Here is a 57,671-nt window from a genome sequence, read left to right as displayed (position 1 = left end):
TGATTCAACGAGTCCACTTAGATTAGACCCCTTGCGGTATCTAACCCAGAGGTGGTTCTCTCCTCAAGCGTTAACTTTCCGAGTGCCCCTCGGTAGTTGGATGATTCCAAAATTTATTTGATTGAAATTCTGATCGCCTAGTCCCCATGAAGATTTTACCTATTCCTGGGCAGGAACTAGAACTATGGAATAGAACCCCATATCTTCAATTGTCAAGGTACAGATTGCCGTTAGGCATTTAGGTTTTTATACAGGTTGATTACCGTTCCTGTTGAACCTAACTTTACCAGAACGTGACTGAGGCGTAAACACCTCAAACCGTTTTCATCCCTTGCCTAAAGTACGTAATACGGCACGTAGCGCCTGTTACTCAAGGGTTTTCAACGAGTGTTTTTATAAGATTTTGGACTAAATTAAATAAAAACTTTAGTTTTTGACAGTTTTCTTTTTTGGAAAATAGTAATATAAATCGTGAATAAAGTCTTTGACAATTAAGACTTGGTTATGATTTAAGTAAGTTCTAGAGAACTTAGTTAGTTTTTTAACAGGAGAAGTAGGGTGCTTAACAACCTTCATCAGTTATTATCCCCCCGTAAGTGGGCAATTTCCCTCGCGGGCTTAGGCTTACTTCTCGGTTTGGGCTTTCTAGCCAAGCAAACTCAAGTAGTATCAGTTACAGACTCTCGATTATCATCGGCTCAGATTCACAAAACCTCCGAAAACTCTCTTTTGTCGCAACTCAGAAAAGTTCGAGAGCAAAGAAGTCAACTTAATGCGGCTTCTGGAGATAGAGAGATTTTTTCCCATAAGAACGGAAAAACAATATCTACAACCACAGCACTGGTTCCAGGTGATCAGGGAGCAACAATTGGCGCAGAAGTTTTACCAAAAGCAAGTTTTCCTGTAAAAGATGGGATTTACCTCTATGGTCAATCGCCAAAACCAAACCAGCTTGGTCAAGGTTATATCATATTTCAAAAGCGGCAGGATAAGGTAACGGGTGCGTTGTATATGCCCCAATCAGAGTTGAATTGTTTTCAGGGTACAATCAACCCATCAGGAGAGTTGGCAATGACGGTTAATACTTCGTCAAATGAAGCCAGTTCTGAGCAGTCGAATCAGGTAGCTACAACCAATAGACTGCCCAAGGTTAATGATGATGAGTCAAATTCTTATGCTTACTCACTGGCTCTGCAAGACTTTTATCGGTTAAATTCTATCGCTGCTAGCGATCGCCGCACGTTGCAAATGTGCAAATAATCTGCAACATCTTGATGAATAAAGAATTTTTGACAGGAACCTGAAATGGTACAGATACCTGCTAAATCCCTGACTCTAAATGAATTCCTGGATTTGCCAGAGACAGAACCAGCCAGTGAATACATTGATGGGCATATCATCCAAAAACCGATGCCGCAAGGAGAACACAGCGCCATTCAGACCGAGTTAGCACCTGCAATTAACTTGGTTGTAAAACCTAAACAGATTGCACGGGCTTTCTGTGAGCTTCGCTGTACCTTTGGCGATCGTTCTATTGTGCCTGATATTTCTGTGTTTACGTGGGATAGAATTCCCCGTAAAGAAAATGGTGGGATTGCTAACGTTTTCTCAATTGCCCCAGATTGGACAATTGAAATTTTATCTCCCGATCAAAGTCAAACTAAAGTTACCAAAAATATTTTGCATTGCCTGAAATATGGCACTCAGATGGGATGGCTGATTGATCCTAAAGAACAATCTGTGTTTGTCCACTTGCCAGATCAACCAACCACTTTTTACGAAGAACTAGGAACACAGTTACCAGTACCAGAGTTTGCTAAAGATTTCAGCCTGACAGTAGAAGGTTTATTTAGCTGGTTACTGGATTAATTGTTTTTGCGATCGCTAGCCCGCGCCGCGATCGCCACTGTTTTGAATGTAACGGCGCAAAACTGAGTTAATCAGTGTTTTGTACTCTGCACCTTGTTTACGAAACCACGTTATTACTTCCGAATCTAACTCAATCAAGTCACTGGCTCGTGTTGCCGGAATTCTCAGCGTGGCATTTTCAAAAAACTCATCACTCAAGGGTGGAATGTCTGAGTAATCAATGTCTTCATCCATCATCGCCTCTAATGCAGCCCAATCAGTATGTGAGGTATTGTTCAAGTCGTTGGCGCTCATATCGGTTTGCCCTTCGTGCTGAGATAATGCGGACTATGTTGTTCTGTCGTTCTGTCCAAACGACAACCGCCACACCGTTGCCTAAAAAGCCGATTCCGATCCAGCGATCTTCGCCATAATCAAAACGCTCATCAAGCTCAATCAGCATGGAATTATCAAACATTCCGGGGACATCTGCAAAATCAATTCGATATTTACGAATATTTTCAAGATTTTTTGTTTCGTCCCACTCAAACTGCATGAAGGCTTAGGGACTTCCAAGAAATAAATTATCCAAATAAACGAACCACAGAGACACGGAGAACACAGAGAAAGGAGAAATAGAGAGGGTTTTTGGGTCAGTTTTGGGACATTTTTTTATTTGGAAGTCCCTTAATGAACAATACATAAACAGTTAAGTCCATTATCGCTTATTTCAGATAAATCTTGCGTAGGCGTAGCCCGTCGTAGACATAGCCCTATCCAGAATTGAGGCAGAAGTTGCAAGTGTTGAATTGCTGCCAAATTTGTGATTGCCGACGTATCGCTGATAATAATCACAGCCTTCCAAGCTCTCGCAGATTTTTCAAATCTAATTCAAAGTCCTCAACGTCGTAGGAGTAGAGAGGGATGTTTCGCTGCTTGAGGAGTTGGCGAAAGGTATTAGGTTGTATATCCGCTAGCTGACTGGCGTAGCCTATCGTTAAGCGTCCTGTCTGGAATAGGAACAGCGCAATTTCTTGACAAAACTCACTTGGGGTAAGCTGAGATGCTTGTAGAATTTCGTCTGAGATTACAACACTCATAGCAAGGCTAGTTTTCCGATTATATCTTTAGGGTAGCCCAAGAAACCTCAACACAACAGATTGACTAGGTTACAGTGCAGTAGGTTTGTTAAACTGCGATCGCTTTGGTTAGCCTCCACCGCTAATCACCTCTGATTTCGACTAACGCTTCACCAGATTGCAAAAGCTCTAATGCTTCCGGCAATGTTGAATTCAGAATCTCTTTCAATCGGTCATTTGACGTATTGCCACACGTCAACCAGATAACTTGTGGCGGTGTTCCAAAACGATCAACTAAGTCAGCAAAGTCACTGTCTTTGGTGATAAAGATGACTCCTGTAGCCCTCGCTGCCTCGAAAATCTCAGTATCTTCGGCATCTCTCAGCCCAACATCACGCAAAGCTAATGCTGTTATACCAAATGTGATGGTGATCCAAGTTGCAATTGCAGGTGAGAAATGTGCATCTATCCAGATCGTCATGCGACCAAAACGGGATGATTGAGCTTACGTGAAGCGTACACAAGTGCTGCTTTAAGATCATCCGCTTCTAGATCGGGCATTTCTTCTAGGATTTGTTCCGCATTCAGTCCAGCCGCAAACAAGTCGAGTACATCTGATACCCGAATTCTCATGCCCCGGATACAGGGACGACCACCACACTGTTTGGGATTAATTGTAATTCTTCCAAGTAAGTCTGACATAGGGTTTCACTCGGAGATAGTCTTTAACCCAGTATATGTAAAGTAGGCGCTCCTTACATCACTTCTGATAAATTAACGTGATGCTTCTTCCCATTGTGAGCATCAAGAAAACGGAGCGATCGCACTATCCATCTTAGTAGAGATGTCTATTACTTACTCAAAACTGGTAATCAGACAATTTGAAGCGTGCTAGGTTCAGGAATAGATTCACCTTCTACTTCCCAAGCTTCCAAGTACATTAAAATCACTTCTTCGCCATTACGAATAGCTTCTTCACGAGTTTTACCGTGAGTGCAAGGCATAATAACGCGATCGGCAAACTCTGGAATCGTGATTAGAAAAAGTTGATCTTCATCAGACCATTGAAGAATCATACTGTATCGATTTATCATTACTCATCTGCTAACCACTTTTCGTAGTTGCAACTCATCAGCTTTTGCTTAACGGAATCAATGACCTCATCTGAAAAAGTCGTCATTGACCCAACTCGATAGACATCATTTAGGACAATGTGGTAATCTTTGCCCGTATAATCAGCAATAACTTGAGCTAAACTGCGATCGGACATATTTGTGTAGAGTATTGAAAGCATGAACCAAAAATCACCGTTCCTATATTTTGGTGTGATGTGATTGTCCCATAAGTGGTTGTGCTATCGAACCAAATTCTAGCTAAAGAATGAACATGACTACCCTATTACCTGGAATAGCGGAAGTGGTTAAGATTGTGAGTAGAGGAAAATGTTGGGTTTCCTAGCGTCAACCCAACCTACAAGATTAGCGATCGCACTATTTCACGTGCATCGCTAGCGGATGAATAACCGGGTTTAAGACCCCCACCAAATCATAGATTTGGTGGTCTTCAATCAGTGGCGGGTCTGAATCCCCGACTGATTGATTCTGAATTCTGAATTCTGCATTCTGCATTCTTCTTCAAGCATATTAAAGCTGCTGGAGCAGATGGGCGATACACTTTAACTAAATTATTAATGGTATGAGGGAATTTCCTTATCCTACACCCCTATACCAAGCAACAACGACATTGCAACGCTTGCTTAAGTAAAGTTTGATATTCTTCATCCTCAACCCGATAAGCACCAAATCTTTCCAAATGAGGATTCATCAATTGGGCATCAAAAAACACAAATTCCCTCTGACGCAATCTTTCTACCAACTTTACCATCGCCACCTTCGAGCCTTCGGGAATGCGGTAAAACATCGACTCGCCAATGAAAGCGCCACCAATGACAATCCCTAAAATTCCCCCAGCTAATTCGTCACCCTGCCAAGTTTCAAAACTATAAGCATAACCATTCTGGTAAAGTAGCAAATAAATCTCTCGTAATTCCGGTGAAATCCAAGTTGTCTCTCTGTCAGCACAGCCAGCCACCACAGCCTCAAAATCCCGATTAATCGCCACAGCAAACCGCTCTTGATTGATCACGCGCTGCAAAGACTTGGGGTAGCGAAACCGCTCATCCAAAGGAATAAAAGTCCGATCGCGACTTCCGTACCAACTCAGGCGATCGCGCTCATCAGCCATGAGAAAATAGCCTTGTGCATAGCCCTCAATAATAGCGGCGATATCATATTGCATAGATAAATATAAAAAAACACTAGAGAAACGCAATTTGATACTAACAGTCAACCTCAGCGTTCCTCTGCGTTTCCCTCCGCGTCCCTCTGCGTTAAAAAAAATGACTCAACCAATTCCACCCATCACCCTACCACCGCCTGAAAATCCGTTGCTCGAAGGTGAATGGTTACGAGAGCGTTTACAACGGTGGCTAGATACAGAATTTATCCCCGAAGCAGTCAACCAAAATATTGCTCAACGAGCCGCACAGATTTTTGTGCGTCAACGGATGGAAGGAGAAAACGACCTTGGTTCTTTGGTAATTGCCATTGTCACAGAAATGCAGTCCTATGATTTTTCCAACAGCTTTTATGGAGAGTTTGCGATCGCTAACGCCGTCAGCGATCTACTCTTAGAAAGTCTGGGAATTGATAAATGTTGTGGTCAATAATTTTGTCATTAGTCCTTTGTTATTTACCAATGACTAATGACTAATGACTCTTGATTACCAACTAGACTTAACAACTCCAGGTAAAAGACCTTCATGTGCCCATTCCCGTAGGACGTTCCGAGACAACCCAAAATCGCGGTAAACACCTCTAGAACGACCAGTCAACCAGCAACGGTTACGGTGGCGGGTGGGCGCACTATTCCGGGGTAGCTGTTGAATCTTCCGGTGAATTTCCAGTTTATCCAGAGGAGATGCTGCACTTCTGAACTCTTCTAAAAGAGCTTCCCGCTTGTCAGCATACTTTTCTATCAACCTGGTGCGCTTTTTCTCGCGCTCAATCAAGCTCTTTTTTGCCATATATTCTCTAACTTATTTAAAGACACCATCCCCTATTCTACAGTCTCCCCATAAATTATGGGCTTACTTGTGTCGCATAGGTGTCAACTTACAGCCAGGGCGAATAGAATTCGCGGCTACACAAACGAAGTCCACCTCTGTGGACTAATACAAAATCAAGGACTCTTAACCCACGTTCGCGTAGCGTTCCGCAAGGAAAGGTGGGTAAAGCCTCGTGTAGACGCGGTTTATAACCGCCCTTTTAGCTTGATCTGACACGCATACTCATGTCGCTTATCCTACAACCACTGGCTGATTAGCAGCAGGACATAAATCGGCAAGCTCACAAGCAACGCAGACGGGAGAGCGGGCTTTACAAATAGCACGACCATGATAAATCAGCCGAATTGACCAATTTTCCCAATCAGGCTGAGGCAATAAACCCATTAAATCTTGCTCAATCCGAACGGGTTCTTTTGCTTCAGTTAAACCCAAACGTTGGCACAAACGCTTGACGTGAGTATCTACTGTCACGCCGGCATTAATGCCATAAGCATGAGCCAAGACTACATTTGCTGTCTTCCGCGCCACCCCTGGAAGCTTTAACAACTGTTCCATTTGGTTGGGGACAACAGAGTTAAATTCAGTGACAATCATCCGACAGGCGGCTTGAATGTTCTTGGCTTTATTGCGATAAAATCCTGTGGAATGCACCAAACTTTCTAATTCTACTAAGTCAGCGATCGCTAAACTCTCAGCATCAGGAAACTTACCAAATAAAGCTGGTGTTACCTTATTCACCCGCTCATCAGTACATTGAGCAGAGAGAATTGTTGCCACCAACAATTGTACAGGCGTTGAGTAGTTCAAAGAGCAAGTAGCATCTGGATAAAGACGCTTCAGACGAGCTAAAATTTCTAGCGATCGCTTCCTTAAAGGTAAAAGTTTCTTTTCCCTACTCGCTATTTTCACTGGAACAATCTTTGCACCCATTCCAATTGGCTAGTTAATTGAGTAGTTTCTTTGACAATCAGAAAAATTCCTAACCCTAAGAGTAACACCAAACCGGTTTGCATTACACCTTCTTGAATCCGTGCAGGTACAGGCTTACCGCGTAAACCTTCAATCAGCAGAAAAGCGAGTTGTCCGCCATCCAAAGCTGGTAAAGGCAAAATGTTGATCACAGCCAAGTTAATGCTGATAATTGCGGCAAAAGACAACAGATTTACACTATTATCCTCAGCTAATTTTGCACCTATTTTGACAATATTAACTGGCCCAGAAACCTGTCCAGCAGTTTGTTGAAAATTGGTAATTAACTGTCCGAACCCGCTCAGAGTCCCAACAAATAATTGTTGAAATCTATTAGCAGCAATGCCGAAAATTTCCAAAGGACTATTAGGACGGCGATAAACTGCTGTAGCATTTGGAGTGAGTGCCACACCAACTACACCTTTGCCATCGGCTCCTAGTTTTGGTGTTAATTTCAGGGTTTGTTGTTGGTTTTCACGCAGAATTTTCACTTCGATTTGCTGATTAGGATGAGTTTGAATTTCTTTTGTCAGCAAAGGAGTTGACTTTTCAGAAGCCGGGAGTTCTTGACCGTTCACAGCCAGAATAATATCTCCTTCCCGAATTCCGGCTTGATAGGCAACAGATTCTTGATTAACAGGCTGTACAAGGACACCAGCTTGATAGTTTAATTCCTTGGGAATACCAACGATACCCAATTGCAGAGCCAACACCAAGTAGGCAAATATTAAATTTGCGATTACTCCAGCACTGATAACGATCGCCCTGTCTAAAACTGGACGGTTACGCAGTAGATTTGGGTCATTGGGTGGAATATCGCTATCGGGGTCATCATCCGGGAAGCCGACAAAACCGCCCAAGGGAAAAGCGCGGATAGCATATTCGGTTTGTGAACCTTGGTACTTAAGAAGAACTGGGCCAAAACCCAAAGAAAAACGGTTAACGAGAATGCCTTGAGAACGGGCTGCAACAAAATGTCCCAACTCGTGTACCAAGATCAAAACAGCCAAAACTGCGATCGCTGCTAAAACTGACATAGACTAAATTAGTGAAGATATTAAGATATGGTTATCTCCATTCTAATTGGGCATTGAGTATTGGGCATTGGGCATTGGGCATTGGGCATTGGGCATTAGTAAAAGACCAAGGACTAAAGACTAAGGAACTTCCAAATTAAAAAACATCCAAAAATCTCATCCAAAAATCCTCTCTCTTCCTCATCTATCTCTTCTTCATCTCTCTGTGCCGCGCCAGTTGCTACAACGGGGGGAACCCCCGCAACGCACTGGCTTCTCTGCGCCTCTGTGGTTCGTTTTCCTGGAAATCCCTAATGACAAATTACAAAATTTCACGTCCCAAATAAGGTTGCAACACTTCTGGTATCCTCACTGTTCCATCAGGTTGTTGATAATTCTCCAAAATTGCTGCCATTGTCCGTCCCACCGCCAAACCCGAACCATTCAGAGTATGTACGAACTGAGTACCTTTCTTCCCCGCTTCTTTGAAGCGAATATCACCGCGTCGCGCTTGGAAATCTATAGTATTAGAACAGCTAGAAATTTCGCGGTATTTACCAGAAGAAGGCAACCAAACCTCTAAATCATAAGTTTTGGTAGAGGCAAATCCCAAATCCCCAGTACTTAAATTTACTACTCTATAAGGCAACTGCAACGCCTGTAAAATTGCTTCTGCATTCCCCACCAATTTCTCCAATTCATCAAAAGACGTACTGGGTTCGACAAACTTCACCATTTCCACCTTGTTGAATTGATGCAGGCGAATTAATCCCCGCATATCACGCCCATAACTACCAGCTTCGCGGCGAAAACAGGGAGTAAAAGCACAGTGGTAGATAGGCAAATCTTCAGCAGCAAGAATTTCACCCCGATAGAGATTTGTCAGTGGAACTTCCGCTGTAGGAATTAGCCACAAGTCATCATCGGCGCATTTAAAGCTTTCTTCTGCAAACTTGGGTAACTGACCGGTCGCCGTCAAAGACTCAGTATTAACTAACAGCGGCGGACTGACTTCCACATACCCCGCTTCAGTATGGAGAGTCAGCATAAATTGAATTAATGCCCTCTCCAGTGCCGCACCAGCGCCTATCAATGTCACAAAGCGACTTTGGGCAACTTTTACAGCCCGCTCAACATTGAGAATACCCAGCTTTTCGCCAATTTCCCAGTGAGGGAGAATATTTGGATTTTGGGGAATGTATTCATCACCCCAACGGCGCACTTCTACGTTATCTTCCTCATTCTTACCAAGGGGTGTAGAGTCGCTTGGTAAATTGGGAAGTGCCAACACAAGTTGGATAATTTCAGCTTTGAGTTCTTTTTCCTGGGGTTCCAGTTCACTCAACGTAGCTTTGACAGAGTTACCTTCATCCCGCAAAGCTTGAATTTCTGGGTCTTGAGGATTGATCCCAGATTTAATCTTTTGCCCAACTAATTTACCGATTTCGTTGCTACGGGCTTGGAGTTGACTACGCCTTCCCTCAAGTTCCCGTTGTTGCCGATCTAACTGTAATATCGGTTCAATGTCGTATTTACCACTACGACTATCCAATCGTTCTTGAACTAATTGCGGATTTTCCCGTATTTGCTTGATATCCAGCACAGATTTTTCTCAGTTTTTAGCCTATTATCTTCTTGTCAAGACAGTTAACACACAAGCATCCAGCATATATTAATTTCGGTTTCCTGTGACTGCAAAAACAAAGTTTGTTTGAAAAATCAGTCTCAATTTTAATTTTTAATTGCTTATTGTGGTTTGTTGATGCGATTGAGTAGCCAAAGTGACGCCACAAGCCCTGCAAAGTGGGCTGAGACAGTGTTGGTGTTTGCCTGTACTACAAGCATATCTAGACCGCTAATAATTCGGGTGGGGTCAAAAAATTGGGTAGTTATCGCTTGAGGCGATATGGATCTTGCTACCAGCGTTCCAACGATCGCTTGCGCCCCTAAAAGAGTCACCAGCGTTCCCCCTAAATTCACCCACACCCCTAAGCGTAATACTTGTACAGTCTCGCTTTTCCGAGGGCGGTTGCTGGCATTAGAGGATTCCAATTGCTTGCCAATTCGAGTGTAACGGTAAGCTAAATAAATGCCCCCACCCAAAACAACCAGTCCGCAAATTGCTAAAAACACGCCAAAGCCAGTCCCCGGATTATTACTAGGACTGCCAGTTTTTTGATTAAAGACGGCGAACAGCAGCACAATTATGCTAGAAACAACGCCTAGTACTAGCTGAATCCAGAAGCTAATCCAACCTGTCAGGCGAAAAGTTTGGGCAATTGCCCTAAGAGTTGAGGAAGATGATGGGGCATCGGGAGTTTGTGACATAGTTATTATCAATATGCTGGGCGCTTAATTAAGGGAAGCGGGGAAACGGGGATATGGAGAATTCTTTACCCGCGTCACCGCGTCTCCCCCTTTCCCCGTCTTTTTTGCCCCGCCTTTGGGTCTTCTTTGATAAATTTACTATCACACTTGCCATAACAGACAAGAAATTCTCTTGTCGAGGAAATCAGTAATAGTTACTACTTAAGTGTTTACACTGGCGTAGGAGCTTTAACCCAGACATATCCCATAGCCTAAGCTTGGAGAATTTGCATTGGGAAAATCACTGTAAAAAAAGTGTTTATTAACATTTACAGACAAAATAGCATTTTACCTGTAAAATTTCTTCGATGGCATTTTATTGCTTAAGCGGTTCTAATCAGTTCGGCATCACTTGACACCAAGATAGTGAGTTCGCCACTGTCTGTTCGCTCCTCACCACACCGTATCGAGCTTGAGTCGGGGTACACTGTTTTGTGCCCCGAAAACTCCCAAACTCGTCCCACAACTTTATCGGCGTGGGTAATTATTTGGTGTTTACGCAATGGATATCTAGTCTAAGTAGCTTTATCTGTATTACTGACTTACCAGTAGCACTGTATACTGACTAAAAGGATTGTAGACCTTACCCTAAGGCATTTTTTTAGCCATTCATTAACCATGAAACTTGAGGATATATATCAATTTTTTGAGAATCCTCCGCCAACTTACCTTTGTCAGGAACTAGCAGTTTGTTACATACTGTCTGTTTTATTACAAGGTGAATCCTACGGAACCGAGTTGATCGAGCAATTAGAAACTGAATATCCCATCTATCGGCTTTCAGATACCGTACTTTACAGTGCAATCAAATTTCTGGAAGACCAAAGGGCAATCACTGGATATTGGAAGAAACTCGAAGGACGGGGACGCCCCAGGCGGATGTACCAAGTTTCTCCCGAATGGCAAGTTCAAGGACAGGATTTAGCTTTTCTTTGGCAAGACTACATTAATGGGAGGACAAAGTAATACCATTTTGGATTTTGGATGAGTCCCTGGTAATCGCTTTTTGGCACTCCATTTGTCGCAATCATTGTTCAAATTGGTATAACGAATAATTGATAATGAATAAGTCTCCTCCAGTCAAACACTAACAATTAGTTATGGATACTGCTATTCTGCCATCTACATTCCTGCTAACCTTGTTGTTATCGGTTGGGCTGTTTTTCTTTATTCGTGCCTCGACTAAAGACCGCACAGAAATAGCGCAACTGGTATCTGAGCAAGATGAAGCTGCTTTAATGTCTCAATTAAGAGAGTATTTTCGATCGCGGTCTTACCGAGTGGCAGCGGTAAACCGAGAACAAAACCAGGTGACTTTTGAAGGTAATGTTCGCCCCAGCTGGTTCTTAGCTATATTTCTAACTTTACTGGCAGCGACTGGGATTGTTTGTCTATCTCTGGTTGTATCCCTGCTTTTTCCTAGCCTTAGTACCCTTGTTCTGGCTATGGTAGTGCTGTCACCTTTAAGTGGTCTATTTTATTGGCAAAAATCTGGAAGACTTGAGAAGGTGTCGCTCAAAGTAGAAACAACTCAGAGCGAACAAACCTCCTCAAGTAAGATCACTGTAGCTGCCCATCGAGATGAACTCAGTGAGTTACAGAGGACTCTACAGCTAAAGCCTGGGAAATAATTGTTGCTTTTTATGACCATCTTTTAACTATGATATGCAGACTTCTGACCTAACCTACTCTTTAGGCAATGGAAAGTAGGAAGGAGGAAATCAAGACTGCTGCTTTGTCAATCTTCCCCACGACTTGTATCGTGGGGAAAAAATTTAAATTCATTAACTTAAATCTGTTGACAGAGCTTGCCTAACAATCTACGGCATCAGAGCGCAACTTCACTAGCGCTTTTAAAGGCGCTTGGCTCTATACCCAATCCCTTCTGCATCATCAAAATAGCATCAACCCATGCAATCTAGCGTGGTTTGAGACAAGTTTACTTTCCAACTACCTGGACTAGATTTACTGGCAATCAGCTACAAACTAAAAAAAAATTAAATTTTGCATAAACTTAGCAATTTTGCCAGTTAATTATAGTCAGGAGCCACATTCAATGCCTAAGATGACCATTTATGGTTCACCGACTAGCTAAGGCAAGAGGTTCTTGACCTGGTGAAGGTTCTAACACCCTCAAACTAGGAAACAAGAAATGGTTTTCCTCTACGTATTGAGCACCAAACAGTCCCTTTTCTGCCCAGAAATAACGATCTGTTGTGTGTTCGTTTCGCTTTACGAGTAGCAACGCCGGTGGCAAAATACCTTCAGCTTGAATGAATCTTCTCGCTGCTGTCACAGGCTTTTCTTCGCCACTCTCGATGCTATATTGAGGCACATGTTCCAAAATGCGCCGTCCCTCTTGACGACGGCGACTCTTCCTTTTGCGTCTCCTTGCCAATCTATTGTCCTCCTCTTTCAAGCTATAGATTGTAGTAATAGCTACAAAATCCGTCGTCATTATATAGGTTCTAGTTCAAAATATCAATAGTTTTTAACCTTTTAATATAAGAAAGTTAATATCTTTGAAGATAGACAAAACAAAATCACCTAAGAACATAATCCCCTGGTAGAAACCATCTCTAAGAAAATTTTAGTTAAGCTTTATTGAATGAGTGAGGTAAAAATTAAGTATCCTCTCTTACATCATGCCTCAAAATCTATAATCTTGAGCAAAAGCTAAAAAATGTTAATGTCTGCCAGTTCCGATTTTCTTGCTCTGTGTCGAGAGCAAATAGCGCTGCTAACCCAAGGGCTGGGAGCAACTTTAAGTATTGTGTACTTAACACAAGAGTTGGTAGAAACTGCTTCCGGCGATGCAAAACTTATTCCTGTGGTGATTTACCCAGAAACAGCATTATTACCGCCAGGGGATGAAACTGCTGAGGTGACAACATACAAGCAACTTCAAATTGGAAACGCCTTTATATTACCCAACGATCAGAGAAGATTATTAACAGCAGGGTCAGAATCTCCAACCTCGCCACGGGAGTCGGAAATACCAGATGCTTCTCAACCTCATCTAAAAGAGGAATACCTAGTTAGTGGCAACCAAATTGTTTTACCTCTGGTCTATGAAGGTGTGATGATGGGGTTACTGGTGACGGGTAGGAAAGACCGGGCATGGAATGAACATGAGGAAAGTCAGATTCAACGGATAGCCCAAACACTGGCGATCGCTTGTATTTTAGATCAGCGCCGAGCATGGTTTGAACAGCAGTTGCGTGAGCAACAAATTCTCCAAGAAAAACAGCGTGACTTGCTAGATAACCTGTTGCATCAGTTTCGTAACCCCTTAACGGCGTTGCGGACTTTTGGTAAACTGCTATTGAAGCGACTACGACCAGCAGACGCTAACCGAGATGTGGCAAGTAGTATTGTCAGGGAAAGCGATCGCCTCCAAGAATTGCTGCAACAATTTGAGCAAGTAATTGACTTGACAGAGGCAGATTTAGCACCACTACATCTGGCGGAAGATGAAGTATTTGTCGAAGCAACTATTCAAAAATCCGCTAAACCGCCACTATTATTGCCAGGAACGGGAGATAAAGCAGTTGACTGCTCCCTAGCAGATATATTAGAACCATTATTAATATCAGCCAAAGCGATCGCCCAAGAGCGAAAGCTAAAACTAATAACTGAAATTCAACACAATTCACCCCTAGTACGTGCCAACGTCAAAGCATTACGAGAGGTGTTGACTAATATTATTGATAATGCATTGAAATATACTCCCACTGGGGGCAAAATTTTGATCCAGGCGGGGACAGAAAAAGCTAATTTTCAGGGAATTATCATCAGTGACAACGGGCCTGGTGTTCCACCCCAGGATTTAGAACATCTTGGGGAACGGCATTATCGGGGTGTACAAGCGCAAACAGAAATCCCCGGCACAGGTTTGGGGTTAGCGATCGCTAAACAATTAATAGAACTTATGCAGGGCGAAATCGAGATTTTCAGCCCTGCAATCAACTCCAAGCTAACTTCAGCCGATGCGCCGGGGACTACCTTTATTATTTGGTTGCCGGAAGTTGGAAAATAGTCATTAGTCATTAGTCATTAGTCATTAGTCATTAGTTACCAATGATTAAATTCAATATGGCGAGTTAATTGCTGAAGTTTGACACGACATAAGGCGAGTTAATTGCTGAGGCTTGATTAGAACTAACCAATGCTTGGTAGATAAAAGCTGCTACCTGGGCGCGAGTAGCATTTGCGGTTGGATTCAGTAACTTTACATTAGGATAGTTCACCACAATTTGCTTTTCAGTTGCTGCGGCGATCGGGCTACGGGCATAGCTAGCGATATTAGAGGCATCGTTAAAGTGTTGCAGAGTGCTTTTGGTATTGCTGCCAGGAGTATATCCCAAACCGTTGGCTAGGGAAACCAAAACCTGCTCGCGGGGAATAGCCTGATTAGGCTCAAAGCGATTACCAGGATAACCAGATAAGAAACCAATGCTATAGGCTTGCCCAATGGCACTCGATGCCCAATAGTTGCTGGGCACATCACTAAAATTGATCGCCTGCCGTTGCTGTGCTTTTTGGAAAGCTTTGTTTACCATCGCGGCAAATTGAGCGCGTGTCACCGGTTCTTCAGGACGGAAGCTACCATCAGGAAATCCAACAATTACACCTAGCTGTGACAATTGTTGAATAAATTGTGCCGCCCAATAGTTAGATGAAACATCAGAGAAAGTAGTTTGAGTAGTTTGAGCCGTTTGAGCGGTTTGAGCTACAGATTGCTGAGAGCATCCCACTTTGATGAGTTCCTCTTGCAAAGTATAACTCACTGTCCCACAAGCAAAAGCTGCCAATTTAGGCTCTACATAAGTCCGCCTTGGTGGATTTTGTTTATCTAGACGCGTCCAATCGTCAGATATTTTTTGTAGAGTGGGATGCTTACTTAAAAACTCTGAGTCCGCAACAATATCGTGAGGACCCTTAACACTTATCTTAGAAGTATTCATGTAGATATTATAATCATAAGTAACGTTTTGGTTTCTACTGCTATCATTAACATCCTTACCAGGAAAAGCATAGAGAATATTGTTTAGAATTCTCACGTCAGATGACATCCGAGCAAATATTTGCCCTCCTGGAATTTCTGGACTCTGATTATTTAAAACGGCTGTGTTATTTACAATATCAACATGATCGCTTATAAATGCATGAATACCCGATCCACCATTATTAAACGTCAGATTGTTTTTAACTAAAGTCCGTCCTTTATATGCACCCAATTCGGGGTTGTTCTGATTTCTTGAACTATCGATAATAATCCCATTCCCGTCTGTGATCTTTCCAACTGCAATCCAAGGGATGTACATCCGATTGTTGTAGGTCTTGTTGTTGGTGACAAACATCTTATATCCCTGGTTGTTGTCAAAATTCCAATTGCTCAACATCGAAATGCCACTACAACCATAAACGCTGTACCAAGCATTATTGAACACCACGTTATTATCTACTGTCACATAGTCCGATTGAATCGCTGAAATGCCTCCACCTCCACAATCGTGTACCTTGTTGTTGAGAATACGTATGTGGTGACTATGACCATTTTTTCGTCCATCCAGGCTGATGCAGTTTCCGCTCGTCAGGGGGTTTAGTTTGTTAGTCTTCTGACTCATGGCATAATCAAGGGTTATATTGGCATTGTTTCCCATAACCTCCAGCCCGTTGATCTCGATATATGAAGCTCCATTGGAAATCTCGATGCCGTTCCATGTATTATGCTGAATTTTTGGGGAATTCCCAGGATATGCTTTATACCTAATCCATGCATTTGCAGTTCCAGAACGTTTAATACTTACTACACTCCCAGCTTTGGGTGAGTTTGTGTATAATCCGTTCATAATCAATACTGTATCGCCAGGGCTGGTAAGGTCTGCTGCCTTTTGAATTGTCCTAAAAGCGGATGAAGTAGAGAGTCCGCTATTACTATCGTTTCCAGTACCACTAACATAGTATGTTTTCGGTGTTGAATTGGCACTGATTAGCTCGCGGCTAGATAGGATCATTTCTTTGTTAGTGGATACCTGACGGGCGTTTTCAACTACCGATATTTTTACTTTTTCTCCCTGAGCTAAAAGACTTAATACTACGGGAATTGCAAGATATGCGCTTAAACCGAAACCTTGAATTAACACAAGAAAAGGCTCCTTGATCGCCACTACTTCATAAAAGTATCAGGATATTACGTAATTTTGAATACTCTTTTGGATAGAGAATACAATAGAATGGACTTTTCTAACTCCCCCCAGAGCGCAATTAAATAATTATTCCAATAAATAATATCGATACCAAGTAAGACGATACAGAGATAGAACAGTTGCTGGAAAATAGATTTTTCATGGTTAAAATGAAGGCGATCGCACACTATAGTGAAAGTAGCGATCGCCTGTCATGGGTGATTTTAATCACAACTTGAATAGAGTTAAATCTAGTAGCGGGATGATGGTACTAAATTCAAATTAGAACTCAGTGTGAGCTTTAAATCCTGTGCAGGTCTGAGGACAAAGACATTTGCTTCTTTTTTCCGCAACAGGACACTGGCACCCGCACCCGCAGCAGCACCGAGAACAGGTTTTAAATCGTCAATTCTGCGATTACCAGTAAGTAGTGAACCTAAAAGACCAGCACCCCCACCAATAGCTGCATCAGTTAAAACCTGATTTGTGCTGGGTCCCTGTGTAACTTTTTGAGTTGTGGTATATGTCCGAGAACTTGCATTAATTGACTGACGCTGACCATTAGAAAATTCTAACTCTTGGGCTACAAACCGCACGCCTTTTCCTTGGTTCTGATCTGTATTTCTGGAATAATTATCTAAATCAACAGATTCTAGCCGTCCATTTACTTTCGTACCAGCAGGAATCAAGACATTTCTATTTCTGTCGATAATATCGTTGGCTATTCTCAAGGTTAGAGATTTACTTTCTCCAGGAGCAATAGTAATTGTCTCCTTTTCGTAGGTAACAGGAAAAGCAACCCCAGAAGGAATAGTAACGTTTCCGTATTGCCCAGTTCGGTCTTGCCCAATTCTATATTGGGCATTAGCAGGAGCCAAGGCCAATAGAGGGCTAATGACGCTTGTAGTAATGGCGATTGCCATAAGTGCAGAAGTTCCAGATTTCCATTGATGTAGGCGTGTCATCAGAGGGTCGTCCTTTGTGTATGTGATGTATTTAATGACGGCGATTCACTGAGTTTGTTTCTGACCGTTTTTGAACCTGTCTATAAGCGTATTCCGAAGATAAAAGTATTGATTATAGGACTACTATTTGATTTTTAAAAAGATACGTAGGGTGTCTTAGCCACAGCGTAACGCACCATTCGTAAGGATTTGGTGCGTTACAGATTTCATCCTAACGCACCCTACAGTTTTATAGCTTTTACTGAGATGGCAAAGTTCTTAGTAATAAAGTAATTTAGGCAATTTTGATTCTAGGCATATTGGAGCCTTTTGCTTAAGCATTATCTACTATTGTCTAGAGCATTCAAAATAGTTTTAATGCTGATTTTATTTTTTGGAAGTCCCTTATTTCAAGCGATCGCTCGTACTAATGGTGTCTTAAGTATTTTTACTCTGTGAAAGTTAATAAAGGACTTTATTGTTTGCGTAGACACTTATATACAACAAGAATATAGTTGGATACTCAGAGTGGCTAAAAGCGCTGATTTTCCGTTTGATATCGAACAGGCTTGAAAAAATAAAGTTGGAAACTCTAATCCAATTTGTCTTCTATAGCGGTTCTCAGTTGACTGCAATACAGACCTAACCCCCAGCCCCTTCCCTTCTAGCGTTGGGGAGTAATATTCAAAGCCTCTCTCCTTTTAGGAGAGAGGTCAAACTGTATTGCATCCAAGCGAGAACCGCTATATCTGGCCTTCGCTGCAAATATTGAAAACCAACCTAATTTTTTACATTTGCTGAATTAACTGCGGTTTTTTTGAGTCTTTCTATCCGGCGTTGGAGAACATCTGCACGTCCTGAATCCCCAAGGAAAATATAGCCTACTCTTGCTTGGCTATAATATTCCAACGCTTGCTTAGGGTAATTAATCGCTGCATATATTTGCCCTAAACTATACTGAGCTAGTGTCCAATCTTCTATATCTTCTAATCCCTGAACTGAGTCGATCGCTTTGAGATAATTGGCTTGTGCTAAATGGACAAGCCCAGTTTGCCAGTAGAGATCCCCTAGAGTACGGTAAATTAGAGGGTATTGCTTTCCTTGTTGAATTAAAGATTCTAGAATCGCGATCGCTTCACCAGTTAAACTATATGTCTCGAAAGTATTGGCAGGCAATTTATAGGCTGAAATAACAGATTGAGGTAAGACGTAGTTACCGTAAAAATTCGCCAAACTTAAAGCAGATGCTTCGCTACTCAAAGGAGTAGGAGAAACTTTAGCAGCTTGCGCTTTTACTAAAGCGGCTTCAGATTGACGTAAGATAAGAAACTCTAGGTTAGATGCCTTTTGCTGACGATTGGGGGCAATATCCTCCTGAGAAGATTTTCCCGTATTGGTACGTACAATCAGAGAATAAGATAGTCCAGCCTCTAAAGGTTTACCAGCATAGATTACCTGATTTGCCTTGGTTTTAGTTTTCCACATTAAGCCTTTTATCCCTGTTACCTCAACACTGTATTCTGTAACTCCAGATACAGGGTTCCAGCGGAGTAGGGGAGTAACACTCAGCAATAGAGCATGGCGGGGAGTAATTAGATAGGGAATAGAAGCATCAACTCCACCCAATGTTTCCGCAGCTTGAGAACCTCTGGACTCTGCATTTGCCCAGTTAATACAAAGGGAACCCATACCTGATACTACTCCTGCTCTTACCACTACAGGGTTACTGACTCCGGGACATTGGAGAGCAACTCTAACTCCAATGTCTGGAAAAATTTGATCGCCTTGATATAACTCCGTTGCAGGGCGAACAGGAAGCCAATCTGTTCGTTTTTCGCGTTGGACTCTCACCTTACCTTTGCCAGCAATAGATTGGATGCGGGCAGTTTGGGCAATTGCAGATAATGGCAGGGTGATGATTGCCAATGCTAGTGCCAAGACTGTGAATTTTGAAGTTTTCCCGTTATGCATCATTTATCTGTCTCCTGGGGTGTTAAGCGCTTTTGAGCGATCGCAGCCCATTCATCTTGTTCAGGAATAGTAATATTGGCATACTGATTGCAAGTTTTCCATTGTGCCAACGCGCCTTTTTGATCTTTCTGAGCTTCCATAACTTGTGCTAAGAGGCAATGAGGAGCAGCAATTTCATAATTTTCTAGCTTTGTAGGAGATTTTAAGTCGATTGCTTGTAATAAATTTGCTTCTGCATCTGGGTAGTTTCCTTGCTTGAATCTTGCCCAACCAAGATTTTTGAGAACTGCATATTTAGTTTCCGTATCCAAGGGTTGTTTTTTATCTGTATCTAATGCTTTGAGTAATAAAGAAACCGCAGCAGTATATTCTTTTTTCATAATGTTGAGTCGTGCCAAATTATTGGTAGCCGCAGGAATACCCCCTTGGATAGCTAGTTGATATTGGGGACGAGCTTGATCTATAAGTTGTAAGTCTTCGTAAAGTAAACCTAATTGAAAATGTGCTTGAGCATCATCGGCATTGAGTTGAATTGCTCGTTTAAATTGTGATTCAGCACTACTCCAATCACCGTTTCTACGGCTTTCAATTCCGGGATTTGTATAAAAATGTGTGCCAATTTGTGGTAAAGATTGGCGAAGACTAAAGAAGATACATACTACTATTAAAGAACCGAATGCACCTAGCTCATGCCAATACTTTTCTGGGATATTAATAGCTTTGAGAAAGCTTTTGAGGGCTTCTTGTCCAGCTTTTGTCAGTGCGCCGCCTGCTACTAAAAGGGTGAGAACGCTTTGGGCGCTGACTGTAAAGGCTCCAAAGGAATCGGGGCTACCTGTGAGGAAGCGGGGGGCAATATCACCCATTAAGCCGAGGGAAACAGTGAGGAAGGTAACAGAAACAGCACTCCATAGCCAATCGAGGCGATCGCTCCACGGTGTTGTGGGAGCTTTGAGAAACTACCACCAATAGGTTTCTTTGGGGCTAAAGCTGGCTCGCCAATCAGCAGATTGAGTAAAAGGTGCGATCGCTCCTGCTTGTTTTCTCAAGGTTTCATCAAGGTGGCTAAGTTTTTCTAAGCTTTCGCCAGAGGGAGGGGCTAATTCTGGTGAGGTTTTGATGATTTCTAGTACAGCTTGTAGGCGATCGCGCTTAGTCAGTACTTCCAAAACAAGAGCAGGAATAGATTGATTCTCAGCGACAGTTATATTTACAGGTGTTATTGAGGATACCACATCTGATGAATTACCTGTGTTTGGTGTCTTAGCTTCTACAGTGGAATGTAACTTGGTATCAGCAGGCTGTTCGGTATTCTCAGATTTAGGCGGAGTGACAGCAGATGGTGTTGCTGGCTTTGTCGCTTGCAGCAATTTTTGTAAAACAGTAGCATATTGTTCAATTGCCTGTTCTAGGGTTGTTGGAGAGATGTTTGATTCGGGCATAATCTACAACCCATTACCAATGAGGATGAACGGTGCCCAGTAGTAGGGATGGCTGAGATTGCGAGAAATGGGTGCAGATTGTCCGCTATTTCCTGGTGTCAATCTCACACTACTTCGGTCTTTGCCATCGCTGCTTTGGTTTTTACCTGTAATTAGGGCAATCTGTGCCTCGCGGATGGCTTCAGCTTTAGTTATTGTGCCTGTTTTAAGCAGCGCATATAAAATATCCATCAAAGTTTGAGTACCACCATCATTGACTTCCCACAGAGAAGCAATAGAAGCTCTAACTCCTGTACGCTGGAATTGGTAGCCAAACCCCAGTATTTCCACACCATTACCCAATTCCCCACCCAGCGCAGTTTGGCAGGCGCTCAGTACCATCAGGGTAACATCGGGCAATTTCCACTCTTCAATTTCTTTGAGGTTAATTCGATTACCGTCACCCATGAGGATAAAAGAATCTTCCGGCGCACCTTTAACGAAAACAGCATGGGTTGCCATGTGAACAATGCTGTAGTTTTTAATTTGGGATAAGATGGCATCCCGGTTAAAAGCTTTGTCAAACAGTTTGGTAGTGTTAGGAATTGCTGCACCTAATCCCTCAATTTCGCTCTTAGCAAAGCGCAATCCTTGGAAGTCGTAGGTTTGCCCTGCTACCTGAACACTGTAGCTACCTTGTGTAAATGCTCCTGCCAAAACACGAGGAGCGTTAGTAGATTCCGGCTCAAGTTTAGTCAGTGCTAAAGCAGTGAGGTAGTTGATTTGATAGCGTTCGGTCAGCCATTGCTTACCGTCATAGAGTGCAGCCAGGGGAATGTAACGCATTTGACCGTCAGGAGCATAGATAAGTGTCTGCACATCTGCCTGTTTGAGGTCGGTTTCAATTGGCTTAATCAATTGGTGATAAAGCTTTTGGGAAGATTGCTTAACCTCAGAGTCGGGATTTTGTAAATCTTGACGGAAAGTTGCAATCATTTTTTCTAGTTCCATCCGCTTTATTGCCACCGAACGATGGATTGGCGGCTTACCAGGGGGTAACAGCACTAATTCCAGGCGATCGTCTAAAACCAGGGTATAGAATAGGGCGATGCGTTTTCCTAATCGTTGCAATCGGGTTTGCAGGTCTTGATAAGCGGGTAAAGTAAGATTTTGCTGTGGGGCAGTTTGTTGTATTTGTTGCGATAAAGCTACCACAGCAGGACTTTTGAGAAACTCGCTCATCTTTTGGTTAGTTTGCGCCTGGATTTTTTCAACTTCCTGAATGCGCTGCTGTTGAGTAGGAGTGCGAGTTTGCAGTTGGTGGAGGTCGGCTAATTCAGCATTAAGGTGGATGGCTGGAGTTTGAATCGCTGTGTAATCTTGTAAGATTTTTCGCTCTTGGGGTAATATTTCAATTCCCTTTACAGTTCTTTCGTTACCTTGCACGTTGCGTAGAAAGTCTTGAAGTTCTTGAACTTTAAGCAAATCTAGGACTTGCAAAGCTTCCATTACCCGATTATTTTGAAGTAGGAGTGATGCTAGACTGCGATAGCTGTCAGCAGCAATATTTTTAGTGTAGGATGCCTGCTGTTCGCGGGATAACTTTCGTAAGTCCTGACGGATATCTTCTCGCACATTCACCGATTGTTTGTAGAAGACAATGGCTAATTCTGATTGGTTCTGTTTTTCTAGTGTTGAGCCAATGTTAGCTAGAGTAAGCCCTTCGCTTTCGCGATCGCCGATATCGCGAAAAATGCTTAGAGACTGTTGATAGAAATCTATGGCTTTGGCATATTCCCCTCGCAAACTGTAAGGATCGCCTAGACTCATCAGCGAAAAAGCTTCACCATTGCGATCGCCGATGTCGCGCTGAATCCTCAAAGACTGCTGATAGAACTCAATTGCCTTTGGGTATTGCCCCAGACCAAGGTAAGCATTGCCCAGATTCCCCAGAGAACGGGCTTCACCATTGCGATCGCCGATGTTGCGCTGAATCCTCAAAGACTGTTGATAGAACTCAATTGCCTTTGGGTATTGCCTCATTGACCCATAAGCAATGCCCAGATTCATTAGGGAAAGGGCTTCACCATTGCGATCGCTGATATCGCGTTTAATAATCAGAGACTGCTGGTAGAACTCTATCGCCAAGGCATGTTGCCCTATGGAATCGTAAGCATTGCCCAGATTAGCCAGTGAGTTGGATTCGCCATTGCGATCGCCGATATCGCGTTTAATAACCAGAGATTGCTGCAAGAAGTCTATCGCCAAGGCATATTGCCCTAGTGAATAGTAAGCATTGCCCAGATTATTCAGCAAGGCGGATTTGCCTTGGCGATCGCCGATATCGCGTTTAATAACCAGAGACTGCTGGTAGAACTCTATCGCCTTGGTATGTTGCCCTAGGGAATTGTAAGCACTGCCCAGACCTATCAGCAAGCCGGATTCGCCATTGCGATCGCCGATATCGTGTTTAATAACCAGAGACTGCTGGTAGAACTCTATCGCCAAGGCATATTGCCCTAGTGATTTGTAAGCATTACCCAGATTAGCCAGCGAGGCGGATTCGCCATTGCGATCTCTAAGTTTTTGATAAATCGCTAATGCCTGTTGCAAAGACTGGATCGCATCTCGATATCGGCTGCGTCGCAGTTGCTGAATTCCTTGCTCCAAAAGCCTGTCTGCTTCTACTTTGGGGTCTTGGCTGGTCTGTGCTTGTGCTGTAATAGAGAGAAGCTCACTGTGAATCGGTAGCAGTGAGGGAATCAGCACTAACAACAGCGGTGTGAGCAACCTTACTAGTCTGACTCGCAAGGACATTACAATTTAAACTGGGGAAATTACTGAATATTTTGTTTTTAGCATATCGCAATTAGCAATCATCAGGTTGAGATACTGCTTAATTCTTGACGATGAAAGTAACAGGGCTGCATACTGTAGGTTTTTTGACAATTTTTGCGTAATTTCTGTACAAATCCTTTTAACTTTTGACTTCCGCCTTGTGATACTAGTACCGCAAGGCGGAATTCAAAATTCAAAATTCAAAATGAATACAGCGTAAGAGTTTCGTTGATTTGGAATAGGTGGTTGATTTACGCCGTGTTGTACTAGTCCTTTCAATCGGTTTTGATCGCTGATTAATGAGTATCAAAGACTCGTTCGCGAGTATCAAAGACTCATTAATGAGGATTTTTGGATGTTGGGTTAACCTGCGATAAGCCTTTTTGCATCTACGTTCCTCTTGGATTATTATTTAATTCCTTGGTTTGTCAACGATCGCAAACGTAATAGATAACGCCGCCATCTGTTGAGTATCAAACAGGCGAATATCTGTTTTTGTTTCACCACGAGTCCCTCCAGCAAGATCATCTAGTAAACTAGCGATCGCATCTTCTGCTTTTTCAGCCACCTGACTACTACTTCTTTTTTCGCTCCTTTTTTCCATTATCAATGCCTGTAGCGGTTTCAAAGCTTTGTCAATTGGTGTTATACTGGCCACAATCAACACCTCTACAATCCCCAAGGGTTTACCAAAAGACAGCTTTCCTCCTGTTTTCATTTCTGCTTCACTTGGGATTTGAAGTGTCTCCCCTGCCGAAACAAGTGCAGCATTCTTGCCATCACTCAAGGGAAACAAAATATCAATATCCCCATCAGGACTAAAGATTAATACTCCTATATGCAAATCACGGCTTTCTCGGTTTTCCACAGAGATTTGTACGGGTTTGCCAACCTCAATTTGAGCAATCGACTGAGTTTGAGATTTTACCGTTGGCAGAATTCTTGGAGATCGGCTTTTACCCCCACGGACTGTAAACGACTGTGCTAGCAAAGACTGTGTATTTGCACCCGCAAGACTAGCAACAATGTTTAACCGAGATGAACTGGTATTGAGTGTTAGTTTGATCAGTCGGGCTGCTAACAATAACTTAAATTTCGTCTGTAGCCGATTGACTGCTTCATTAATATTTTCATCTGTTGCTCCAAATGAACCAGGAATTAGCTCAAATCCCACCGAGAATAAACCAACACTATTTACAGGTGGCAAATCTGCGATCGCTCTTTTCTCCAAATCTTGGCGGTAGGCTGGTAGCATTCTACCCAAGATGTAATGTACTTCCTGCTCTAGTAAAGGTACTACTTCAATTCGTGGGAGCGATCGCAATGCCTGTTTTGCAGCTTCACTGTTGAGTGATTTATCTAACCCAATCCGTAATTTGAGATTGCTAGGAACTGCTCGGATTTGTTCTTGCAAGGCAGTTCCCGGAGTAATTTTGACCGTTGAATTAGTTTGAAGTAAACCAGTTGCATTCAGGCGATCGCGTGACTCTATTTTTACAGTCCCTTGTACTTGTCCGCGATCGTCCACAACAGTAAATATTGCTCCCTTACCCAAGGCTTCCAAAACTTGCGGTTCTGCACCAGTTAGCAGCAGTTTCACAGCATTTCCTGTGACTTCTGTAATTACTGCCTCTGCTGCTGGTTTCTGCATCGGGGCAAAATACATCTGCTGCTGATCGTCAGTGCTACCAGACTTTACCTCAATATCTGGATTCTGCACACGCGAATTTTGCACAGTTTTCAGAAATTGCTCAGTTTTCGCGGCAGCAGCTATAACTACTTTACCCATCGCCTGATTGCTCGTTTGCTGCCAAAGCTGTCGAGTCAACGAATATGTAAACACACCTGCATGAACATCAGGAGCAAATGCTGCATCAGCCGCTTGCTGATTGCGCTGGGCGGCGAAAATAGCTGCACCGTTAACAATATTTTTTTTACGTTGCTCAATCCATTCTGCCTGAGACAGCTTCAAGTCAGTCAGCCAGCGCTGCTGATATGCCAATTCTTCTTGACTAGCTGCTAATTGTGTGATTCTGTCGTCGCCTCGCAATTCTACATGACCGGGACGTGACCTAATAATCAAATTCCCACGCACTCCACCACCAGAGTAGCAACTATCCAGAATGAATGTCACATTTTTAGTTTTGCGCCCAAGTGCTTCCCGCAGCAGAAAGATTGTACCTGCTGTAATATCATTAACTTCCCCACCTTTTTGGGGATAGCCATCAGGTAAATCTGCGTCAACTGGGACAATGGTTCCGTTGAGCTTATCTGTGAATACTTGATTCGGGTCAATCACATTCGAGCCATGTCCTGAGTAGTGAAAGACTACTACATCATCTGGGGACTTGACCCATTGAATTAGGTGCTGCTCAAATTTATCTAGAATATTTTGACGCTTTGCTTGGCCATCGCTCAACACTAGAACATCATCTGGATGAAACCCAAAGCGATGAATCAACAGTTCTCGCTGAAGATACACATCATTTACTGCCCCCTTTAACTGATACCACAATCCTTGTGTCTTTAAATCTTGGGCACTAGTTCCAGGGTAGTCATTAATGCCCACTAACAGCGCCCGTTTCCGGTGTGTATCCTGTGCGAGAACCTCGCCGTAATTCCAAGCCGCTTGCTGCATACCCAGTTGATTGATGCCCAGAACTGTTAGGGATGCACCGAGCGATTGTAGAAACTGACGACGCTTAATGGAAGACATACTTCACTCTCTCAAACCTGAATTAAGGATTAAACAGTATCTCAAAATACAGATTGCCATGCTCTTTAGTCTCAAGCCTGGCATGCATTAGGTAAAATCTTCAGTAATCTCCCCAATTTTAACTGTAATGTCCCTGCACCTCAGATTAGTTAGCTGGATCACGCCACCTCTGCTACTGGTGCTTTTTCCCTACCTGCTGCCCATTCCCAGTTACATACTCTCTACCTCAGCACAAGCACAGACTAGCCAAGACCCCAAAGCAGAAGCAGACAAACTTTTAGATCAAGGAATTCAACAGCTTAATACAAGTCAATTTGGGGCAGCGCTTCAGTCTTGGCAACAAGCACTAAAACTTTATCAACAAATCAAAGACCGCCAAGGCGAGGGTAAAGCTCTGGGCAATCTCGGAATTGCTTACTTGTCTTTGGGCAACTATGCCAAAGCCATTGAGTATGAACAACAAGATTTAGCGATCGCGCGAGAAATCAAAGACCGCCAAAGCGAGGGAGCCGCTCTGGGCAATCTGGGAGTTGCTTACAACAGTTTGGGCAACTATGCCAAAGCTATTGAGTATGAACAACAAGATTTAGCGATCGCCCGAGAAATCAAAGACCGCGAAAGCGAGGGTAAAGCTCTGGGCAATCTGGGAAATGCTTACGAAAATTTGGGCAACTATGCTAAAGCTATTGAGTATGAACAGCAATTCTTAGAAATAGCGCGAGAAATCAAAGACCGCGAAAGCGAGGGTATGGCTCTGGGCAGTCTGGGACTTGCTTACAAAAATTTGGGCAACTATGCCAAAGCTATTGAGTATGAACAGCAATTCTTAGAAATAGCGCGAGAAATCAAAGACCGCGAAAGCGAGGGTAAAGCTCTGGGCAATCTGGGAAATGCTTACGAAAATTTGGGCAACTATGCCAAAGCTATTGAGTATGAACAGCAATTCTTAGAAATAGCGCGAGAAATCAAAGACCGCGAAAGCGAGGGTATGGCTCTGGGCAATCTGGGACTTGCTTACAAAAATTTGGGCAACTATGCCAAAGCTATTGAGTATTATCAGCAAGTATTAGAGATCGCTCAAGAAATCAAAGACCGCGAAAGCGAGGGTAAGGCTCTGGGCAGTCTGGGGCTTGCTTACCTATATTTGGGCAACTATGCCAAAGCTATTGAGTATGAACAGCAATGGTTAGCGATCGCCCGAGAAATCAAAGACCGCCAAAGCGAGGGTAAGGCTCTGGGCAGTCTGGGGCTTGCTTACCTATATTTGGGCAACTATGCCAAAGCTATTGAGTATGAACAACAATGGTTAGCGATCGCCCGAGAAATCAAAGACCGTCAAGGCGAGGGAGGCGCTCTGGGCAATCTCGGACTTGCTTACCTATATTTGGGCAACTATACCAAAGCCATTGAGTATCATCAGCAAGACTTAGCGATCGCCCAAGAAATTAAAGACCGCCAAAGCGAGGCTATAGCTCTCAGTAATATTGCCTGGTCACTAGAAAAACAGCAGCAATCAGAATTAGCCATTGTCTTTTACAAGCAATCAGTCAATGTGCGAGAGAGCATCCGCAACGACATTCGCACATTACCCCGTGAGCAACAAGAGTCATATACTCAAACCGTAGCAGATACCTATCGCCGTCTAGCTGACCTGTTGCTCTCCCAAGGAAGACTACTAGAAGCCCAACAAGTTGTAGAACTATTAAAAATTCAAGAATTGCGCGACTTTACCCGCAATGCTAGAGCAGGTGGCGAAACCTCTGGAATTGCTTTAGCCCGCATCGAAGAAGAAATCCTCAACAAATATGGCACCCTCATCGTCTTTGGACAACAGGTTTATGAATGCGAGCAGAAAAAATGTAGCACCCTCAGCCAACTACGAGATCAACTTGATGTCTTAACCCAAAAATTCCAGCAAGACACTAATGCCTTTCGTAAAACCCTGCAAGACCGACTGGCCAAAGACCCCGCACTCCTTGAACCCGAACAACTCCGCAGTACTGCTGCCAAAATTGTCACGGCTGAACCAGGTACAGTCCTAATTTATCCCCTGGTTTTGAAAGACAAAATTCGGATTCTCCTGGCTAGTAGAGCCGGAGAAAAGGGCGTGGTTTTCCGCAGCTTTGAAACATCAGTCAACCAACTGCAACTCTGGAAAACGGTAAACCAATTTAGAACCCAACTGTCCAGCCCTGAAGATTTGACAGAGATCAAAACCACAAGTAAACAATTATATAACTGGCTGCTCCAACCCTTAGAAAAAGAAATTAAAGATAAAAATGTCCACCATTTAGTATTTTCCCTTGACCGTTCCACCCGTTACATCCCAATGGCAGCCCTATTCGATGGGCAACAATATTTAATAGAGCGTTATAGCGTTTCCACAATTCTGAATGCAGGCTTAACAGATGTCAAAGAGCGCTTACCACACAACAAGCAAGAGATTCGCGTCTTAGCAATGGGAGTCTCTAAAGCCTTTCCTGGGTTTAATGCTTTATCAAATGTCCCCAATGAATTAGCCACAATCATTCAGCAGTCGGGAAAAGCACAACAAGGCATTTTTCCCGGCTCAGAGTTCCTCAATGAAAAATTTACTTTTAGTTCTTTGCGCGACAATCTCACAGGTAATAAGATATTGCATCTAGCTACCCACGGGAAATTTGAATCTGGTCGTCCAGAAAATTCTTACCTCCTTTCTGGTAGCGGTGAGCCATTAACCGTTGATAAAATTCAAACATTAGGCAACTATATGTCAGATACCCATTTAGTAGTGCTTTCCGCCTGCGAAACCGCTTTGGGTGGAGAAAATGCTGATGGCTTGGAAATGTCTGGTATGAGTTTTTACTTTCTTACTAACGGTGCGAAGGCGGTGATTGCTTCACTCTGGCTCGTCAACGATGCCAGCACCAGCCAATTAATGCAGCAATTTTACCAGAATCTTTCTACAGGTCAGATGACCAAAACAGAAGCTCTGCGCCAAGCGCAACTCACTATGCTCAAAAGCAACAGCCAAGGCAGCGACAGCAACCGGAGTAGCGTTAATTATAAATTGGGACATGGTGAACAATCTATTTCCCGTAATCTTAGCCACCCCTACTACTGGGCACCGTTCATCCTCATTGGTAATGGATGGTAGAGTAAACAATTCAAAATTCAAAATTCAAAATTCAAAATTAAAGACATTTCAGACGGGGATTTAAACCCCGACTGAAATGGGCGCTACATCTAGTAGGGGTCTTAAACCCTTTAAGTTACGATCAAATTGTTGCGGTCAAAATTCCCAAAGAACAGGGGGCAAAAAATGAAGACCTTGCCGAGGGTTCAGCATTGGTGGGTGCAGAAACTCATCCCAACGTTATTAAAGTGTTTTGGATGGGACGAATTCCGCCAGAGCGCGAATGGTATGCCATTGAAATGGAGTATTTCCCCAGCCTGACTCTTTCTCAACTGCTTGATCAAGGAAAACAAGGATTTGTCGCTAGTTACAAGCGAGTCCTTGATATTTACCAGCAAGTTTTAATGGGAGTACAGCATCTTCACCAACTCGGAATGTCCCACGGTGACATTAAACCCCAAAATATTCTTGTTTCTGGCGACCAGGTAAAATTGACTGATTTTGGGGACTTACTGCAACGCTCTCCGATTCTCGATGGTAGCTGTGGTAATTGTTGCCAAAAGCCTTCCCACTGCTTGCAGAAATCATCCACGTCACAGAAGATTTGCGTGATGTCGAGGCGAGATACAATGGTAGACATAGCCGAGACGTTGATTTTTCTAAGATATTTTTAGTCTCGGTGTTTTTTTGTGGCTTTTTTGCTGATTCTCAATCAATCTTAGCGATCGCCTCCGGCAGGCGCTTCGCGCCATCGCAATACCTGCTCAGTTTCTTATGCTTCATATCTAGCAAGCTTTTTGCCTTTTTTTAACCGTCGAACTGACGTTAATTTATTGGGCATAGGTAGAGTGGGTAATTAATTGTTATTCAATAATAGCTACTAAGTAAGTGTGTGGGAGAATTCTAAGTATGTAACGAAATATAAATTTAGGCAATACCTTAGAAATTCCTTATTTCACAGTTTTGACAAAACTAAACATATATCGGTTTTATCGTGCCTACCTATTTACTTGAAATCAGAATTTTACATAAGTTCTAAAATTCTGATTTCTTGAGCCAAGTTCCCATCTGTGCCAGTTGGTTTCCAACTTTATTCTCTAGTTTCCACATTTATTATTCAGTTTCCAACTTTATTCTCTTTTTACAACTTAAAGCTGATAAGAAGCGGTCAAAGCCACCGCCAAAGCATCCGCAGCGTCATCTGGCTTAGGAATATCATCTAAATCCAACTCCCGCGCCACCGCCTCTTGCACTTCCGACTTATCGGCATTGCCATACCCTGTTAAAGCTTGTTTAATTTGAGCAGGAGTAAACTCTACATAAGGAAGACGACGCTGACCCAACACTAAAATAACTATACCCCGCGCCTGTGCGACCAGGATTGTACTTGACATACGATAGAAGAATAGTTTCTCGATCGCAACCAAATCTGGTTGAAATTCTTCCATCAGGGTGTGTAAATCATCGAATAGGGTACATAGGCGCTGTGCCATTTCTACATCTGCCGACGTTTTAATTACCCCGAAATCCAGCATATTTACTGTAGTCTCTGACACCTTGTTAGGAGTTTGTATACAGCTAATTGCCCCAAATCCTAAAATTGCCAGTCCTGGATCTAATCCTAAAATTCGTTTTTCCATTAAATTCACTTTTACCAAGCCAGAATATTGTTTAACTAGGAATACTGGCAATTTTGACCACTTGCTTAATGGGATTGAAAAATATAATAGTTTCACGCCTCGTGTTTTAAACCAAGTGGTGTAGATTTTCAGTTAATTATTCTTTGTAGCACTGCTCCGAATCAGGTATGTCAATTGGTTTTCTCAGACAAGCCCTCAACGCCCTGCAAAAGCAGTCGCGCTCTCGTACTTCCCATCGGGTTAACCAGTGGTTCAAATGGTTATCGCCGGGAATATCGGTAAAACGTTGGTTGTTGATCAGCGTTGGGGGTGTACTACTGGCAAGTTTGGGGTTAGCTATCTGGATTAAGCTAACCCCCATTTTTTGGATAATCGAGTTGCTTAGGGGTTTCCTAGGAGTAATTACCGATATCTTACCCAACTATATCAGCGGCCCTTTGGTATTGCTCGGCGGTTTGCTGTTAGTGCTTTGGGGGCAAACTCGCACCGTCGGCTCAATTACTAAGGTACTAAGAGCAGAAGGCGGAGAAGAACTCATTGATGTCTTGCTGGCCTATCGTCGATTGTATCGAGGCCCGAAAATAGTGGTAATTGGTGGTGGTACAGGACTTTCTACGTTGTTGAGGGGACTGAAAACCTACAGCGCTAATATTACCGCCATCGTCACTGTTGCCGATGATGGCGGATCTTCTGGGCGGTTGCGTCAAGAGTTTGGAGTGCTACCACCAGGGGATATTCGCAATTGTTTGGCTGCACTAGCCGATGAAGAAAAATTATTAACAGAATTGTTTCAATACCGTTTTCGGGCTGGAGATGGGTTAACGGGTCATAGCTTTGGCAATTTGTTTTTAACGGCAATGAGTGATATTACTGGAGATTTAGAACAAGCAGTTGCAGCGAGTTCCAAAGTGCTAGCGGTACGGGGACAAGTACTACCAGCAACTCTCAGTGATGTTCGCCTCTGGGCAGAATTGGCTGATGGCCGCCGCATTGATGGGGAGTCTAGCATTCCCAAAGCTGGCGGTAAAATTGTCAAAATTGGCTGCATTCCAGCTAATCCTCCGGCGGTGCCAGCAGCTATTAAGGCACTTAAAGAAGCTGATTACATTATTATTGGCCCAGGTAGCCTTTATACCAGCCTGATTCCTAATTTATTAGTACCAGAAATTGCCGATGCGATCGCTCAAACAGATGTGCCTCGTATTTATATCTGCAATATAATGACTCAACCAGGAGAAACTGAAGGCTACACTGTTGCCGACCACATTAGAGCAATTGATGCTGCTTGTGGACAAAGACGGCTATTCGATGCTGTACTAATACACAAAAAATCTCCCTCCGAGCAATCACTCATCCGCTACGCCCAACAAAATTCCCATCCCGTTTTCCTGGATAGAGAAGCCGTAACTCAGCTAGGGCGAAGGATTGTTCCAGCTAATGTTTTGTATGAAGATGAAACGGGTTTTGTGCGTCATAATCCGCAGAAACTAGCACGAGTGTTATTGCGGTGGTACGGTAGAGGTCAGCCCCTTCGGGGAATTCAAAATTCAAAATTCAAAATTAAGGAAAATGAAAATTAGTCATTTGTCCTTTGTTTTGACTAATGACCAATGACTAATGATTAATTATGAAAATTTTTCTTGCAGATACAGAGGCGACGCTACGCTTAGGTATTACTCTTGGTGAATCTCTGACCCCTGGCAGTGTAATTTTACTAGAAGGTGATTTAGGCGCTGGTAAAACTACCCTCGTTCAAGGCATTGGCAAAGGTTTGGCAATTGCTGAACCCATTGTCAGTCCAACTTTCACGCTGATTAATGAGTACACGGAAGGACGCCTCCCCCTTTACCATCTAGATTTATATCGCTTAGAACCACAAGAAGTTGCAGCCCTGAATTTAGAAAGTTACTGGGAAGCTGTTGAAGTCATACCAGGAATTGTGGCAGTTGAATGGGCAGAACGTTTACCCTACAAGCCAGATAGTTATCTGAGTGTGAGTTTGACTTATGGGCATGAGGGCACTCGTCAAGTCGAACTCATACCATTCAATTGCGTCATTAGCAAAGTCATTACCGCGATTTCAGCTCATCTCCCGACTGAAGTACAAGGGATTTCACTTTTCCCGTCGCAACATTAAAAAATTTCTGCAAATAGCCGAGGGAGAACTCCACGCTCGTCCTATCTGCCACTACCACGCTCGCCACTATAAGTCACTAACATTGTTATCTCAGCCAAAAATAAACGAAAGAACTGTTCAACAGCAGATATATTGCAATAGGGTTCAGTTAAAGCTAAAAACAGAGGCACAAATAGGTTGAGTTTTGCCTTCACCCCTCTTAAAAAAAGAGACAAAGGGACAACGGGAGAAATCAGATGGGGATTAATACCCCACCTAAAACACAAGCCAGATGCACGAGATTTAGAGAGAGGTTTTCCAGATACCGTGAAAAGCCAGTATTGAGACAACTTCCCCTTGTCTCCCCATACCCTTATCCTTAAAAACTGATTTACAGTCCGAATCAAGCAAATTTAAATAAACTGTTGTTGGGTTAAATGAGAGTTTTTACAAAACTTAGTCAGCTTCGGTGAACCAGATTAGTTTCCTAATATCATTGAGAGAAGCAATTTGGATTATTTAGTAGCGAAAGCTAGTAGAGAAAAGTTAAGCAATAATCAACTTGTGTATATTTTGTCTAACTTTACTTACGCTTAGTATTCCCAAGTTAGGTTCACAATCGATACAAAAAAATAAACTAGTTTATAGTTGGATTAAATTAGTTCTAATAATTTTAACTAGCAACAAATTCTAATATTCACATCTGTAATTAGCACTTAAGTCAAGAATATATTAACTAAAACATCTCGTATTTATACAGAAGTTATCGTAGAAATACGAGATGTTTTATCCGAAATTATAGCGGTTCTCAGTTGAGTGCATGCAATACAGACCTAACCCCCAGCCCCTTCCCTTGTAGCGTTGGGGAGTAATATTCAAAGCCTCTCTCCTTTTAGGAGAGAGGTTTGGAGAGAGGTCAAACTGTATTGCATCCAAGCGAGAACCGCTATAGTTGACCTGAATATGCCTACGTGGATACACTAGGAGGTGAGCATTAAATAAGTGCAAAAACACGCCTACCCTACCGAATGCAATGATGCCTCGGCGAACGCGGCTATACGAGACTTTAGGGATTTCCAAGAAATAAATTATCCAAATAAAGGAACCACAGAGGCAAGGGAGCGCGGTCTTCTCCCTTGGCGCTAGCCTCTCCCAATGTGAGAAGGGGAGACGCTAAAAGCGATAGCGCCGGCGGCAAGCGAGTCCGCGTACCCTTACAGGGAAGCAAGCTACGCTTTTAGCGTCTCGTAGAGAGCGTCTGGGGGTTTCCCCCATGAGCGACTGCCGCGCAGAGAACACAGAGAGAGGAGAAATAAAGAGGGTTTTGTGTCCTTTCTGGGATATTTTTTTGTTTGTCAGTCCCTTACCCACCGAACTGGGTTTCAAATTCTACCCTTCTCTTCGAGAGGCTGCGCCAACGGGTTCTCCAAAGGAGTACGTTTGTGTAGCCGCGATTTCTAATCGCCTAGTATATTTGCTTTCGCTGAGATGCTCCCCACTAGGAGTCTGTTTGATTAATTTTGATGAATTTATAGTCAGCACTTCAGGGCTTAAAATCCAGGACTAACGACTACTAATTATCTCTAACGAAAGAGGCGATCGCATTTTTTACCAGAGGACCGGAGTCGTCTCTGGTATAATATGTACGACCATTATCAATGAATATAGAGGTAGTATCTATTAACTGTTGAAGAATCTCGGAATTAGCGTTATCTATTTCTTGATTTACTTTTTCGCCTGTAAATCGGTTTTTTCGATCTTCTGGAGGTAATACAATGCGAGGATCTTTATAAGTCTCTTTTGGCTTGGGTTTAAATGTCTCATTTAAGTCAAACTGAAGACGTAAATAACGTTTAGAATCGTATCCACCCATGATTTGTCGGCAAATTGTAGTACCAATCTCAGATGTAGGTTCCATAAAGATGTTAGTCAGATTTTTTGCCCAGTCGAAGCCTCTCCACTTCCTTATTTGCTCATATTGATATGGTTCACCAGTTTGACCAGTGCCAATAGAAAGGATAGAAATATCTTCCAATCGCAGATTATCCAGTTTATATTTCTGCTTGATTGCTGGAGAGACTGAAGATTGACTGATCCTCATAACTAGACTCAAAGCGGCGAGAGAGGGGTTGTTAGCAGAAACTCCTCCATCAATATGGGGAAATTGCCAATCACCAAATTTTTCTTTATCTACAGGTTCTAGTTTATATGGTGGAAAAAAAGTGGGTGCTGAAGCAGAAGCGGTACATATTTCCCATAAATAACAATCATCGTACCATTTGTCTCCTACATCGGGATGACAATTTGTAAAAAAGGTTGTGTTGCGATATAGCGTATCGTAAGCAAGAATCAAAATAATGGGTTTTTCAATATCCTTCATTCTTGTGGATTTATACGCATCTTTGAGGACGCTAGTAATTCCATCATGAGAATATTTAGGTGGTGAAAGTACATCCAAAATGGATTTTATGATGGGCGGGAAGTTTTTATAGCGGTCTTTTCTATCGGTTGGAAATATATCTTTACCCCGATCTAGATACATTTTAATTAGTTCATCACTCTCCTTTCCCATAGCAATCCCTCCTGTTAACATTGAACCAGTAGAAGTACCAGCAATTAGGTCAAAGTATTCGTGTAAAAAGTTTCCTTTACCCTGACTTCTAATTTCTTGCTCTACTTTTTGAAGTATTCGTGCTGCAATGATTCCACGAACACCACCACCATCTAAAGCTAAAATTTTGAAGGACATTGTAATTCTCCTTGATTATTTCTATGAGTAGTTATTGAAGATTTGACTTGAAACACTTACAAATAAATTTAGGGTTTCAAGTTGCAATTTCTGATCTAGCGACAAGTCATATCAAGCCCGGATAATTAGTTATGATTCCCACAGTCATTGCACCCCACCCCCAGCCCCGAAGAGCCGGCTCTTAGGGGAGACAAAGCACAGCTTTGGCGGGGTGGGGTTCTTCGGGTTTAGTAAGTATTCAAGCGGACATGATATCAATACTGCATTGGTCTAGTCTTGACCCTGGATAGATGAAAATCTTGCCAGTTAAAGTATGACTTTGATGTAGAATTATCCGTCTACTACGTAATGTTAAATAAATATTTGCTATAAGAAAGTTAAAGCTTGACCCCTGACTTGCGTATTTACCTGGTCTTTGTCATAAACTATCTCACCGCCGACAATAGTTGTTGTAGCCCAGCCGGTGAGGTTCCAGCCCTCAAAGGGACTCCAATGGCATTTAGTTAAAAGTTCCTCCCGCCGCACTGGACGGTATGTGTTTAAATCTACAAGCACTAAATCAGCATCATAACCAGGTGCGATCGCACCCTTATTGGGAATACCATAAGCTACAGCTACAGCTTTAGACATCCAGTTCACAACTTGAGCCACAGTACACTTTCCTTCCATCGCCGCCGTTAGCATCAAAGCTAGGGAAGTTTCTACCCCAGGCATTCCCGAAGGGCTATTGGGATATTCTTGAGCTTTTTCTTCTAAGGTGTGCGGGGCATGATCTGTAGCGATGAAATCAATCACGCCATCGCGCAAAGCTTGCCAGAGAACTTCGTTATCGTGGGGCGATCGCAAAGGTGGATTCATTTGTGCTAATGTGCCAATTGTTTCATAAGCACTAGTATTCAACAACAAATGCTGTGGCGTTACCTCTGCTGTCACCCAACTCGGTTTATCCTGACGCAGTAAATCTGCTTCTTCAGCCGTTGACAAGTGCAGGATATGCAGACGACGTTGATATTTGTGAGAAAGTTTTAATGCCAGTTGAGTTGCCAGCAATGCCGCCTGATTATCTTGAATTTGAGAGTGAACGGCTACATTGTGAATGTTGGCAAATTCTTGGCGACGTTGGTTAATTCTAGCTTGGTCTTCGGCATGAACGGCAATCAAGCGATCGCCTTTAGCAAATATGGCTTCCAGTGCTGTTTCACCATCAATTAGCAACTGACCATGCATCGACCCCATGAAAATCTTAATTCCCGGTGTTGGCTTTGCTAAAAGCAAATCTGGTAAATTTTCTGCCGTTGCCCCAATAAAAAATCCATAATTAACTAAGGACTTATGTGAGGCACGTTCTAGTTTGTCGTCTAAAGCCTGCTGTGTCGTTGTCAGGGGGCGCGTATTGGGCATTTCTAAAAAAGAAGTGACTCCGCCTTTAGCACAGGCACAACTGGCGGTGAATAAATCTTCCTTGTGTTCTAGCCCCGGTTCGCGGAAATGCACCTGCGGATCAATCACTCCTGGCAACAAAGTTAACCCTTCTGCGTCAATTTCAGTGGCTAGTGCTGTTTGGGAGATTTCTGGCGCAACTTCGACTATTTGGCGATCGCGCGTCAACACATCCCCAATCATCAGTTCACCATTGGGTAGAATTATGCGAGCGCGGCGAATCAGTAAATTTTTTGGAGATGACATAGGGATAACTAAAGTTCAGACAGGAAACTATGTATTACAGAGAACCATGCTTTTAGGTTAAACTTATTCGCGATCGGAGTAACCAATTTTTGCCGTGTCTTAAAAAAAAGTTTATTTTTAATTGTATGAAGAACCCCGTCCATCAATTTGGGATTTTAGGTCGCACCTTTGGTGCGCTTCCAGCGCAACTCATTATCCTATAAGGGATATGGCTTGGTGATTTTAGATTGGTTTCGCCCACTAGAAGCGAGTCATAACCCAGAAAAAACACCCCCAATCCAAAACTCAAATCTTCGACTGAGCGCTCACACCGAAGTCCACAATCTAAAATTGGTAGTCAAGAGGCAAACATGACTAGGAAATTAAAGTTTTCCCGTTAAGATTAACAGATCAAGTCTCACTAGGTGAGTTAATTACCTACATTTTTCATTCAGTTAAGTAATTTCATGCATAATCAAGTGTCTGATAACAATTCTAGTCAACAACCCGATAATTCTTGGATCGCAGAGCTAGGTAGAACAATTGTCTTGAGCATTGTTTTAGCTCTGGGAATTCGCACCTTTGTTGCAGAAGCACGCTGGATTCCTTCTGGATCGATGGAACCGACTCTGCATGGTGTCGATAACCAGTGGGAGGCAGATAAAATTATTGTCGATAAGTTGAAGTATAAATTTGCTGAACCACAGAGGGGAGACATTGTAGTATTTTCACCTACACAAGAGTTACAAAAAGAACAATTTAAGGATGCTTTCATTAAGCGTGTAATTGGCTTACCTGGAGAAAAAGTACAACTTAAGGATGGTAAAGTCTATATCAACAACAAACCCCTTCCAGAAGCTAATTACCTCAGTTCTGGGCAAACCACAGTCATTGATGTTTGCCAATCAAGGCCAGATCCACCTTTTTTGACGAAACCTCAGACTATACCGGCTGATTCATATTTAGTACTAGGTGACAATCGTAACAACAGTTATGATGGCCGCTGCTGGGGTGTTGTCCCCCGCCAGAATATTATTGGACGTGCCGTATTTCGCTTCTGGCCTCTAAATCATATTGGTGGCCTTTATAAGTCGCCACTATATCCACAAAAAACTCCATAAAGATGGGTAAACATTTCCACCTTCTCACTTAACTTATTACTACCCTAATTTTTGCGACGAACAAGAATCATGGGTTTGAGAGATAATTAGCTTGATGCTCTTGCCGAAGAATGATTTAGGACTGTTATATTCTTCGCTTGAGCAATCAGCTAGCTTTGAGAAAAAACGAAGGAGGATGTGGTATGCCCAAGATCATCCGTAATATTGTTGTATACAGTAGTGTATTAGTCTCAGGGTTAATTGGTCTCTATATTCTTGTTTATATTAAGTTTGTCGAAGCTCGTTGGATTCCCTCTGGCGCTATGGAACCAACTCTGCATGGTACGCCAAACCAGTGGGAGGCAGACAAAATCATTGTCGATAAGTTGAAGTATAAATTTGCTAACCCGCAGAGGGGAGATATAGTAGTATTTTCACCTACAGAAGAGCTACAAAAGCAACAATTTAAGGATGCTTTTATTAAACGTATAATTGGCTTACCTGGAGAAAAAATACAACTTCAGGATGGCAAAGTCTACATCAACAACAAACCCCTCTCAGAGGGTAATTACCTCAGCTCTGGGCAGACTACAGTCATTGATGTTTGCCAATCAGCGCCACAGGCACCTTTTTTGGCAAAACCCCAGACTATACCAGCCGATTCATACTTAGTACTGGGTGACAATCGTAACAGCAGTTACGATGGACGCTGCTGGGGTGTTGTCCCCCGCCAAAATCTTATTGGACTTGCTGTAGTTCGCTTCTGGCCTCTAAGTCATATTGGAGGAATAGATAAATCGCCACTATATCCCTAATTAACAATCATCGATCAATTGAATTAATTTACAAAGGAATTTTATATTTTAGATGGGGGAGTGGTAAGAAGTAAAAAGTAAAAAGTAAAAAGATAATCCCCATAAATAAATTGAGGGGATTTAATAATGACACCTTATTTCTCTCTACGAGACGCAATCATGCGAACGCGCTGCGCCACGACGCTCGATGACTCGCTTGCCGCCGGCGCTATCGTTATAAATGTTTTTATTTCATTCCATAAATAAATTTAGTTGCTCTCAAACCATTTTTCTTTTTCTTGATGAGTGCCTTTTTACTTTTTACTTTTGCCTTGTTCGGTAAGTAAGTGGACAAGAATAAATCAGGCTATGTTAAGCAATGTAAAATTCATTAAATTGGCTCGTAAGCTGTTCCATATTTAACTTGCATAATTTGAGCGAGCAAGATGCCTACCCTACAAGAGTTATACAAATTTTAGATATGGCGGAACAATTAGACATCTCCAGAAAAGAAAAAAGACCCCTCTCCAAACCTCTCCCCGAAAGGTCGAGAGGCTTTAAAACCCCCCTTCCCTCGTAGGGAAGGGGGGAAGGGGGGTTAGGTCTGGGTGGAAATTTGTGGTATCTAAATCTTTTTCGGAGATGTCTACTTAGTACAAACCTTTAATTATTCATACCCACTTACTTAAATCACCAATGTTTAATCCCAAATCCCAAATCTCAAATCCAAAATTGCTATGATGCCTTATCTAGCAAAGATTTTGCTGTATCCAGTTAAGTCACTGGATGGTGTTGAAGTTGAGAACGCTAGAGTCCTTGCCAGTGGCGCACTACAATATGACCGCGAGTTTGCAATTTTTGACGAACAGGGTAGATTTGTCAATGGCAAGCGTCATCCTAAAATCCATTTATTAAGGGCGCAATTTGCCGTCTTAAATAGAATTATTTCTTTGCAAATCCCAGGTGGTGACTCACAACAAATTTTTCATCTGGATGAGGAACGGCAAGCATTAGAAGCAATTTTAAGTGATTTTTTTGAGTTTGCTGTCACATTGAAGCAAAACTCTCTGATGGGTTTTCCTGACGATACACACTCACTTGGCCCAACGGTAATTAGTACGGCAACTTTGGTAGAAGTAGCTTCTTGGTTTCCCGGTTTAAGTGTAGATGAAATGCGCCGTCGGATGCGTGCCAACATCGAGATTGGGGGTATCCCAGCATTTTGGGAAGATCGGCTATTTAGTGAACAAGGTGATTTAGTCTCCTTTCAAGTAGGAGATGTGCAATTTTTTGGGGTTAACCCATGTCAGCGTTGTATAGTCCCAACACGCGATTCTTGCTTAGGGGAAGCTTACCCAAACTTTCAAAAAATCTTTGCAACCCAGCGACAAGCAACTATGCCAAATTGGGTTGCTTCATCGCCTTTTAATCACTTTTACAGATTGAGTGTCAATACCCAATTACCTCCATCATCAGCCGAAAAAGTTTTACAACTTGGCGATGAGGTTGACATACTTCCACAATAAAATTAATATTTATTTAGAATAAAAAATCCTAAGTAAATTTTTGGGGATTTTTTTTGTTTTTACTGTGTATTTGTATGACAATTTTAAAATTGTTGTAGTTAAAGATAAGTTTTTGTACAAGTCCAGAGGTTTTCAGACCGGATAATTAAGACATCAGCAATTAAAAATTCAATTTAGGCTTGGGTGCTAATGGCGACCGGGGTTTTATAATGCCATACTGGAGCTTATCGGTTAAATTTCAGTTCATTCAGAGAAAATCTGTTGACATATTGGCAGATAAAACTAAGCAAATTCAGCTGCGATGGCTTACTCCCCCGATATAGGCGATGTTTACAACCGGCTACGCCTAAGCAAAGTTTGAAAGTTAAGCATTGGAGGAACTTAGCCAGTTAAACAGGTATACAATGAACTCATGGTTCTTTTTTTATACAAAATATATCACGACCCAAGCGAATTTATTCCGTAATTATATAGAGATCGAGTGTAGCTGATAGGGCAAAAATACACCTACTATATGCTGGTGAAGAATTAAACAACAATGTTATCCAAACTTCAGCCCGCCAAATCTATTAATCAGTTAGTTGGCAAAGTTTATGCCAAGATGCCCCTGAAATATGTTCTGATCGTGCCCTTTATATTGCAAATTTGTGGGGCGATGGGGCTTGTGGGCTATCTTTCGTATCAAAACGGCCAAAAAGCGGTAAATAAGCTTGCTAGTCAATTAGAAAGTGAAATCTGCGATCGCATTGAGCAGCATCTTGATGACTATTTAACAAACCCAAAGCAAATCAATCAAATCAATTTAGATGCGATTGAGTTAGGTTTACTCAACCTTTCAGACTTTAAAACCACCGGAAATTACTTTTGGAAACAAATGCAGGTTTTTGATGTTGGCTATAACAACTTTGCCAACCCCAAAGGTGAATTTATCGGCATTGAACGTTTAGATAATGGCACGCTCTTAATTAATGAAGTTACCGAAAAGCATGGCATCGGAAAACTTTATGTTTACAATACAGACCAGAAAGGCAATCGCCGCCAGTTACAGCAAGTCAAAAATTATAATCCTCGTGCAGAAGCGTGGTATGCAGATGCAATCAAAATAGGCAAACCCGTCTGGAGTCAAATTTATCAATGGGAAGATAAACCAGAAATTTTATCCATATCTTCCAGCTATCCTGTTTACGATAAAACTCACAAACTTGTTGGGGTGATTGGTATCGATTTGATATTGTCACAAATCAGCAACTTTTTAGCTAAATTAAATGTCGAGCGTTCGGGTAAAACTTTTATTTTAGAGCGTTCTGGGTTAATAGTGGCTTCTTCTACTAGCAATCCACCATATACCATCGTTAATGGCAAAGGAAAACGTCGATCAGCATTAGATAGTCAAAATTCTTTAATTAGACTCACAACACAGTCTTTAATCAAACACTTTGGCAGTCTTCAGTCTGTTGTGGGGAAGAAACAGCTAATTTTTACCGCCGATGGAATGCGTTATTTTGTGCAGGTAAAAAGCTGGAAGGACGAACTGGGTTTAGATTGGCTAATTGTGGCGGTGATTCCCGAAGGCGAATTTATGGAGCAAATTAACGCCAACACCCGCATTACTATTTTGCTTTGCATAATTGCTTTTTTAGTAGCTACAAGAATTGGGATTTTGACGGCTCGTTGGGTAATTAAGCCGATTTTACAATTAAACGCATCAGCGAAGAAAATTGCTCAAGGTGAATGGGAGCAAACACCAGAAATTCAGCGTTCCGATGAACTGGGAGAACTAGCCAAGTCATTTGAAACTATGGCAAAGCAACTCCAAGCATCCTTCAGTGTTTTGTCAGCAAAGAATGGCGAGATGCAAGTCTTAAATGAGGCGCTATCTCACAATCAGAGTCAGCTTACTCAGTTTTTAGAAGCCATGCCGGTAGGTGTATTGATCGTCGATGCGGCAGGTAAACCTTATTATACAAATCAAATTGGGCAGGAAATTCTTGGTCAAGGAGCAATGGCAGAAGTTTGCACCAAAAAATTATCAGAGGTATATCAAGCTTACCTGGCCGGGACAGATCAACTTTACCCTAGCGATCGCCTGCCGATTTTGAGAGCATTGCAAGGGGAAAACACCAGGGTTGATGATATGGAAATTCGCTGTTGTGGCAAGATTACTCCCATTGAGGTTTTAGGAAAGCCAATTGATGATGAATCGGGAAATCTGGCTTTTGCGATTGCCACATTTTTTGATATCAGCCAACGCAAACAAACAGAAAATTTATTAGCAGAATACAATCGCACCTTAGAGGCTAAAGTAAAAAAACGTACTGAAGAATTCCAGCAAGTGATCGAGGAACTGCAAACCACCCAAGAAGAACTGATTAAATCGCAAGAAATCGCTGCACAGGAACAACAAGCAGCTGTTCGGGAAGCCGCACGCAGCGCCGCCGCCAACCGCGCCAAAAGCGAATTCCTCGCTAATATGAGCCACGAACTACGTACCCCACTGAATGCAATTCTTGGTTTTAGCCAAATGATGAGCCGAGATTATTCACTATCCAACGAACATCAAGAAAACTTGGCAATTATTAATCGTGCTGGCGAACATCTACTCAACTTAATTAACGACATTCTAGAAATGTCCAAAATCGAAGCTGGCAGAATCACATTAAATCGCAGTAGCTTTGACTTAATTCATCTTTTGAAGAACTTAGAAGAGATGTTGCACTTGCGTGCCGCATCAAGAAATTTAGAATTGCTGTTTGAATATACACAAGACATTCCTAATTACATAGAAACAGACGAACATAAACTGTATCAAGTCTTGATCAACCTCTTGGAAAATGCCATCAAATTTACTGATACGGGGAGCGTGACGTTACGGGTGAGACTGGGGACACTTCGACAAGCTCAGTGCATCGCTGGGGACACTTCGACAAGCTCAGTGCATCGCTGGGGATTGGGGAGCAGGGGCGAAAGAGGCAATTATTCATTCTCCCCCTTACCCCCTGCTCCCTGCCCTTCTGCCTCTTCAACCCAATCTCCAATCCCTAATTCCCAATCCCTAATCTTCGAGGTACAAGACACCGGCTGTGGTATTGCCCCACAAGAAATTGACTTGCTATTTGACGCTTTTGAGCAAACTGAAATCGGCAGAAAATCACAACAAGGCACGGGATTGGGTTTAGCCATTAGCCGCAAATACGTGCAACTGATGGGAGGAGATATTACTGTCAGCAGTATGCCTGGTGTTGGTAGCACATTTGCCTTTGATGTTCAGATTGCTCTAACTTGTCCTATAGAAATGCCGACAAACAAAATTAAATCCCAAATTAGAGGTTTAGCACCGATTGAGAAAGTATACCGTATCTTAGTAGTTGACGACTCTAAAGAAAGCCGTCTGTTGCTAGTCAAAATTCTCACATCTCTAGGCTTTGAAGTCATGGAAGCTACTGATGGTAGTGAAGCGATCGCTAATTGGGAATCTTGGCAACCACACTTGATTTTTATGGATATGCGAATGCCGGTTATGGATGGCTACGAAGCCACAAGAATGATTAAAGCTAAACAAATAGGGTATGGGGCAGCCAATACGTTGTGCAGGTTCCCAAAATTGAAACAACTAGCGTCATCGCCGAGCCAGAACCTTACTCAAGGATTACCCGATTCAGGCGACTGCGAGGTTCTTAAAGTTCTACGCAAAGCTTCTCCCTCACTAGAAGCAACTGGTGTCATGGGAAATGATGCTTCTGGTGCATCCGCCTTTGCAAAGTGGATACCAACAGCCTTGGCTCCCCCTTGCGAATTGTCTGGAGCAACGCCAGATTGCTCCAATACACACACGATCATTATTGCCCTAACTGCTAGCGCCTTTGAGGAAGAACGCCAGAAAATTTTATCCATTGGCTGCGATGATTTTATTCGCAAGCCATTCACACAGGAAGTATTATTGGAAAAACTCAGCCAACATCTGGATTTAAAGTATACCAACCAAGTAGAAACTACAAAAGGTGCAGTTGTCGATCAACCTACAACACAGATGTTTATCAGTGTTGCCGAACTCGTGAGCCTTTTATCACAAATGTCACCTCCGTGGCTCGAAAAGATCCACTATGCCGCAGCCAGCTGTAGCGATGAATTGATTTTAGAGTTACTCAAGCAAATTCCATCAGATAATGGTCAAGTTTTCCAAGCTCTCAGGAATTTAGCAAATAACTACCAGTTTGAGAAAATCATGGAATTGACTAAAACAAACGTAAAATGAATTACGAGCATTTAGACCCTGATAAAAAAGATATTTTGATTATTGACGATATGGCCGACAACCTCCGGGTTCTATCGTCCATATTAACAAGGGAAGGGTATAACGTTCGTAAAGCCTTAAACTGGCAAATGGCGCTGACAGCAACTCAGACAGTATTACCGGATTTGATTCTACTCGATATTATGATGCCAGAAGTAGATGGCTATGGAATTTGTCAGACCTTTAAAGCTTGGGAGCTAACAGCCGATATTCCGGTGATTTTTATTAGCGCTTTAGATGATGTTTTGGACAAGGTTAAAGCCTTTAAGGTGGGTGGTGTAGACTACATCACCAAACCTTTTGAGTTTCAAGAAGTTTTAGTGCGCGTGAAAAATCAACTGGCATTGAGATCGGCACAATTAGAAATATTGAAACTAAATGTTGAACTAGAAGATCGGGTAAAAGAGCGAACTTTGGATCTAGAAAAAGCTCTAGAGGAACTCCAAGAAGAAATCAATTCCCGCCAGAAATTGCAAAGTAAACTACTAGATATAGCGCTGCATGATTCACTGACTGGATTGCCAAACCGAGTTTTGTTTATCAGGCGACTAGAATATGCTCTCAATCGGGCTAAACAAGAATCTAGTTATCAGTTTGCGGTACTTTTTTTGGACTGCGATCGCTTCAAAGTTGTCAATGATTCCCTTGGTCATTCGGTGGGAGATGAATTGCTGATAGCCATCGGTCGTCGCCTGCAATCATGTCTTGTACCTATTGATACTCTAGCACGATTAGGCGGTGACGAATTTGGAATTCTCATAGAAAATATTACAGATATCAACATAGCAATTGAAGTTGCTCAACAGATTATACAACAGCTATCAGTTACTTTTAAACTGTCAAGATATGAAGTATTTATGAATGCCAGTATTGGTATTAGTTGGGGGAATAAAGATTACGAACGCCCAGAGTATTTGCTGCGGGATGCTGATACGGCAATGTATCGGGCTAAGGCTCAAGGAAGAGGCAAATATCACGTTTTTAATCCGGCGATGCATCAGGAAGCTATTCAGCTTTTAGAGTTAGAAAATGACTTGCGAAGGGCTATTCAAAGGCGAGAATTCCTTGTTTACTATCAGCCAATTATTTCGCTGACTACAGGCAGAATTTGTGGATTTGAAGCCTTGGTGCGTTGGCGACATCCAATTCGTGGTCTAGTTTCTCCCATAGAATTTATTCCGATCGCCGAAGAAACAGGTTTGATTAATGCCATTAATACTTGGGTATTACAGTCAGCTTGTCATCAATTAAGCGTCTGGCAACATCATCCAGTGACACCAGAACCTCTAACTATTAGTGTCAATTTGAGTGCTAGGTTATTTTTACAGACCAATTTGGTAGAACAAATTGACCAAATAATTTATGAAAATAAAATAAATCCTGAGTACTTAGAATTAGAGATTACAGAAAGTGTAATTATGGAAAATATTTATGCAATTAAAATAATTCTTGAACAACTAAAGCAGCGAAAAATCAAGTTGATTATGGATGATTTTGGTACAGGATATTCATCATTGAGTTATCTGCATAGTTTTCCTTTCGATGCCCTGAAAATTGATCAATCTTTCGTCAAGCGAATGCAGGAGAACAAAGAGAATATGGGGTTAGTACCAGCAATGATTAGCATTGCCAACTCAATGGGCATGAGTGCGATCGCTGAAGGTGTCGAAACAGAAGAACAGTTAGCCCAATTAAGAAGTTTAAACTGTAATTTTGCTCAGGGATATCTGTTTTCTCAACCTATAGAACAACAACTGGTTCTTAAGTTGCTTGCCGCAGCACCTCAATGGTAGCTATCAAATAACACCTGGTAAAAATTTCATTAGGAATTTAGTAAAAATGACCTATGCACAATTTTTAAATAAATGAGTAATGAGTAATACCCATGACTCATTACTTATTACTCATTACTTCAAAATTAAAGACAGTTGGAGTCGGGGATTTAAACCCCAACTCAACTGATACTACGTGTAATGGTTGGGGTCTTAAACCCTTGAATTGACGATAAATTGTGCATGCCAAGGATTTTTGACAACGTATAATTAATTTTTGGAGATGTCTATACCCATAGCTCTTGATAATAATGCATTTTAACCAAACTAACCATCATAAAAGAAATGTTTTGGTGGTCGATGACACCCCAGATAATTTGCGGCTTTTATCGGCGATGCTGACTGCACAAGGTTTTGAAGTTCGCAAAGCCCTAAACGGTAAAATGGCGCTAACTGCATGTAAAATGGTTTTGCCCGATGTGATTTTGCTGGATATCAATATGCCAGGGATGGATGGCTATGAAGTTTGCCAACAACTGAAAGCTGACGATAGAACTTGTGAAATCCCAGTAATTTTTATTAGTGCCCTAGATGATGTTCTAGATAAGGTAAAAGCCTTTGATGTTGGTGGTGTAGATTATATTGCAAAACCTTTTCATGGGGCAGAGGTGGTGTTGCGAATTGAAAATCAGATTAATTTACGTTTGCTTCAAGTTCAACTCGAAGAAAAAAACTTTCTACTCCAACAGGCACTTTACAACTTGCAAGCCTCTCAAGTTCAACAAATTCAGAATGAAAAGATGGTGGCGCTGGGACAGTTAGTGGCTGGGCTGGCTCATGAGATTAATAACCCGATCAGTTTTATTTATGGGAATCTCCAATATGCTGGTCAATATGTCCAAGACCTAGTGAATATGATTAAGGTCTATCAACAGGAATATCCCAAACCCACACCGAAAATTCAGGAAATAGCCCAAGATATAGACCTGAATTTTATGATTGAGGATCTACAAAACCTGATAAGTGCAATGTATAGGGGATCTGATCGCATTCGGGAAATTGTACTGGCGCTACAACACTTCTCTCGGCATGATGAAGCAGAGATGAAACAGGTAAATATCCATGAAGACATTGAAAATACTTTGGTGATGTTACAACATCGACTCAGGGAAGCAGTCGATCGTCCGGCAATTGTTGTAGTGAAAGATTATGGGAACTTGCCCCTAGTCACTTGTTATGCGAGTGAACTAAATCAAGTATTTATGCATCTGTTGAATAATGCTATTGATGCAATAGAAGAGAGAGTGGGGAGTGTGGGGTCCCCTCTGGAGATCAGGGGTAATGGCGAGTGGGGAGTAGAGAATCAATTTTCTACTCCCCACTCCCTACTCCCTACTCCCCAAATTCAGATTCATACAGAAGTGATAAACTTAGATATGGTCAAAATTGCGATCGCTGATAATGGTCTTGGTATTGAAGAGTCGTTGCGATCGCGTTTATTTGACCCATTTTTTACCACAAAACCTGTAGGCAAAGGTAGTGGACTAGGATTATCCATTAGCTATCAGATTGTTGTCCAAAAACACCGAGGCAATATTACTTATACCTCATCTGTTGGCAAAGGAGCAGAGTTTGCGATCGAAATTCCCATAGAACAACCTGATATCTCACCGCAATTTTCAAAATCGTAAAAGGGACTGGGGACTGGGTTTTCAAACGAACAATTATTGTAAAAAATCTTGATATTATTTTGTAGTCAGGATTTTAGTCCTCTCTGCGAGACGCTACGCCTAGCAAGATCCCCAAAGGGGTACACTACAAACCTTTAATTATTTACGCCTCTCTACTTAGAGCAAATATTGGCGAGCCGATATTAAGGTTTATCCTATGTCTTAATTACTAATTACTAATTACTAAGCTAAAACACATCTAATTTGCATATTAAAAATTTTTCAACATCTTGTGGGGTGGGCAACATGAGCGCCTTGATTATGCAAATTAAATGCCCATTAGCTTATCACTTGTTATACCAGGTTTTTCGCCACTGCTGCATTTGCTTAATCTCTGTATTTTGTGCGTTAATAATTTCTTGGGCTAATCGCTTGATTTCAGGGCGCTTAGACTTACTTAACACATCTTTTGCCATTGTTACAGCCCCTTCATGGTGAGGAATCATCGCATTGATAAAACGTAAATCAAAGTTAGGATCGGCTGCACCTAAGTTTTGACTCATCATCATGGCTTGCATTTGCTCAGATGACATTTCCATCGTATGCCCCATTTGACTATCATAAGCCATTGGTTTATCTCCCGCCTTGGGATACCAAGCTTGTCGCCACTGTTTCATCTGAGTGATTTCTTGGTTCTGCGATTTGATGATATTGTCTGCTAGGTTTTTGATTTCAGGACGTTTTGATTTCTGCTGCGCTTCTTTAGCCATTTCCACAGCCCCTTGATGGTGCGGTATCATAGCATCGATAAACCGTAAATCAAAGTTAACATCGGCTGGGCCTAAATCCATTCCCATACTGTGATTCATACCACTACGGTGGTTCATCTGTTGGTTATCCCTAGTATTGGTAGCGGTTGTGTTTGGGGCTTGGCTTTGGTTTTGGGAAGCAGTATTGGTACAGGCTGTGATTAACCCACCGGCTGAAGCCGCACTCAGGGTTAACGCCAAAAAACCATTCCTCAAAGATAGCAGTTGCATAAATTTCACCTAACAGTTTCTTAATTCTATAGGACTCATATTTGATTATTGAAATATACGTAGGGTGCGTTACGCCAAAGGCTAACGCACCACCTTCAAGTTTTGGGTGCGTTAGGCTACGCCATAACACACCCTACATACTACTTAGATTTTTTCAGAAATCAAATCATATTCCTATATATTTACTTCTTAGCTTTACAGCCAGAAATGAAATTAGGATGAAATCTCAAGATCCCCGATTATTTGAAAAGTTGGGGATATGATTGTTCATTTATCACTCAAAATTGTGTAAGCTTCATTAATTAAGTGCATTTTTTCTTGTGCTTGTTTTAGCAGTTGTGGCTGATTCACAAACAAATCTGGATGCCATTTTTTTACTAAAGTTCGATAAGCTTGCTTTACCTCAGCCAAAGAAGCATTAGTTTGCAATCCTAAAATGCTGTAGGCGCGAGTGATTTTATCTTTTTCCGTCTGGATTTTGGGTTGACTGGGTGCTTTATTGCTTTGAGTTGTATTTTGCTGTTTACCAGTTTGAGAACCAGGCGATGTCTGACGACAAGCCTTAGGGCTACGCATCTCTGCTTTCATTCGCGCTATTTCCTCATTGAGTTCCCAATCACGAAATTTCGCCTCCACCTCTTCTTTCCGTGGAGAGGGAGAAGCTTTTGGTGGTGGTGCAGAAACAGATTCTACCCTTGTCCCAGTATTCTTAGCAGTATTTTCCTGTTGTCGCTTAACACCAGTATCTTTTTCAGGGGAAGTTTGAACTCTCTTTGGCTGTGGCGAATATTTTCTATTAGTGTTGTTAGATTTGGGTATTTCTTGATAATATTGATGATTTGAGACGATTTTGACTTTTTCTAACTGTCGTAGCAACTGATTAAAAGCGTTTTGTAATTGCTGCAAATGTTCACGTTTATTAGTAATTTCTAGCGGTTCTTGACTAAATTCAAAGCAAATTACTTTCTCAGCTTTCTGTTCATATTCATTCAAAATGGATAACCCTTGACTGCTGAAGCAAGATAAATAATCTTCAATTGCAGTTATACAAAGTTTAGCAACTTCCTGATGATAAGATTCCTTTGCTAATTGATCGTCTTGTTTTTGGATATTCTTATTTAACAGATAAGAAATACTCCCGACGACAGCAGCACCTACTGGTCCGGCTAACAACCAACCAATACCACCACCAACAGCGATGGAACCCGGTTCACTCAAATCATCAGTATTACTGGGCTTTGAGGGTAGTATTACTTGTGGTTCGCTAGGAAAGGGAATTAATAAATCTTGTGGTCGTTCTTCTTGAAAAAATTCGTAAGCTTGATAAAGCCATTTCACCACCGCAAACTGCAATTGAGTCAGGTCTTTTTTAAGAGTATTTATTTGCCAATTTTTAAAGTTATTTTCTGCCAATGCAACTGCCGCGTCAGCTTGATATTTTGTGAGTAACTTGGGTAATGTTAGCCAATCACGTAACTCTCCCACACTAGTACTAAAACCTTTATAAATTAAATTGGCTGCTTTTTGTTTAATTTCAATTTTACTATTTTCTTTATCATCAAAGGATTTTATTTCAATAGCAATGGAGTAAATTTTAGCTTTTAATGAGAATTGGGTTTGAGAAGCGATCGCTTGCACTCTTGGCAAACGCACACTACCACGATTTGGTTGCAAAATCCCGACAATATTTTGCAAAGCAGTTTCAAAAGCTACTAAACCGCTACTATTGGCAGCCGCAACATCGCCTTTTAATCTGGCTCTTAAGGCAGGTAAGGCATCAACGCGATATAAATTACTAAAACCTGGAGGTAATTCGGCTCGAAAGCTTTCTGCAACAAATACCAGGCGATTTTGAATTTGTTTTTGTTCGTCGGGTTCGAGTAAGTTAATAAAATTGGCAACAAAAATAACTGTTTTAATCCCGCGATCTAATAGCCAATCTCGTAAATTTTCCCGTTCACCTAAAGTCATTAACTTGCGTGCATCTAATAATTGGATAACTAAATCTGCACTTAAAAGTTTTTCTCTGACTAAATTATCTTGTTCATCTCGATCATTTGTTCCCGGTAAGTCTAGAAATTCTACACCCGTTTCCAAAAATGGATGGGGACAAAAAACTTCCACAAATGCGACATCCTTTCGCATTTGTCTATTGCCATCAAGAATGGCAAATTGCTGTAAAACTTCTGTACCACTGCGATAGATTTCTGTACCATCTACCAACATGATACGAGTTCGCACATCAGAGCCATACTTAACAGTAATTGCTGCGCCTGTGGTGGGAATTAAATCAATCGGTAAGGTACGATTCCCCAACATGGCATTCAATAGGGTAGACTTTCCATGATTAAAAGGGCCAAATACCGCAATCCGAAAGCTAGGATTAAGGAGATGATTGCAGATGGCAATTATATCTTGATGTAGTTGCGATTTGCGCTCTAAATGTAGTAATGCAGATGCAGACTTCAGAGAATCTGCTAAATCCTTATAACCTTCATACTGTTGTTGCATAGTTCTCCTATCTTCCTCGGTTCCCAGGCTACAGGCTGGGAATGCAAATCATTGAGGCTCCGCCTCACTTTCTTATGGTTATGGGAGGCGGCAGCCCTCCAAGTAGGCATTCCCAGCTATAAGCTGGGAACGAGAATAACGAGATTTATCAACTATAGTAAGCTAATAAATTGCTATATGCTGCCTCAATTTTTTGCAACTGAGCTATTACATCTTCCTGTAATTTTTTTAATCGATTGAACTCACCCTCACGATTTATTTCGCGGGTTTGTTTCTGTTTGACTAGATTATCTAATTCAGATTTACGAGATACAATATCATCGTTAATTCGTTTGCTCACTTCTCTTTCATAAGAATCAAAACACTCTTTCACAGCACTATATACAACCTGAGATTGCTCATGGGCGATTTGGGGTAGATGTTTAACTAACTCTTTTTTAGCAGTTTTAACTAACTCTTTACGAGCTTGATCTGCTTGCAAAAACCCTACTCCCAAACCGAGCAGTGCAAACCCGATAGGTCCAAGTAAAATACCTGTCACTGCTGAAATTATCCCACCAATGCCGATTACAGTGAAGTAGTTTAACAAGATATTTTTCCAATCAAATCCAGCCCCGGCTAGTGCGAAACCAGCAAGATTTCCCTTAGACAGTGATAACAATCCCATAGCCCATTTTGCCCAGCTAGGAGAGTTATCTTCTTCAGCAGTCGTAGTCGTATTTACCTTTACATCTTGTCCTGTGAGCTTTTCTGTTATTTGATCTGTGACTTGACTATAAGACGCGCCATATTGTGCAGCACTACGAGAAAGTTCTTTAAAAGCTGCATTGATATCTTTTTCAGCAGTTAATGTCCAAGCAGCAGATTTGTCAGTGATATATTGCTCAAAGGCTTTTTGCAGTGCGGTGTTAAATGCTTCTCGTTTACCACTACTGAGAAAATCAAACAAATTTAATTCTGGCTGATAGCGTAAGAAGTCGTTTTCAAAGGTATTACCTAAGTTTAAAACGTAGCTGCGAAAAGATTCGGAAATCGTTCTTGCTTGAGTGTCTCTGGTATTGATAATTTCTTTTTGAAATTCATCTCGAATACCCGTGAGTTTATTAAACTCTGGTTCTACTGAATCAATCCGTTTTTTTAATTCATCTACATCTTGATCAAGTAATGGTATGCGTCTAGCTACTGCTTCGCGGGTATGATTGCAGGCAAGTCTTGCTAAAGTTCTGACTTGACGGAGTTCTGCGATCGCACGTTCTCTGGTAAGAAAAGTATTAAGGGCTTCCATAAATTTCGGAAAGCCAGTCCCCTCTAAATCAGCTTGGGGATTTTTCAATCGTCTTCTGAGTGCTTGAATTGACGAAAGCTCAAACACCCGTTCGTCATAAATATTTTGACCCTCTACAGAACAATATTCTGCTAAATTCGCGTTAAATACTTGCCGTAATCTATTCTCAGATGCTTTTAATTCTTCGACATCATCAGGATCAATCAATGATTCCCGTACCTGATCCCAAGCATTAACTAAGAAGAAAACCGTCAATCCTCGACCTTTGATATAATTTTCTAGGTAGCGACGCTCACCCAAGGTACAAGGTTGAGAAGCTCTCATCACAAACAAAATTGCATGGCAATTATTTACATAACCCAAAGATAATTCGTTTCGCGCTTCTGTATCATTTAACCCTGGACTATCGACAATTTCTATTCCCTTTTCTAGTAGCGTTAAGGGATATTCAACTACTGCATAATCCACATCGGGAAATGCTTGTTTTTTCTCCTGCTCTAGTTTTTTTGCTTCAGCCGGATCAATGGTATATTTATATTTAAATTTCTGAAAATCTAGCTGTTGTGGACTTTTACCATCATTAAAATGAATGGTAACTTTCTTTTCTGCTCCATAGCGTAAAACTGTTAAGACTGCGGTACAAGGGTTAACATCGCTCGGTAATAAGTTTTCACCAATTAAGGCATTGAGAAACGTACTTTTTCCCCGTTTCATGTCGCCCAAAACTAAAAGGCGAAATACACCTTGACGGAGGTTTTTACTAGCTACAGTAATATCTTCAATATCTCGCTCTAAACTTAGTTTCCCTGATGAAGAATCTCCAACCAACTCAGCTTGATTAATTGTTTCAGCAAGTTTACTTAAACAGACAGAAATCTCCGATCGCACTTGAGCAACACGCTCTAAATCTTGGATAAATCTGTCATTTACTACTTGATCAGTCGTCATAGTTATACCTTTATTAAAGATTGGGTTTTTTAGATTCCAAAAATAATTTGTAAGACATCCACCCCAGCGCCGCAACAATCATAAACCCAGCCAGCACTGAAGCTATTTTCACTGCAACCAGCGCTGCCACACCAAGAACAAACAGCTTCCCACCCAGAATCACTTTTTTCATCCAAGGTTTCGGGGAATTTTCTGGCTGATGCTTGACAGTTTGATGAAAAGCTGCATCGGTAGTATGGATGTTAGTTTCCATTTCCCGGAGTCGCAATTCAACTTCTCGTTCTCGTAGTAAACGTTCCCGGCGATCAAGTTCTTTTTGGCGATTGCTTTCAGATGTCATCGGTGTCCACCCCATCTAAGACAATGAAATGATGTCAGCATTCACTCGTTCGTCATGCAGTATACTAACTTACATCAATATTTTTTAACCCCAGTAAAATTACTATCTTAATTTTCATCCCCTGCAAAACTGAAGCCGGAAGTCAGATACCATAAAATGCACTCGTTTTCCAGAAATTTGTAACAAAAACGACTATTACCGCTATTATCTTTAAATCTCAAGAGCTATTCTGTGGAAAAGCCACGAAAAACCTAACCCCCTAACCCCCTTCCCTACGTTCGCGCAGCGTCTCGAAGAGAGGGAAGGGGGAAAATTCAAAGTCTCTCTCCTAAAAGGAGAGAGATTTAGAGAGAGGGTTTTCTATATACCGTGAAAAGTCAGAGCAGCTATTTAGTTAGTGAGTTGCGTCAAAATAAGAAATACAAGCCAGTCGGGTAGACAGCAAAACCTAGAGGAAATCATCATGTTTTCATCCCCTTTAGTTGTGCAAATTCCTCCCTCAATGCAAATGACAGACGAGCAGTTTTTTGACTTTTGCCAGGTGAATCGTGACTTACGCATTGAGCGGAATCAATTTGGAGAAATATCAATTATGTCCCCCACTGGTTCAGAGACGGGTAATCGTAATTTTAACCTAGCTGGTCAGTTGTATGTTTGGACAGAAAAAGACGGGACAGGTATTTGTTTTGACTCCAGCACAGGATTTAAGCTATCAACAGGTGCAGAGCGCTCGCCAGATGCTTGCTGGATTAAACTAGAACGGTGGAATGCTCTCTCGCCAGAACAACAGCAAAGGTTTGCCCCCATTTGTCCAGATTTTGTAGTTGAACTGCGATCGCCTTCTGATAACGTCAAACCCTTAAAGGAGAAAATGGAAGAATATATGAAAGAGCCAGGAGTACAGCTAGGCTTGTTAATTGATCGCAAGCATCGCCGAGTCTATATTTATCGTCCTGGTGTATTAGAGGAATGTCTGGAAAATCCCGCGACTGTTAGCGGTGAATCGGTATTATCTGGGTTTGTGCTGAATATGAGTAAAGTTTGGTAGAAGCAAATGAATATCTAATATCTAAGTCTTAAATCATCTGTAGAATCCCCAGTTAATGCTTGCTGAATTAAACAGCAACAATGATTTGGGAGAGAATAAGAAATATAGCGTTTCTCGACCTAGTTAGGTACACCCGTAAGGGCACGGCACTGCCGTGCCCCTACACCTAGCGATATAATGTTGTACCGCATCTGAATGGGAACCGCTATACAAGCCAGTCGGGTAGACAGCAAAACCTAGAGGAAATCATCATGCTTTCATCCCCTTTAGTTGTGCAAATTCCTCCCTCAATGCAAATGACAGACGAGCAGTTTTTTGACTTTTGCCAGGTGAATCATGACTTACGCATTGAGCGGAATCAATTTGGAGAAATATCAATTATGTCCCCTACTGGTTCAGAGACAGGTAATCGTAACTTCAACGTTGCCTTACAGCTAGGAGTTTGGGCAGAAAAAGATAGTACAGGTATTTGTTTTGACTCCAGCACAGGATTTAAGCTATCAACAGGTGCAGAGCGATCGCCAGATGCTTGCTGGATTAAACTAGAACGGTGGAATGCTCTCTCACCAAAACAACAGCAAAGGTTTGCCCCCATTTGTCCAGATTTTGTAGTTGAACTGCGCTCGCCTTCTGATAACCTCAAACCTTTGAAGGAGAAAATGGAAGAATATATGAGGGAGCCAGGAGTACAGCTAGGCTTGTTAATTGATCGCAAGCATCGCCGAGTCTATATTTATCGTCCTGGTGTATTAGAGGAATGTCTAGAAAATCCCGCGACTGTTAGCGGTGAATCGGTATTATCTGGGTTTGTGCTGAATTTGAATAAAGTGTGGTGATAACAAATGAAATGGCGTGTAATTCTTGAACCAGATTCAGAAACAGGTGACTGGGCTGTTTGGTGCCCAGAGTTACCAGGTTGTGTCTCAGCAGGAGAAACAGAGCAAGAAGCCTTAGAAAATATTCGTGAAGCGATCGCACTTTACCTTGAGCCTGAGAGGTTGTTTGAAAAGTATTTTTCGTCACATCAAAGCCTCGGAAACCTAACCCCCCTAGCCCCCCTTCCCTACGAGGGAATGGGGGTTTCAAAGCCTCTCGACCCTTGTCTGACGACAGGCTGACGCCAACGGGGAGAGGTTTGGAGAGGGGTTTCTAGTATACTTTACGACTTTTCAAACAACCTCTGACGCCATCATAAAATTTTAAGCAAATTATCTGTAAATCATGCCACCGCTATAAGCCAAAATTTTTATATATACTCACACAGGTAAAATCAAAATGGATATTAAAAACGGCTTCGTTGGCGCTATTGGCAACACACCCCTGATTCGCTTAAACAGCTTCAGTGAAGAAACAGGGTGCGAAATCCTTGGTAAAGCAGAATTCCTCAATCCTGGCGGTTCCGTCAAAGACCGCGCCGCACTTTACATTATCGAAGACGCAGAAGAGAAAGGTCTACTCAAACCTGGTGGTACCGTTGTCGAGGGAACGGCTGGTAATACTGGCATTGGACTAGCACATATTTGCAACGCCAAAGGCTACAAATGCCTAATTATTATTCCCGATACTCAGTCACA

At 42.0% G+C, this 57,671-nt stretch carries 45 protein-coding genes and 4 pseudogenes (1 of these 49 cut by a window edge); 20 read left to right on the top strand and 29 right to left on the bottom strand.

The window, feature by feature from the left end; translation table 11 throughout:
- Positions 1-558 precede the first annotated feature (558 nt).
- Together V7K97_RS19425 and V7K97_RS19420 are read left to right on the top strand one after the other, a co-directional pair.
- Complete coding sequence (locus tag V7K97_RS19425) at positions 559-1,260, top strand: hypothetical protein (protein WP_334802631.1); 702 nt, start codon at positions 559-561, stop codon at positions 1,258-1,260.
- A 45-nt stretch (positions 1,261-1,305) separates the two neighbouring features.
- Entirely contained in the window at positions 1,306-1,869 is a 564-nt protein-coding gene (locus tag V7K97_RS19420) for a Uma2 family endonuclease (RefSeq protein WP_334802630.1), read from the top strand.
- A 15-nt stretch (positions 1,870-1,884) separates the two neighbouring features.
- Here the strand turns inward: V7K97_RS19420 and V7K97_RS19415 are convergent, their stop codons facing one another.
- The 8 genes from V7K97_RS19415 to aat form a co-directional block, all read right to left on the bottom strand.
- Positions 1,885-2,163 (bottom strand): BrnA antitoxin family protein, encoded by a 279-nt coding sequence (locus V7K97_RS19415; RefSeq protein WP_334802629.1) that lies wholly within the window; start codon positions 2,161-2,163, stop codon positions 1,885-1,887.
- The gene (locus V7K97_RS19410; protein WP_334802628.1) at positions 2,126-2,404 is read right to left on the bottom strand and encodes a BrnT family toxin; all 279 of its coding nucleotides are present in this window, start codon (positions 2,402-2,404) and stop codon (positions 2,126-2,128) included. Before V7K97_RS19410 ends, V7K97_RS19415 begins: the two co-directional genes overlap by 38 nt.
- A gap of 295 nt (positions 2,405-2,699) precedes the next feature.
- Positions 2,700-2,948: a UPF0175 family protein gene (locus V7K97_RS19405; protein ID WP_334802627.1), complete on the bottom strand. Its 249-nt coding sequence runs from the start codon at positions 2,946-2,948 to the stop codon at positions 2,700-2,702.
- A gap of 121 nt (positions 2,949-3,069) precedes the next feature.
- Positions 3,070-3,408: a DUF5615 family PIN-like protein gene (locus V7K97_RS19400; protein WP_334802626.1), complete on the bottom strand. Its 339-nt coding sequence runs from the start codon at positions 3,406-3,408 to the stop codon at positions 3,070-3,072.
- A complete protein-coding gene (locus V7K97_RS19395; RefSeq protein ID WP_334802625.1) occupies positions 3,405-3,629 on the bottom strand; it encodes a DUF433 domain-containing protein in 225 nt (74 codons plus the stop codon). Before V7K97_RS19395 ends, V7K97_RS19400 begins: the two co-directional genes overlap by 4 nt.
- 170 nt (positions 3,630-3,799) lie before the next feature.
- Positions 3,800-4,018, bottom strand: coding sequence for a type II toxin-antitoxin system HicB family antitoxin (locus V7K97_RS19390; protein ID WP_334802660.1), 219 nt, complete (start codon positions 4,016-4,018; stop codon positions 3,800-3,802).
- Between the two features lie 2 nt (positions 4,019-4,020).
- On the bottom strand, positions 4,021-4,221 hold the full coding sequence (locus V7K97_RS19385; protein ID WP_334802624.1) for a DUF3349 domain-containing protein: 201 nt from the start codon (positions 4,219-4,221) through the stop codon (positions 4,021-4,023).
- 428 nt (positions 4,222-4,649) lie between these two features.
- Positions 4,650-5,225: a leucyl/phenylalanyl-tRNA--protein transferase gene (gene aat / locus V7K97_RS19380; protein ID WP_334802623.1), complete on the bottom strand. Its 576-nt coding sequence runs from the start codon at positions 5,223-5,225 to the stop codon at positions 4,650-4,652.
- Between the two features lie 100 nt (positions 5,226-5,325).
- Here aat and V7K97_RS19375 point away from each other — a divergent pair, with 100 nt between their 5' ends.
- Complete coding sequence (locus V7K97_RS19375; protein ID WP_012410384.1) at positions 5,326-5,655, top strand: hypothetical protein; 330 nt, start codon at positions 5,326-5,328, stop codon at positions 5,653-5,655.
- A 54-nt stretch (positions 5,656-5,709) separates the two neighbouring features.
- Here the strand turns inward: V7K97_RS19375 and rpsN are convergent, their stop codons facing one another.
- The 5 genes from rpsN to V7K97_RS19350 all read right to left on the bottom strand — a co-directional run bounded on the left by rpsN (position 5,710) and on the right by V7K97_RS19350 (position 10,367).
- Positions 5,710-6,012: a 30S ribosomal protein S14 gene (gene rpsN / locus V7K97_RS19370; protein ID WP_292724399.1), complete on the bottom strand. Its 303-nt coding sequence runs from the start codon at positions 6,010-6,012 to the stop codon at positions 5,710-5,712.
- Between the two features lie 273 nt (positions 6,013-6,285).
- The gene (gene nth / locus V7K97_RS19365; RefSeq protein WP_334802622.1) at positions 6,286-6,984 is read right to left on the bottom strand and encodes an endonuclease III; all 699 of its coding nucleotides are present in this window, start codon (positions 6,982-6,984) and stop codon (positions 6,286-6,288) included.
- Complete coding sequence (gene rseP / locus V7K97_RS19360; protein ID WP_334802621.1) at positions 6,960-8,060, bottom strand: RIP metalloprotease RseP; 1,101 nt, start codon at positions 8,058-8,060, stop codon at positions 6,960-6,962. Before rseP ends, nth begins: the two co-directional genes overlap by 25 nt.
- 301 nt (positions 8,061-8,361) lie before the next feature.
- On the bottom strand, positions 8,362-9,642 hold the full coding sequence (gene serS / locus V7K97_RS19355) for a serine--tRNA ligase (protein WP_334802620.1): 1,281 nt from the start codon (positions 9,640-9,642) through the stop codon (positions 8,362-8,364).
- A gap of 143 nt (positions 9,643-9,785) precedes the next feature.
- Positions 9,786-10,367, bottom strand: a complete 582-nt coding sequence (locus V7K97_RS19350; protein ID WP_334802619.1) for a DUF3611 family protein — start codon at positions 10,365-10,367, stop codon at positions 9,786-9,788.
- A gap of 657 nt (positions 10,368-11,024) precedes the next feature.
- Here V7K97_RS19350 and V7K97_RS19345 point away from each other — a divergent pair.
- Together V7K97_RS19345 and V7K97_RS19340 are read left to right on the top strand one after the other, a co-directional pair.
- The gene (locus tag V7K97_RS19345) at positions 11,025-11,372 is read left to right on the top strand and encodes a PadR family transcriptional regulator (RefSeq protein WP_334802618.1); all 348 of its coding nucleotides are present in this window, start codon (positions 11,025-11,027) and stop codon (positions 11,370-11,372) included.
- 134 nt (positions 11,373-11,506) lie between these two features.
- Positions 11,507-12,037 (top strand): cofactor assembly of complex C subunit B, encoded by a 531-nt coding sequence (locus tag V7K97_RS19340; RefSeq protein ID WP_334802617.1) that lies wholly within the window; start codon positions 11,507-11,509, stop codon positions 12,035-12,037.
- Positions 12,038-12,486: 449 nt separating this feature from the next.
- On the opposite strand, the gene V7K97_RS19335 is transcribed toward V7K97_RS19340, so the two are convergent.
- Entirely contained in the window at positions 12,487-12,804 is a 318-nt protein-coding gene (locus tag V7K97_RS19335; protein ID WP_041566316.1) for a DUF3155 domain-containing protein, read from the bottom strand.
- 285 nt (positions 12,805-13,089) lie between these two features.
- Here V7K97_RS19335 and V7K97_RS19330 point away from each other — a divergent pair, with 285 nt between their 5' ends.
- Positions 13,090-14,445, top strand: a complete 1,356-nt coding sequence (locus tag V7K97_RS19330; protein ID WP_334802616.1) for a GAF domain-containing sensor histidine kinase — start codon at positions 13,090-13,092, stop codon at positions 14,443-14,445.
- Positions 14,446-14,524: 79 nt separating this feature from the next.
- On the opposite strand, the pseudogene V7K97_RS19325 reads toward V7K97_RS19330, so the two are convergent.
- The 7 genes and pseudogenes from V7K97_RS19325 to V7K97_RS19295 all read right to left on the bottom strand — a co-directional run.
- A pseudogene (locus tag V7K97_RS19325) lies at positions 14,525-15,169 on the bottom strand (S-layer homology domain-containing protein); the annotation flags it as partial.
- Between the two features lie 1,679 nt (positions 15,170-16,848).
- The gene (locus tag V7K97_RS19320; RefSeq protein WP_334802615.1) at positions 16,849-17,562 is read right to left on the bottom strand and encodes a conjugal transfer protein TrbI; all 714 of its coding nucleotides are present in this window, start codon (positions 17,560-17,562) and stop codon (positions 16,849-16,851) included.
- 759 nt (positions 17,563-18,321) lie between these two features.
- Positions 18,322-19,515, bottom strand: a complete 1,194-nt coding sequence (locus V7K97_RS19315) for a tetratricopeptide repeat protein (protein ID WP_334802614.1) — start codon at positions 19,513-19,515, stop codon at positions 18,322-18,324.
- On the bottom strand, positions 19,512-20,378 hold the full coding sequence (locus V7K97_RS19310; RefSeq protein WP_334802613.1) for a tetratricopeptide repeat protein: 867 nt from the start codon (positions 20,376-20,378) through the stop codon (positions 19,512-19,514). Before V7K97_RS19310 ends, V7K97_RS19315 begins: the two co-directional genes overlap by 4 nt.
- A 93-nt stretch (positions 20,379-20,471) precedes the next feature.
- Positions 20,472-20,954 carry a hypothetical protein gene (locus V7K97_RS19305; protein WP_334802612.1) on the bottom strand — a complete coding sequence of 161 codons (483 nt, stop codon included), beginning with the start codon at positions 20,952-20,954 and terminating at the stop codon, positions 20,472-20,474.
- A 3-nt stretch (positions 20,955-20,957) separates the two neighbouring features.
- On the bottom strand, positions 20,958-23,750 hold the full coding sequence (locus tag V7K97_RS19300; protein ID WP_334802611.1) for a CHAT domain-containing protein: 2,793 nt from the start codon (positions 23,748-23,750) through the stop codon (positions 20,958-20,960).
- Between the two features lie 433 nt (positions 23,751-24,183).
- Positions 24,184-26,487: a caspase family protein gene (locus tag V7K97_RS19295; protein ID WP_334802610.1), complete on the bottom strand. Its 2,304-nt coding sequence runs from the start codon at positions 26,485-26,487 to the stop codon at positions 24,184-24,186.
- Positions 26,488-26,614: 127 nt separating this feature from the next.
- Here V7K97_RS19295 and V7K97_RS19290 point away from each other — a divergent pair, with 127 nt between their 5' ends.
- Positions 26,615-29,623 (top strand): CHAT domain-containing protein, encoded by a 3,009-nt coding sequence (locus V7K97_RS19290; RefSeq protein WP_334802609.1) that lies wholly within the window; start codon positions 26,615-26,617, stop codon positions 29,621-29,623.
- A gap of 71 nt (positions 29,624-29,694) precedes the next feature.
- A pseudogene (locus tag V7K97_RS32125) lies at positions 29,695-30,048 on the top strand (protein kinase); the annotation flags it as partial.
- Positions 30,049-30,107: 59 nt separating this feature from the next.
- Here V7K97_RS32125 and V7K97_RS32120 read toward each other — a convergent pair.
- Both V7K97_RS32120 and ruvC read right to left on the bottom strand, forming a co-directional pair.
- Positions 30,108-30,242: pseudogene (locus V7K97_RS32120) on the bottom strand (IS982 family transposase); the annotation flags it as partial.
- Positions 30,243-30,750: 508 nt separating this feature from the next.
- Complete coding sequence (gene ruvC / locus V7K97_RS19280) at positions 30,751-31,242, bottom strand: crossover junction endodeoxyribonuclease RuvC (RefSeq protein ID WP_334802658.1); 492 nt, start codon at positions 31,240-31,242, stop codon at positions 30,751-30,753.
- A gap of 167 nt (positions 31,243-31,409) precedes the next feature.
- Between ruvC and V7K97_RS19275 the strand changes: the two genes are divergently transcribed.
- Together V7K97_RS19275 and tsaE are read left to right on the top strand one after the other, a co-directional pair.
- Positions 31,410-32,822 carry a gluconeogenesis factor YvcK family protein gene (locus V7K97_RS19275; protein ID WP_334802608.1) on the top strand — a complete coding sequence of 471 codons (1,413 nt, stop codon included), beginning with the start codon at positions 31,410-31,412 and terminating at the stop codon, positions 32,820-32,822.
- Between the two features lie 47 nt (positions 32,823-32,869).
- The gene (tsaE, locus tag V7K97_RS19270; protein WP_334802607.1) at positions 32,870-33,379 is read left to right on the top strand and encodes a tRNA (adenosine(37)-N6)-threonylcarbamoyltransferase complex ATPase subunit type 1 TsaE; all 510 of its coding nucleotides are present in this window, start codon (positions 32,870-32,872) and stop codon (positions 33,377-33,379) included.
- A gap of 1,552 nt (positions 33,380-34,931) precedes the next feature.
- Here the strand turns inward: tsaE and V7K97_RS19265 are convergent.
- Both V7K97_RS19265 and V7K97_RS19260 read right to left on the bottom strand, forming a co-directional pair.
- The gene (locus tag V7K97_RS19265) at positions 34,932-36,107 is read right to left on the bottom strand and encodes a patatin-like phospholipase family protein (RefSeq protein ID WP_334802606.1); all 1,176 of its coding nucleotides are present in this window, start codon (positions 36,105-36,107) and stop codon (positions 34,932-34,934) included.
- Between the two features lie 366 nt (positions 36,108-36,473).
- Positions 36,474-37,793, bottom strand: a complete 1,320-nt coding sequence (locus V7K97_RS19260) for a dihydroorotase (protein WP_334802605.1) — start codon at positions 37,791-37,793, stop codon at positions 36,474-36,476.
- 446 nt (positions 37,794-38,239) lie between these two features.
- Between V7K97_RS19260 and lepB (V7K97_RS19255) the strand changes: the two genes are divergently transcribed.
- From lepB (V7K97_RS19255) to V7K97_RS19230, 6 genes are all read left to right on the top strand, one after another.
- Positions 38,240-38,893, top strand: a complete 654-nt coding sequence (gene lepB, locus V7K97_RS19255) for a signal peptidase I (RefSeq protein WP_334802604.1) — start codon at positions 38,240-38,242, stop codon at positions 38,891-38,893.
- A 182-nt stretch (positions 38,894-39,075) separates the two neighbouring features.
- Complete coding sequence (gene lepB, locus V7K97_RS19250) at positions 39,076-39,687, top strand: signal peptidase I (protein WP_334802603.1); 612 nt, start codon at positions 39,076-39,078, stop codon at positions 39,685-39,687.
- 719 nt (positions 39,688-40,406) lie between these two features.
- A complete protein-coding gene (locus V7K97_RS19245; protein ID WP_334802657.1) occupies positions 40,407-41,192 on the top strand; it encodes an MOSC domain-containing protein in 786 nt (261 codons plus the stop codon).
- Positions 41,193-41,730: 538 nt separating this feature from the next.
- Positions 41,731-45,444, top strand: a complete 3,714-nt coding sequence (locus V7K97_RS19240) for an ATP-binding protein (RefSeq protein ID WP_334802602.1) — start codon at positions 41,731-41,733, stop codon at positions 45,442-45,444.
- Positions 45,441-47,276 (top strand): two-component system response regulator, encoded by a 1,836-nt coding sequence (locus tag V7K97_RS19235; protein WP_334802601.1) that lies wholly within the window; start codon positions 45,441-45,443, stop codon positions 47,274-47,276. Before V7K97_RS19240 ends, V7K97_RS19235 begins: the two co-directional genes overlap by 4 nt.
- 290 nt (positions 47,277-47,566) lie before the next feature.
- Positions 47,567-48,946 carry a hybrid sensor histidine kinase/response regulator gene (locus tag V7K97_RS19230; RefSeq protein WP_334802600.1) on the top strand — a complete coding sequence of 460 codons (1,380 nt, stop codon included), beginning with the start codon at positions 47,567-47,569 and terminating at the stop codon, positions 48,944-48,946.
- 326 nt (positions 48,947-49,272) lie between these two features.
- On the opposite strand, the gene V7K97_RS19225 is transcribed toward V7K97_RS19230, so the two are convergent.
- The 4 genes from V7K97_RS19225 to V7K97_RS19210 all read right to left on the bottom strand — a co-directional run bounded on the left by V7K97_RS19225 (position 49,273) and on the right by V7K97_RS19210 (position 55,049).
- The gene (locus tag V7K97_RS19225) at positions 49,273-49,965 is read right to left on the bottom strand and encodes a DUF305 domain-containing protein (protein ID WP_334802599.1); all 693 of its coding nucleotides are present in this window, start codon (positions 49,963-49,965) and stop codon (positions 49,273-49,275) included.
- A 267-nt stretch (positions 49,966-50,232) separates the two neighbouring features.
- Positions 50,233-52,476, bottom strand: coding sequence for a dynamin family protein (locus V7K97_RS19220; protein ID WP_334802598.1), 2,244 nt, complete (start codon positions 52,474-52,476; stop codon positions 50,233-50,235).
- A 148-nt stretch (positions 52,477-52,624) separates the two neighbouring features.
- The gene (locus V7K97_RS19215; RefSeq protein ID WP_334802597.1) at positions 52,625-54,709 is read right to left on the bottom strand and encodes a dynamin family protein; all 2,085 of its coding nucleotides are present in this window, start codon (positions 54,707-54,709) and stop codon (positions 52,625-52,627) included.
- A 13-nt stretch (positions 54,710-54,722) separates the two neighbouring features.
- Positions 54,723-55,049: a DUF3040 domain-containing protein gene (locus tag V7K97_RS19210; RefSeq protein ID WP_334802596.1), complete on the bottom strand. Its 327-nt coding sequence runs from the start codon at positions 55,047-55,049 to the stop codon at positions 54,723-54,725.
- A 463-nt stretch (positions 55,050-55,512) separates the two neighbouring features.
- On the opposite strand from V7K97_RS19210, the gene V7K97_RS19205 reads away from it, so the two are divergent.
- From V7K97_RS19205 to V7K97_RS19190, 4 genes and pseudogenes are all read left to right on the top strand, one after another.
- Positions 55,513-56,097 (top strand): Uma2 family endonuclease, encoded by a 585-nt coding sequence (locus V7K97_RS19205; RefSeq protein ID WP_334802595.1) that lies wholly within the window; start codon positions 55,513-55,515, stop codon positions 56,095-56,097.
- Between the two features lie 251 nt (positions 56,098-56,348).
- The gene (locus tag V7K97_RS19200; RefSeq protein ID WP_334802594.1) at positions 56,349-56,933 is read left to right on the top strand and encodes a Uma2 family endonuclease; all 585 of its coding nucleotides are present in this window, start codon (positions 56,349-56,351) and stop codon (positions 56,931-56,933) included.
- A gap of 6 nt (positions 56,934-56,939) precedes the next feature.
- Positions 56,940-57,098, top strand: a pseudogene (locus V7K97_RS19195) (type II toxin-antitoxin system HicB family antitoxin); the annotation flags it as partial.
- A gap of 274 nt (positions 57,099-57,372) precedes the next feature.
- Positions 57,373-57,671, top strand: partial view of a cysteine synthase A gene (locus tag V7K97_RS19190; protein ID WP_334802593.1) — the 5' end (the start) only. The gene runs 676 nt beyond the window's last position; the window shows 299 of its 975 coding nt (coding positions 1-299); the start codon lies at positions 57,373-57,375; its stop codon lies off the right edge, out of view.

It is taken from the genome of Nostoc sp., from assembly GCF_036917815.1.
In the GTDB taxonomy this organism is placed as follows: Bacteria; Cyanobacteriota; Cyanobacteriia; order Cyanobacteriales; family Nostocaceae; genus Nostoc.
This window is presented reverse-complemented; position numbering and strand designations above follow the sequence as displayed.

What these genes read in the sequence shown, in the direction of transcription:
- V7K97_RS19315 (WP_334802614.1), bottom strand. Translation starts at nt 19,515, where the DNA reads ATGATGCATAACGGGAAAACTTCAAAATTCACAGTCTTGGCACTAGCA.
- rpsN (WP_292724399.1), bottom strand. Translation starts at nt 6,012, where the DNA reads ATGGCAAAAAAGAGCTTGATTGAGCGCGAGAAAAAGCGCACCAGGTTG.
- lepB (WP_334802604.1), top strand. Translation starts at nt 38,240, where the DNA reads ATGCATAATCAAGTGTCTGATAACAATTCTAGTCAACAACCCGATAAT.
- V7K97_RS19295 (WP_334802610.1), bottom strand. Translation starts at nt 26,487, where the DNA reads ATGTCTTCCATTAAGCGTCGTCAGTTTCTACAATCGCTCGGTGCATCC.
- V7K97_RS19410 (WP_334802628.1), bottom strand. Translation starts at nt 2,404, where the DNA reads ATGCAGTTTGAGTGGGACGAAACAAAAAATCTTGAAAATATTCGTAAA.
- ruvC (WP_334802658.1), bottom strand. Translation starts at nt 31,242, where the DNA reads ATGGAAAAACGAATTTTAGGATTAGATCCAGGACTGGCAATTTTAGGA.
- V7K97_RS19405 (WP_334802627.1), bottom strand. Translation starts at nt 2,948, where the DNA reads ATGAGTGTTGTAATCTCAGACGAAATTCTACAAGCATCTCAGCTTACC.
- V7K97_RS19265 (WP_334802606.1), bottom strand. Translation starts at nt 36,107, where the DNA reads ATGTCCTTCAAAATTTTAGCTTTAGATGGTGGTGGTGTTCGTGGAATC.
- V7K97_RS19385 (WP_334802624.1), bottom strand. Translation starts at nt 4,221, where the DNA reads ATGCTTTCAATACTCTACACAAATATGTCCGATCGCAGTTTAGCTCAA.
- V7K97_RS19260 (WP_334802605.1), bottom strand. Translation starts at nt 37,793, where the DNA reads ATGTCATCTCCAAAAAATTTACTGATTCGCCGCGCTCGCATAATTCTA.
- V7K97_RS19400 (WP_334802626.1), bottom strand. Translation starts at nt 3,408, where the DNA reads ATGACGATCTGGATAGATGCACATTTCTCACCTGCAATTGCAACTTGG.
- nth (WP_334802622.1), bottom strand. Translation starts at nt 6,984, where the DNA reads ATGGGTGCAAAGATTGTTCCAGTGAAAATAGCGAGTAGGGAAAAGAAA.
- V7K97_RS19395 (WP_334802625.1), bottom strand. Translation starts at nt 3,629, where the DNA reads ATGTCAGACTTACTTGGAAGAATTACAATTAATCCCAAACAGTGTGGT.
- V7K97_RS19415 (WP_334802629.1), bottom strand. Translation starts at nt 2,163, where the DNA reads ATGAGCGCCAACGACTTGAACAATACCTCACATACTGATTGGGCTGCA.
- V7K97_RS19210 (WP_334802596.1), bottom strand. Translation starts at nt 55,049, where the DNA reads ATGACATCTGAAAGCAATCGCCAAAAAGAACTTGATCGCCGGGAACGT.
- rseP (WP_334802621.1), bottom strand. Translation starts at nt 8,060, where the DNA reads ATGTCAGTTTTAGCAGCGATCGCAGTTTTGGCTGTTTTGATCTTGGTA.
- tsaE (WP_334802607.1), top strand. Translation starts at nt 32,870, where the DNA reads ATGAAAATTTTTCTTGCAGATACAGAGGCGACGCTACGCTTAGGTATT.
- V7K97_RS19350 (WP_334802619.1), bottom strand. Translation starts at nt 10,367, where the DNA reads ATGTCACAAACTCCCGATGCCCCATCATCTTCCTCAACTCTTAGGGCA.
- V7K97_RS19220 (WP_334802598.1), bottom strand. Translation starts at nt 52,476, where the DNA reads ATGCAACAACAGTATGAAGGTTATAAGGATTTAGCAGATTCTCTGAAG.
- V7K97_RS19320 (WP_334802615.1), bottom strand. Translation starts at nt 17,562, where the DNA reads ATGACACGCCTACATCAATGGAAATCTGGAACTTCTGCACTTATGGCA.
- V7K97_RS19240 (WP_334802602.1), top strand. Translation starts at nt 41,731, where the DNA reads ATGTTATCCAAACTTCAGCCCGCCAAATCTATTAATCAGTTAGTTGGC.
- V7K97_RS19310 (WP_334802613.1), bottom strand. Translation starts at nt 20,378, where the DNA reads ATGGGTGATATTGCCCCCCGCTTCCTCACAGGTAGCCCCGATTCCTTT.
- V7K97_RS19275 (WP_334802608.1), top strand. Translation starts at nt 31,410, where the DNA reads ATGTCAATTGGTTTTCTCAGACAAGCCCTCAACGCCCTGCAAAAGCAG.
- V7K97_RS19230 (WP_334802600.1), top strand. Translation starts at nt 47,567, where the DNA reads ATGCATTTTAACCAAACTAACCATCATAAAAGAAATGTTTTGGTGGTC.
- V7K97_RS19200 (WP_334802594.1), top strand. Translation starts at nt 56,349, where the DNA reads ATGCTTTCATCCCCTTTAGTTGTGCAAATTCCTCCCTCAATGCAAATG.
- V7K97_RS19215 (WP_334802597.1), bottom strand. Translation starts at nt 54,709, where the DNA reads ATGACGACTGATCAAGTAGTAAATGACAGATTTATCCAAGATTTAGAG.
- V7K97_RS19345 (WP_334802618.1), top strand. Translation starts at nt 11,025, where the DNA reads ATGAAACTTGAGGATATATATCAATTTTTTGAGAATCCTCCGCCAACT.
- V7K97_RS19290 (WP_334802609.1), top strand. Translation starts at nt 26,615, where the DNA reads ATGTCCCTGCACCTCAGATTAGTTAGCTGGATCACGCCACCTCTGCTA.
- V7K97_RS19330 (WP_334802616.1), top strand. Translation starts at nt 13,090, where the DNA reads ATGTTAATGTCTGCCAGTTCCGATTTTCTTGCTCTGTGTCGAGAGCAA.
- V7K97_RS19235 (WP_334802601.1), top strand. Translation starts at nt 45,441, where the DNA reads ATGAATTACGAGCATTTAGACCCTGATAAAAAAGATATTTTGATTATT.
- V7K97_RS19420 (WP_334802630.1), top strand. Translation starts at nt 1,306, where the DNA reads ATGGTACAGATACCTGCTAAATCCCTGACTCTAAATGAATTCCTGGAT.
- V7K97_RS19305 (WP_334802612.1), bottom strand. Translation starts at nt 20,954, where the DNA reads ATGCCCGAATCAAACATCTCTCCAACAACCCTAGAACAGGCAATTGAA.
- aat (WP_334802623.1), bottom strand. Translation starts at nt 5,225, where the DNA reads ATGCAATATGATATCGCCGCTATTATTGAGGGCTATGCACAAGGCTAT.
- V7K97_RS19375 (WP_012410384.1), top strand. Translation starts at nt 5,326, where the DNA reads ATGACTCAACCAATTCCACCCATCACCCTACCACCGCCTGAAAATCCG.
- lepB (WP_334802603.1), top strand. Translation starts at nt 39,076, where the DNA reads ATGCCCAAGATCATCCGTAATATTGTTGTATACAGTAGTGTATTAGTC.
- V7K97_RS19340 (WP_334802617.1), top strand. Translation starts at nt 11,507, where the DNA reads ATGGATACTGCTATTCTGCCATCTACATTCCTGCTAACCTTGTTGTTA.
- V7K97_RS19300 (WP_334802611.1), bottom strand. Translation starts at nt 23,750, where the DNA reads ATGTCCTTGCGAGTCAGACTAGTAAGGTTGCTCACACCGCTGTTGTTA.
- V7K97_RS19205 (WP_334802595.1), top strand. Translation starts at nt 55,513, where the DNA reads ATGTTTTCATCCCCTTTAGTTGTGCAAATTCCTCCCTCAATGCAAATG.
- V7K97_RS19225 (WP_334802599.1), bottom strand. Translation starts at nt 49,965, where the DNA reads ATGCAACTGCTATCTTTGAGGAATGGTTTTTTGGCGTTAACCCTGAGT.
- V7K97_RS19245 (WP_334802657.1), top strand. Translation starts at nt 40,407, where the DNA reads ATGCCTTATCTAGCAAAGATTTTGCTGTATCCAGTTAAGTCACTGGAT.